The sequence below is a fragment of the Acinetobacter sp. ANC 4973 genome (assembly GCF_002135275.1).
Lineage (GTDB): Bacteria > Pseudomonadota > Gammaproteobacteria > Pseudomonadales > Moraxellaceae > Acinetobacter > Acinetobacter kyonggiensis.
In genome coordinates this window covers 1-57,671 of record NZ_NEGM01000003.1, presented here as the reverse complement: position 1 = coordinate 57,671, position 57,671 = coordinate 1, and the positions used below count along the sequence as shown (strand labels likewise).

Here is a 57,671-nt window from a genome sequence, read left to right as displayed (position 1 = left end):
GTGTGCGTTGGGTGAAAGCAAACTATCCGCAAGTTCAAGTGATTGGCGGTAATATTGCAACAGGTGATGCTGCATTGGCATTACTCGATGCAGGTGCAGATGCGGTTAAAGTCGGTATTGGTCCGGGTTCAATTTGTACCACACGTATTGTTGCCGGTATAGGCATGCCGCAAATCTCTGCGATTGACAGCGTTGCCAATGCATTGAAAGACCAAATTCCGCTCATCGCTGATGGCGGTATCCGCTTCTCGGGTGATATGGCAAAAGCGATTGGTGCGGGCGCAAGCACGATTATGGTCGGTTCAATGCTGGCAGGGACTGAAGAAGCACCGGGCGAAGTTGAATTTTTCCAAGGTCGTTACTACAAAGCATACCGTGGTATGGGTTCATTGGGTGCGATGGCAGGGGCTACAGGTTCTGCAGACCGTTATTTCCAAGATGCTAAAGCGGGTCAAGAAAAACTGGTACCAGAAGGGATTGAAGGTCGTGTGCCTTATAAAGGCCCGATGGGTAACATTGTGCATCAAATGATGGGTGGTTTACGTTCATCGATGGGCTATACCGGTTCTGCTGTAATTGAAGATCTTCGCCAAAATGCCAAGTTCGTCAAAATTACCTCGGCAGGAATGTCTGAATCTCATGTACATGATGTGACCATTACCAAAGAAGCACCGAACTATCGTGTGGGTTGATTTTTAGTAATTCGTTTCATGAAAAAGCCGTCATTTATATGACGGCTTTTTTGATTTTGGTGTAAAGTAATTATGGAAAAAATTGGATGATGAATTTCATCGTAGATGTATAAGAAGTGAGTGAAAAATGAGTTATTTTGGAACAGATGGTATCCGTGGGAAGTTTGGGGAACTTCCAATTACGCCTGAATTTGCACTCAAGCTCGGCTTTGCAGCAGGTAAAGTTTTAAAAAAAATGAGCAATAGAAAAAAACCCATTGTTGTTTTAGGCAAAGATACCCGTTTATCGGGCTATATTTTAGAATCAGCATTACAGGCCGGTTTAAATGCTGCTGGGGTTTATGTCCATTTATTAGGACCCTTGCCAACCCCCGCGATTGCACATTTAACCCGTGCTTTACATGCCAGTTTAGGCATTGTGATTTCAGCTTCACATAATCCTTATTATGATAATGGGATTAAGTTTTTCTCAAGTGAAGGCAAAAAGCTGCCCGATGATGTTCAAGAAGCGATTAATCAAGAACTTGAAAAAGAATTAAAGATTGAAGATACCGCAAATTTGGGTAAAAGCGTACGTGTCAAAGATGCCAATGGTCGTTACATTGAATTTTGTAAATCGACATTTCCTTACCATTTTGACCTAAGCAATTTAAAAATTGTGGTGGACTGTGCCAATGGGGCAGCCTATAACGTAGGTCCTGCGGTATTTAAAGAATTAGGCGCTAAAATTGTTGCGCTCTATAACGAACCCGATGGTTTAAACATCAATGAACAGTGTGGTTCAACCCATCCTGAAAAATTGCAAAAAGCAGTGCTTCACCATCATGCAGATTTAGGAATTGCCTTTGATGGCGATGCGGACCGCGTCATTTTGGTCGACAAACATGGTGAATTGGTCGATGGCGACAGCATTCTGTACATTCTTGCCACCCAAGCCAGTCATAAACCCGCAGGAATTGTCGGTACAGTAATGAGTAATATGGCGCTTGAGTTGGCTTTGGAAAAAGCACAAGTGCCATTTGTTCGTGCCAGCGTGGGTGACCGTTATGTGTTGCAAGCATTGGATGAAAAAGGTTGGGTGATTGGTGGGGAGCCATCAGGACATATTCTGACCTTAGATAAAAGCACCACAGGTGATGCGATTATTGCCGCATTACAAGTTTTGACAGTAATGGTCGAACAGAAAAAAGCCTTGCATGAATTGGTTGCTGACTTCCATTTATTGCCGAATGTTTTGGTTAATGTCCGTTTAGAGGCGATGTTTGATCCGTATGCGGTGCCTGCTTTGGTTACAGAGTTTGAAAAAGCGGAAGCACAGCTCAAAGGTCGTGGACGTTTGTTGATTCGTAAATCAGGTACTGAGCCTGTGATTCGTGTCATGGTGGAAGGGGATGATCTGCAAGAAGTTACGGCTTTAGCCAATCATCTTGCAGATACTGTACGTGCTAACGCTGTTTAAGGTAAGTCTATGGATGATGTGATTAAAGACTTAAGCGAACTGCGCTTAAGTTATCAAAAAGATGAGTTACATGAAACTCAGGTGGATGAAAATCCACATCAGCAGTTTTTAAACTGGTTTAATGCTGCTTTAGCCGCGCACTTGCATGAACCTTATGCCATGTCTTTGGCAACGGCAAATGCACAGGGTCGTCCGCATGTACGTACCGTATTATTGCGTGGTGCAACTGAAGCAGGTTATGACTTTTATAGTAATTATGACAGTCAAAAAGGCCTAGATTTAATTAGCAATCCATATGCGGAATTGTTGTTTTATTGGCCTGAATTGGAACGTCAAATTCGTGTCAGTGGTAAGGTTGAAAAGATCTCTTTAGCGGAGTCAACGGACTATTATCATAAACGTCCACGTGATAGCCAAATTGCAGCGCACATTAGTACGCCGCAAAGTGGTGTTATTGCCAGCCGTGAAGAATTACAAACACGTTTCCAAGCCTTGCATGAACAAGTGACAGAAAAAGCCGAATTGACTAAGCCTGAATTCTGGGGGGGCTATCGTTTGCTACCCGATTATTATGAATTTTGGCAAGGTCGTCCAAACCGTTTACATGACCGTTTAAGTTATGAAAAAATCGATGGTCTATGGACCTTACAACGACTTATGCCTTAAATGCCAAAAACATTGATTCAGCAGCGCCCTTTGATTACACGCCCTGAAAACATTCAGGGCGTGTCGCCATTTATTGCCCAAATTTTAGCGCGTCGTGGGGTGCAATCAGCACAAGAACTTGAGTTTAAACTGAAACATTTACTTGCGCCCAATATGAAAGGTTTAGAGCAAGCCATTCAAATTATTGACCAAGCGATTGATCAAAATAAAAAAATCATCATTGTCGGTGACTATGATGCTGATGGGGCAACCAGTACTGCTTTGATGGTTTTAGCCCTGCGCGATATGGGGGCCAAGGTCGAATATTTGGTTCCTGACCGTTTTAAATATGGTTATGGTTTAACAGCCAAAATTGCCGATTTAGCGTTTAGTCGCTATCAACCGGATCTGCTGATTACGGTCGATAATGGTATTTCAAGTCATGCAGGTGTCGAACAAGCGCAGGCCCATGGCATGCAAGTGATTATTACCGATCACCATCTGACCACCAAAGAAACACCCAATGCTGAAGCGGTGGTGAACCCGAATCAATTGGGCTGTGAGTTTCCAAGTAAAGACTTGGCAGGGGTTGGGGTTGCATTTTACCTGTTGGCACGACTATCGAGTTATCGCAGTCAATTGGGTAAATCGACCAGTAAAGTGACCCAGTATTTAGACTTGGTGGCTTTAGGCACTTATGCGGATGTGGCAAGTTTAGATTATAACAACCGAATTTTGGTGGATGCGGGGGTGAAACGGATCCAGCAAAATCAATGCCGTGCAGGAATCAGCGCGCTTTTGGATATTGCAGGACGTGACCCCGCACAGCTTAAAGCACAAGATTTAGGCTTTGTTTTGGGGCCTCGGGTGAATGCCGCAGGGCGGATGGAAACCATGGACATTGGCATTGAATGTCTATTGGCGCAGGATATGCAAACGGCTTATCCACTGGCACAGCAACTGAATGATTTAAATGTTGAGCGTCGCCAAGTCGAATTGCAAATGAAGCAGCAGGCTTTGGTTGAACTGGAAAAATTGCGGTTAGATCAGCAGCATTTACCTGCCACGTTGGTGATGTTTGATGAACATTGGCATCAGGGGGTGATTGGTATTGTCGCAGGGCGTTTGAAAGAACAATTTCATCGTCCAAGTATTGTGTTTGCAGCGGATGATGACGGGATTCATATCAAAGGTTCTGCTCGGTCGATAGACGGTGTGCATATTCGTGATGCCATCGAGATGATTGCAGAACAACATCCACATTTGGTCAGCCACTTTGGTGGGCATGCCGCGGCAGCAGGTTTAACCCTTCAGAAAGTGCATTTTGAACAATTTAAGCAAGCTTTTGAACAATTGATTTCGACCATGGATGAGTCACTATTTCATGCCACTGTATGGACGGATGGTGAATTAGCAACAGAAAACTTTCAACTTGAAACGGTGCAGTTGCTACAGAATTTAACCCCTTGGGGGCAAAAATTTCCATCGCCTATTTTTGAAGGTGTGTTTAAAGTTTTAGATTCTCGCTGGTTGAAAGACAGCCATTTAAAACTACGCTTGGCTTTAGACAATGGGCAAATTGTGGAAGCGATTGCTTTTAATGCCAGTGAGAAATTTGAATTTGATGCCATGCAAGAGCGTGTCCGATTGGTGTATGAACTCGATCAAAATGAATTTAATGGCAAGGTGAGTTTGCAATTACGGGTCATACATTTAGAGCATTAAAAAACCGCTCATTTGAGCGGTTTTTTATGACATGAATATCTATTTTGTTTGATTAGAAGCGGTATTTCGCAGCGACACCAAATGAGTTGTAGTCGTTGTTACCGACTTCACCAAAACCAACACGACCTTCAAGGCTGACTTGTTGATTCAAGAATTTACGTGCATTAATTCCAAATTCGCTTTGATCAGTGAGATCGTTATTACGGTAGTCGGCACCAATGCTAAGTGTTTTATCAATGAAGTAATCTGCAGCAAGGTTGTATTCGTCTAGATCACCAAATGCAGCACCCGCTTCTAAGTTAATGTCTTTGCCATTGCTGAGTGTAGTCACGTATTTAGCACGTAGTGTTGGATCTACACCGTCGTCATTGTCGTTATCATAACCTTTCACACCCGCGGCAATTAATAAGCCTGGTGCAGGAAGATAACCGACTTCAGCGGCATAATACGTGGTATCGAAGTCATATTTTTGACCGAGAGCATTACGATATTCAGCATTGTTACGGCTGATATCACCACCTAGATAAAAATCTGAGTTTGGAACATAGAATTCAGCACCAACACCATAGGTATTGTTGTCAACATCACCACGGTCAGCAAATGTTGCATGGGCATTTACGTTGCTGGCACGGTCAAGGAATGCTGCCTCTGCAAGTGGGGCATTACGCGTTTGTACAGGGTTAAAGTAATAAGTACCATCTACACCAAAAGCATTGCCTGAACCACCATGATCAGGGTCAAGATAAGCTGCTGATGCGCCTACTTCAGCTTGGTATGCATGAGCTGTACCTGTAAGAACAAGTGCTGAAAGTACAGCAGATGCGATTGCTAGTTTTTTCATGGATACTACCCCTCAAATTTATGGTTAAAATTAATACATTTTTTGTTACAACTTTTAGTCTAGAGCAAAATGAAACGAGGTCAATCATTGCAGAGTTACAGAAATGTTGCGAACGTAATTTTATGTAAATTATTGGTATTAAATAATTGTAAATTAAGTAATTATTAAAATGTTTTGTTTTATTAAAATTGTGGATATTTTGTGGATTTAATGGATTTTTCTATAAAAAATTAAGCATTTTGTAACATTTTAATTTTTTAGAAATATAAAAGCACCCTCGATTGAGCATGCTTTTATCTGCATTTTAGCGCTGGTTTTTAAGCTTAGAAGCGGTAAGTTGCATTGATATTCAATGCTTGAATATCATCACCAAAACCCACTGCACCACCGACTGCGAAGTTAGAATTGATGAAATATTTCGAACGAATCGAGAAGAAATCAGCATCATCTTCTCCATCATCAATAATGCTATATGCCGCACCAAAGCTAAAAGCATGATCGAGGTAATAGTCGGCAGCAACCATCACTGAGTCTGTATCGCCAAAAGCGCCATTTGCCTCTAAATTAATAAATTGACCTTGCGCTAGAGGGGCAACATATTTGGCACGGACTGCGAAATGGTTTTCATCATGGTCATTGTCGCCTTGAAAACCATCAATACCCGCAGCGAATAATAGGTTCGACAAAGGCATATAACCGACAAGGGCACGATAAGTCGTGGTGTCCTTGTCAGCGCTTGCTGTATGGGTCATGCCTAAGGCCGTTACGGTTGCTTCAGCTTTGTCTTGAACCAGCCCCAGCTCACTGGCAAAATAGAATTGTTCATAGAAGTATTCCATACCCGCAGCGATACTGTGGCTGTCATATTCTGCTGTGCCAACGGCAGCTATAGGGAAGTCAAAGAACTTAGAGACATCCACAGTTTGGGTGTCCAAGTATTCATAACCATATTGGGCATATACATGACTATTATGACCGAGAAATGCAGCTTCATTGAAAGGACTATTTTTTGTATCCACTGGCTCGAAATAGAATGTGCCTTTTAAATCGAATTGACCATTCGAATCAATCCAGTCACTATCGTGATCAAAATAGCTAAAGCCAGCATCGACTTGAGCATTATAAGCAAAACTTGAAGATGCCATTACAGCAAGACCCAACGCGAATAAACTGCGTTTCATAAAACCCCCAAACGGTTATTGTTATAAAGAAATTGTCATTATGTTTAAAAAACATGCGCATTGTTCATAAATAATACATTTTGGTCAAGCACTTAGACAAAAATAATCCTGCTCAAATTCCTTGAATGCTCTGTGATATAATTTGCGGCTATTTAAGCCTAATATGCTGATTGAGAGTAATTCACGTGGAAATTAATCCTTATCTAAACCAATTAAAAGACTTAAACGACCGTGGTCAAACACTACGGGGGTATCTTTGACTACGATCTGAAGAAAGAGCGTTTAGAAGAAGTTCTCCGTGAATTGGAAGATCCAAGTATTTGGAATGACCAAGCCCGTGCTCAAGCCATGGCCAAAGAAAAAGGTGAGCTTGAAAACGTCCTAAATGTATTAGAAGATTTATCGACTCAACTAGATGATGCACAAGCATTGCTTGATTTGGCAGTTGAAGCGGATGATGAAAGTTTACTTGAAGATGTGCAAGCCGAGTTAACCACTGCTGAAGAAGAGTTAGCGAAACTTGAATTCCGTCGTATGTTTAGCAATCCTATGGATCCAAATCCATGCTACGTCGAAATTCAGGCCGGTTCTGGCGGTACAGAAGCACAAGATTGGGCGTCAATGCTGCTGCGTATGTATTTGCGTTGGATTGAACGTCATGGCTTTAAAGCGGAATTGATGGAAGAATCGGACGGTGATGTGGCAGGGATTAAGTCGGCCACCATTCGTGTCGAAGGCGAATATGCTTATGGTTGGTTGCGTACCGAATCTGGTGTACATCGTTTAGTGCGTAAATCACCTTTTGACTCGGGCAACCGTCGTCATACTTCATTCTCTGCGGTGTTTGTCTCACCTGAAGTGGATGACAATATTGAGATTGACATCAATCCAGCCGATGTCCGTACCGATACTTATCGTGCATCAGGGGCAGGTGGTCAGCACATTAACAAAACCGACTCTGCGGTGCGTTTAACCCATGCGCCAACAGGTATTGTGGTGGCGTGCCAGAACCAGCGTTCACAACATGCCAACCGTGATCATGCTTGGAAACAGTTACGTGCAAAACTCTATGAACGAGAAATGCAAATTCGTAATGATGCCGCGAAAGCTCTAGAAGATACCAAATCTGATATTGGTTGGGGCAGTCAGATTCGTTCATATGTACTGGATGACTCACGCATTAAAGATTTGCGTACTGGTGTGGAAAGTTCCAATACAGGTGCTGTACTGGATGGTGATTTGGATAAATTTATTGAAGCCAGTTTAAAACAAGGTCTCTAAGTTTATTCCTGAAAAACAGAGGCTAGTCCTCTGTTTTTTTAACGGTAAAATTTGGTTAGATGAGTGAATTCATTCATTGATCAGACAATGTTAGAATAGAATAAAGTTGTACAAAATTTTAGCAATTTACAAAAAGAATCTTTGTATCGAAAAATAACGATATTAATATCGTAAAAAATAGATATAATGAATTCTAGGTAAGGTGCTGATCATGAACATGAGTGAAATGAGATGGACACAGAAGCAATTTATAAAGCCTTAGCCAACCCGATTAGACGTCAGATTCTGCAATGTTTAAAAGAACCTAAACGTTTTATTTCCGCTGAAGAATGTGGAAATGATTTTAGTCGTGGGGTGTGTGCAGGGCACATGGAAAAAATTGCTGATATTTCTCAATCGACCATGTCCAATCATTTATCTGTTCTGCAACAAGCAGGGCTGATTCATGTAACCAAATATGGGCAATGGTCTTATTTCTCACGTAATGAAGCACTGATCCAAGAATTTTTACAACATTTACAGCACGCGCTTTAGACTTCACTAAGTCCAAGCAAGCTGTGAGAGGATTGCTTGATGACAGATTTTTCAACACCAATTCAATTTGGTGAACTCAAACTTAAAAACCGTGTGGTGATGGCGCCGTTAACACGTAGTCGTGCAACGACTGATCGTGTACCTACAGCAATGATGGCTGAATATTATGCACAACGTGCAAGTGCTGGTTTAATCATTTCTGAAGCGATTGTGATTTCTGAAGCAGCCAATGGTTATGAAAAAACACCGGGACTTTTTAGCGATGCTCAAGTTGACGGTTGGAAAGTAGTGACCGATGCAGTACATGCCAAAGACGGTTTAATTGTTGCACAATTATGGCATGTGGGGCGTGTTTCACATCCTGATTTACTGGGTGGTGACACACCTGTTTCTGCAAGTAATGTGCAGCAAAAAGGTCAAGTCAGTTTATTGCGTCCGAAACGTGATTATGTAGTGCCACGTCCACTTGAAATTGCTGAAATTCAAACGATTGTTGAACAATATAAACAGTCTGCTATTCGTGCCAAAGCCGCAGGTTTTGATGGTGTGGAATTGCATGCAGCCAATGGTTATTTAATTGACCAGTTCCTGCAAAGTTCGACCAATCAGCGTCAGGATAGCTATGGCGGTTCTGTTGAAAACCGTGCGCGTTTTTTGCTTGAAGTGGTGGATGCTTTAATTGAAGTTTGGGGTGCAGGCCGTGTCGGTGTACATTTGGCACCACGTGGTGATGAGCATGACATGGGCGATGCGAACCCGAAACAAACCTTTGGTTATGCCATGCAAGAATTGGGTCAACGTCACATCGCTTTCTTCTTTACCCGTGAATATATTGATGCGGGAAGCATTAGCCTTGACATGAAACAGCGTTCAAATGGTGTGCCGTATATTGCCAATATGCGTTTAAGTCGTGAGGATGCATTGGATTTATTGGCATCGGGTCAAGCCGAAGCCGTGTCTTTTGGTAAAGACTATATTTCTAATCCAGACCTTTTTGAACGTTTAGTACAAGATGAGCCACTGAATGAATTGAAGCTTGAAAATATGATTGGAACCGATGTGGCAGAAGGCTATATTGACTATCCATTTTTCAAAAAGCAATTCGCTGAAAGCTAATTTTATCCCTATACATAGCAGAATAAATCATTTGGCAGAGCAGAATTCATTAACATGTGAAGGCTGCTCTGTTATATTTTGCCGATTCAATCATATTTGAGGCAATTTGTTTGGCTACTCCTTTTTGGTACAACGCAGCATTATCCATGATCAAGCCATTGTATAAATGGCGAATAAAAAAACGTGCGTTGAATATGGAGCAGTTGCAACAAGAATGCCTTGAGCGCTTTGGTCCTTTTCAACAGCCCAAAAACCGCAATGCAATATGGTTTCATGTGGTTTCTGTTGGGGAAACCAATGCCGCACAACCGTTAATTGAACACTATTTAAAATTGGGTCATCCTGTTTTAGTGACCAATACCACCAAAACGGGTCAAGCCCGTGCTAAATCACTCTTTTTAAAAGCACCGTATCAGTCTTTGTTCCAAGCGGTGTATTTGCCTGCCGATCAGAAACAATTGGTACGGGCGTTCTATCAAAAATATCAGCCCAAAGTATTGGTTTTGGTCGAAACAGAGATATGGCCCAATTTAATTGATCAAGCCAAACACTTTGATGTGCCTTGTTTATTGATCAATGCACGTCTTTCGGAAAAATCAGCCCAAGGTTATGCCAAAGTGCCACGTTTAACCCAAGGTATGCTGAGTGGATTAGACCGCTTACTGGCACAAGATCAAGCCACTTTACAGCGTTACCTAAATTTAGGCATGGCTGCAAGTAAAAGTCAGGTCTTGGGCAGTATTAAGTTTGATATTCATGCCCCTGAAAGTTTCATCCAACAGGCTGAGCAATTAAAACAAGGGTGGAATTTAACAGCGCGTAAAATCATTACCCTTGCCAGTACGCATGCGCCCGAAGAACAAAAATTACTGACCGCTTTAAAGCCTTATTTAAGCCAATGTCCAGAGCTGTTGGTGATAGTTGTACCACGTCATCCTGAACGCTTTGATGAAGTCTTTCAGTTGGCACAGGACTTACAACTTAAAACACAGCGGCGCAGTTTAGGGCAGAGTATCGCAGCGGATACTCAAGTCTATTTGGCTGATAGCATGGGCGAGATGTGGTTGTGGTATGCCTTAAGTCAAGTCTGTTTTGTCGGCGGTTCATTGAATGAACCGGGTGGCGGTCATAATATTTTAGAGCCTATTGCGCTCCATGTACCGACGGTGTTGGGCAAAAATTATTTTAATTTCCAAACCATTGTCGATGAGTTTGTGGCTGTTGAAGGCGTAACCGTTGTAGAAGATGCCGAGCAAGCGGCTCAAGTTTTAATTGAACTGTTGACCGATAAATCTAAAGCCGAAAAACTCAACATTGCAGCGCAGCAGATCATGCAGAAAAATACAGGTTCTTTAGCAAAGCATATTACAGTGATAGATCAGTATCTTTAGAAACAATTTGAGATCACAGTACTCACGACCTCAAAAGTCTGGCTAGGTTCTTATTTTTTCGTGTAGGTCTTTCCTACTTTTAAAAGATGAGAAGCACTGCTTCGCAAGGTAGCAAAATCCTGTGCGGTAGCTGAATATGTCTATGCGCCTATTTTTTATCTTGTTTGGATTTTATGAATATTGTCCTGTTAGACCCACGTCAAACCGAATCCGAGCTTTGGTCGATTACATCGAAACGTCAGCTTGAACATTTAAAACAGCATGTGAATGTGCAAGTGGGTGATTGTCTCAAAGTTGGCATTCGAGAAGGGCAGCGTTACTTGACCGAAATTGTCGAAGTGACTGAACAAGCAGTCAAACTTAAACCGATTCAAATTGAAGCGGTTCCAGTAAAATTACCCGTGACTTTAATTTTAGCCATGCCGCGTCCGAAAGTTCTGCGCCGTTTAATGATGGATAGTGTCACCTTAGGGGTAGAAAAAATAATTCTTTTGCACAGTTATCGGGTGGATAAAAGCTATTGGCAAACGCCATTTTTGCAACAATTGGATCAATATGTGACGCTTGGTTTGGAACAAGCAGGAGACACGGTTGCCCCGCAAATTGAAATCTATAAACGCTTTAAACCTTTTGTTGAAGATGTCTTGCCCAGTTTGATTACAGCGGATCGTCCTGCTTATGTGGCACATCCTTATGCAGAGCGCAAAATGCCATTTGCCATTGAGCATGCCTGTACGATTGTGATTGGGCCTGAAGGCGGTTTTATTCCTTATGAGATTGATTTGCTCACAGAAAACGGCTGCCAAGCATTCAGCCTAGGCAACCGCATTTTGCGTACTGAAACCGTAATTTCTTATGTGCTCGGTCGCTTATTTAGCGCGAGCTGATGCATCGTCCTGTATGGCTGCATCACCACGATACACTTTGACTTCCTGTACTGGGTAAGGAATCGAAATGTGCTGTTCAGCAAAGGCTTGAATTACTTGTTCTTGAACGGTACTGATCGATGTTGAGGTCGCAGTTTCCGTAGTATCGACCCACCAGCGTACATTCAGGTTAATTGAAAAATCGGCCAGTGCACTGACATTGACACTAAATGCCGGTTGGCTCAGGATGCTGACATCTCGATCTAGAATGGCCATGATAATATTTTTGGCTTTTTGAATATCATCTTCATAACCAATACCGACCACAAATTCACAGCGACGACGTTGATAGGCGGTATTGACTGTGACTGGACTGGTATAGACCGTGGCATTTGGAATGACGATACGACGACCATCGGGTGAGCGTAAATAGGTGGCACGAATTTGAATATCTTCAACGGTGCCTTCCATGCCTGACACAATAATGTCATCACCAATTTTGAACGGTTCACTCAATAAAATTAGAATACCGGAAAGCAAATTTTGGAAGATGTCTTTGAAGGCAAAACCGATGGCGACCGAACCAATACCCAGTGCGCTCATGAGTTGGCTGGGAGTGAATCCTGGAATCGCAATCACCATAGCAATTAGGAAACCAAGGAACATAATGACAGAACTACCGACGCGATTGAGCACCAGAACTAAGTTCTGCCGAGTATAAGAGCGGTCGGCTAAGGTTTTACGCACAAAGAATTTAAAGACTTTGACCAACAGTAAAAAAAGACTAAAAACCACGATGGCGATACATAAATAAGGCACACGTTCCCAAAATCCATCGACAAATTTATCGATGGTGGAATAGGCATCATTATATTTCGTGGTATGTGCGATGACGGTTTCTGCTGTTTTCTCAGTTGCTTCATGTAGAAGTTGAGAGGTGCCTTGAGTCACTTCACTCAAGGCATTATTTTGTTCAGCCACAGGACTTCCGAGTTTGGGTTGATTGTTGCGTATTTTGCCTGAAACTGACGGGGAATTTAACCAAAACTCAGGGCTTTTGCTGTAGTTTTGTGAAAAAATGCTGTGTGTATTTTAAAAATATTCACTGCCTTTTTGAATGACATTTTGTGGCATGTCTAATTCACCTGCACCAAGCATATAAGACAGCATGCTGCTTGAAGCCAAAAAACTGAGTAACATCAGAATAATCATCAGCCACGCTAAGATTTTTTCCCAAACGGGTGTTTCGCGTGGCAGACCATAGCTATTGATGCCTGCCGTGCCTGAACCGAATAGTAAATACAAGCCCAGCAAAATATTCAGCACGGGCAGTATAAACAATAAAATAAACCAGCCACTTCGGTTCATGTCATGTAAACGGCGCACAGTAATCACCATTAAAAAATAGAGATACAGCAGAAAAATCACCACAAAACCTAGACCCGCAATACCCGTTAATGTATTGACCAACTGATGGTCCATCGACAGGGTATTGAGATTAAAAATCCCCACCGTTAGGCTTAAGGCAATGGTGGCTAAAAAGGTTGCTAAATGGACAAAAGCATACCAGCCGATTGAACTTAAACGCCCAAAACGACCTTGCGGCGACAAAGGATTATCTGTGTTCGTTGCTTGAGATCTGGAAAAAAAGGGAGCTGAGTCTTGTGGGTTCATACGCTTTTCCAAATCAGGTTGAGCTAAGACAATCGTGTATTTGATAAAATAGTCAGTACATCTTGTTGTTAAATTATAAGATTAAAAGAACAGATCAGATACGAATCAGACGATTATTTTTGTTGAATACGATAAAGTGTTTATGTTTTAAATTGTATAAATAAACTACGACCAAAGCATGATTGAAGTGGTTGAAAAATAATCGCCATACTGTGAATATGCAATGAATAAAATCAATAACGTGGCATAGCATCTCGTGATGAGATGAATAAGATCAAGGAAGTAAATAATGAAAGAAATCTATCCTGTACCCGAAGAATTTAAAAAAACAGCTCGTCTTGTAGAATCTGAATATTTCGAGCGTTATCAGCAATCCATTGATCAGCCAAATGAGTTTTGGGCCGAACAAGCGCATAAACTGGATTGGATTAAACCTTTTACTCAAGTTAAAAATACCAGTTTTAACAAAGATAATTTTAAAATTGAATGGTTTGCTGATGGGCAGCTCAACCTCAGTGCCAATTGCTTAGATCGACATTTAAAAGAACACCCGCATAAACCTGCGATTATTTGGGAAGGCGATCACCCTTCACGACATAAAATTATTTCTTTTAAAGAACTACATGATGAAACTTGTCGTTTTGCCAATGTATTAAAGAAACACGGTGTGGGCAAAGGCGACCGTGTCGTGCTGTATATGCCCATGGTTTCTGAAGCGGCCATTTCAATGTTGGCGTGTGCCCGAATTGGGGCGGTACATTGTGTGGTTTTTGGTGGCTTCTCACCCGATGCCTTGGCGAGTCGAATTGAAGACAGTCAAGCCAAAATTGTGATTACCGCAGATTCAGGGATGCGTGGTGGTAAGCCCATTCCACTGAAAGAAAACGTCGATGCTGCACTGCAAGTTCAGGGCACTGAATCGGTTCAAAATGTGATTGTAGTGCATCGTACAGGCAATCCGATTGAGTTAAAAGCAGGCCGTGACCTGTGGTATCACATGGAAATCATGTCGGTCAATGAAGTTTGCCCACCTGAGCCGATGAATGCAGAAGATCCATTGTTTATTCTGTATACCTCTGGTTCAACTGGTAAACCGAAAGGTGTATTGCATACTACAGGCGGTTATCTCACGTATGTGAATTCAACGTTCCGTGAAGTCTTCGATTTAAAACAAGATGATGTGTTTTGGTGTACCGCAGATGTTGGCTGGATTACCGGACATTCTTATGTCCTGTATGGCCCTTTATCCAATGGTACGACCACGCTGATGTTTGAAGGTGTACCGCAGTATCCGACGTGGGCACGTACCGGTCATATTGTCGATAAGCACAATGTTACCATCCTCTATACCGCCCCGACTGCCATTCGCGCCATGATGCGTGAAGGTGATCGCTTTGTTCGGGAAAGTGACCGCAGTAGTCTACGTTTGATTGGATCGGTGGGTGAGCCAATTAATCCAGAGGCATGGAATTGGTACTATACCGTGGTGGGTGAAAGCCGCTGTCCTGTTGTCGATACATGGTGGCAAACGGAAACAGGCGGTATTTTAATTTCTCCTTTACCGGGAGCCACGGATTTAAAACCGGGGTCTGCAACGCGTCCCTTGTTTGGCATACAACCGGCCATTGTCGATGCTGAAGGTCATGAACTAGAAGGTGAGGCCGAAGGTAACTTGGTGATCAAGGATTCTTGGCCGGGTCAAATGCGCACCATTTGGGGCGATCCTGAGCGTTTTATTGAAGCCTATTTTTCAACTTATCCGGGTGTTTATTTCACTGGAGATGGCGCACGGCGTGACAAAGATGGCTATTACTGGATTACAGGACGTGTGGACGATGTACTAAATGTCGCTGGACACCGTTTAGGCACAGCAGAAGTCGAAAGTGCCTTAGTTGCCCATGAAGCTGTTGCAGAAGCAGCTGTGGTGGGTATGCCGCATGAGATTAAAGGACAAGGGATTTGCTCTTTTGTCACTTTGCAAGCGGGTACAGAGGAATCAGAAGAACTACGCAAAGAATTGGTCGATTGGGTGCGTAAAATTTTGGGTCCGATTGCCACACCAGATGCACTGCATTGGGCACCGGCTTTGCCCAAAACTCGTTCTGGTAAAATCATGCGCCGGATTTTAAGAAAAATTGCCGCCAATGAGTTGGATAGTTTAGGCGATACTTCCACCTTGGCTGAGCCACAAGTGGTCGAAGCTTTAATCCTCACGGTGCACCCCAATAGATAAATTGTTTACTGATACCGTCTGATGGCTCAGGCGGTATTTTTATTTGCATTCGATGAACTGAATCGCATATTTAAAATTTTGGTTTTACAAGCTGCTGGTATTGCTCCAAAAATGACGAATGAAAGAAGGCGATTACTTTTGCCAATCGGTATTTAAAACTGCGTTGAATGTTCATAAAAAAATCCCCTCAAGCCGAGCCTTGGGGGGAATGGAGAGAGAGCTTTTATTGTTATTCTTATGCTGTACGCACGTGGTTAAGCTGACTTCGCTTGAATTGCAAGTTGTTGCTGTTGTTTTGCTTCAAGTTCACGAACCAAGGGTAAAACTTTCTGACCAAAATATTCGACCTCTTCAATAAAGTGTAAAAAGCCAGACAGAACCAAATCGACTCCCACACTTTTTAACGCAACAATACGTTCTGCAATTTGTTGCGGTGTGCCAATCAGATTGGTTTTAAAGCCATCGTTATACTGGACTAAATCTTCAAAGGTTGATTTTGCCCAGTTACCTTCACCTTCAGTGGTTGAGGCACCCGCTTCACGTGTGGCATCACCAAATGCATTGACCGCTTGAATATTGGCTTTATCAACAATTTCTTGCAGTACTGCCTGTGCTTCTTCTTCAGTATCACGGGCAATAATAAAGGCATTGACGCCAATTTTTACGCTGTGATGATTGGCTTTGGCTTTTTCGCGAATGTCATCAATTTGCTTTTTCAATTCCTCCGTTGTGTTGCCATTGGTAAAGTACCAATCGGAAACACGCGATGCCATATCACGAGCAGCGCGTGAGCTGCCTCCTTGAAAGATTTCGATATGCGGTTTCTGCACTGGTTTTGGCTTTAAGCTGTAATCTTTAAATTGGTAATATTTACCCTCAAAACTAAAATGATCTTCAGTCCAAACACCTTTTAAACAACGGATAAATTCCTCAGAACGTACATAGCGTTGATCATGTTCTGGCCATTCTTCACCAATGGCATCGAACTCGCCACGGAACCAACCACTCACCACATTAATTGCGATACGGCCCTGAGTGAGATGGTCAATTGTGGCCAATTGTTTTGCGGCTAAAGCGGGTTTCCAAGGACCCGGCAAAATTGCCGCAATCACTTTCAGCTTTTCAGTTTTTGCCAATAACCCGTGGCTGAAACTCACAGATTCATGCTGATTGTCCGCACCATAACCCGCAGTAAAACGAATTTGGGTGAGGGCATAGTCGAAACCACTTTTTTCTGCGGCTTGTGCTAAACGCACGTTATATTCATAGCTCCAATCTGTGCGCTGTGTGATATTACTGACCACCAAACCACCGCTGACATTCGGAACCCAATAGGCAAAAGTAATCTTTTGATTTGGTTGAGTCATATTTATACCCTCTCGCTGGATGTATTCACTTAGGCCACTTGAGGCTTTGGTACTTTTTTATGATGTAGACGAGATTCTGCGGCATCTAAATTGGGCACTGCGGCAGAAGGTAAAACGTCATCTTGCTCAATTTGTGTATTGATGCCCAAGTTTTGGTTGGCCAGTTGAGTTTTTTCTTTCACCACCTCTGCACGTTGACCTTTCGCTGGTGCCCATTCCAAAATAGGCAATGCACGTGCGACAGCCAAAGTAATACGGTCACGCAAGAATGCACTGTGAATGGTGTATTCAGGGGTAAAATCTTTATCTGTTGCATAGACACCAATTGGTAAAGTCTGTGCTTGGAAGAAGCTAAACAATGGACGTAATTGATGTTCAAGGACCAAAGCATGACGTTCACTACCACCCGATGCAGCTAAAAGAACCGGTACATCAACCAATGCAGTTTGTTCAACAAAGTCAAAAAAGTGCTTAAAAAGACCCGTAAAAGAGGCACGATAAACAGGTGTTCCTACGATGAGGGCATCGGCAGCTTCAAGCGCAGCCAAGTCATCTTGTACCCGTTGTGGCAATTGATTACGGTAAATGGCACCCCCGAGTAAATGACCAATTTCACTGAATTTAATAAAATGCACATGAATGGGGGTAGCTTCGCCTAATTCATTGAGAATTTCTTGTACTAAAGCTTCTGTTTTAGATGGGTTATTTAAACCGCCTGATACAGCGACAATGTTAAGCGGTTTTTGTTGATTAAGAATGGTCATGAAGGTAGAACCTAAGTTGAATCTCGGAATAGTGTTCATTTATCAACATTGCAGAAGGTGCTGTAAAATAAAGAAAAAAAAATAGGTTATCTGTTTTTAAGATATAACAGTTTTTAAAATCATGAGGTCGAAAATGGTGATTTAATTATTTGAAAAGTAAAGTTATATTGGATTTGAATAAGCAATTTCATTGCATGAATAAAATTTATATCAAAATGTGATTAGATTTGATGATTTTTGGAAAAACTAAAAAAAAACTAATTTTTTTATAAAATAATGGCATATCGCGTAAAAAAAGTGATTCCTGCATATCCTTAACGATGATTGTGTGGTTAGAATAGCCATCACTGTGCACAAGATCTTTCATGTCGCTTATGAACATTTTAATCGTTGATGATCATCCGTTATTTCGTCATGCTTTAATTCAGGCAGTTCGTTATAGCTTACCGCAAGCTCAAATTAATGAAACAGCTGCAGTAAATGAGTTGTATGAACGTTTAGATAACGGACCAGAACCAGATTTGGTTTTATTGGATTTGAATTTACCGGGGGCTTCGGGCTTTTCCGCTTTGGTTCATGTGCGTGCACAATATCCTTCGATTCCGATTATTGTCGTTTCTGCACACGAAGAAGTTTCAATCATTCAACGTGCGATTGCGCATGGTGCGATGGGTTATATTCCAAAATCAGCCCATCCAAGCCATATTGGTGAGGCAATTCGCCAAGTGCTGGAAGGTGAAATTTGGCTACCACCCAACTTACCTGCGAATTTGAGTTTTGATCCACGTGCGGCAGATGAAACTGCATTGGCAGAACGAATTCAATCACTTACGCCACAACAATTTCGCGTTTTAATGATGGTTGCGGAAGGGTTGTTAAATAAACAGATCGCCTACGAGTTAGATGTTTCTGAAGCAACAATTAAAGCGCATGTCACAGCAATTTTCCGTAAATTGGGTGTACAAAATCGTACGCAAGCGGTCTTGGCTATTGGTGCGTTAAATATTGAAGAAAAGAAAATATAATGTTCTGAACACAGTATGAAATAGAAAAAGGCACTTCATGGAAGTGCCTTTTTTATGCGGATAAATTTTTGCAATTTAAACAAGGAAAAAATTTAAGCTAAATCACCCAGCTTTTTTTAGGTGTGAGGTCTGTGCAAAATAATGGATTGAGTGCGCATTGCAGATCATCAATCTGTTCTTGAGAAACATAGGATTTTTCTTTCAGGTATTCGGCAACACTATCATCACGTAGGCTTAAAAAAGCAGCATCATAGACACCTAAGTCGACAAATAAAGCGGCTGTTTCTAAGCTGTTAAAATGGTCTAGGTAGATGTCATTGCCATACATGAGAAAAATATGATCTTCACGATTATCTGCGTTTACAGCCAAGTGCTGGGCCAGTTCAAAAGGCGAGGTTTTAATAAATAACAGGTCTGATAATTCGTCAAATTGTGTGGTATCTAATAAGTTTTCATCGGTTTTGACCTTGCCAAGCCATGCTTTAAAGACCAGCACGGCGCCACCACGGAGTAACATGCTCCAAATTTGATGACGTACAGCATCACTTAAGCCATTCGATTCAGTCTTTAAGGATTGAACCAATTTATCTTCTTGTTCAGCCAGTCGTTCAAATAGACCTAAGCCTTGTGGTTTATGGGCTGCTGGTGTAAATACATCAAAATTTAAATCGGCAAATACTTGTAATGCAAGGGGTACAGCACTTTGGTACAAGGTGTTTAAAGCTTGAATATGGGTGTCATTCAACTTGCTGTGTTTAAATAATTCAGTCCATTGAATTTCGGGTAACAGGGCATTGGTCCCATATTGACGGTAAAATTGTTGCGATTGATCTAAATCATGATTTCCAGCTTGCGAAATGTTCATCTTCAAACTCCTGTGTTTTGGTCTGATGATCAGTTTCTGTGAGCAGCGTTTTTTCAGATCTGCCTATTGCGAGATAAAACTGATCTTTTCTTGCTTTTATATATGGTCTAGCAGCGTACTGAACGAAATACGACTAAAGTTTTAGATTGGGTTTTTTGCATAAAAAATGATTTGAAAACAGTATTTTGAAAAATTGTAACCAAGTGTACATGTGTTCACTTAAATTTTGATCTTCTTTGCCATAGAAAATACAAGGTTGAAATTTTTAGTCAATCGAACAGTACTTAAAATGCGGTTTTTTGAGCAGTTTGGCCTAAACAAAAAAATAAATTGTCAGTACAGCTGATCAAAGGTGTATTTGTGTCTTAAAACGTCCATTTCATCAATTTGAAATGGACGTTTTATTTTGCAGTTTAGGATTCAGAACTGGAAATTTTTAAGCCAGACAGCCATGAACGCAGAGATGCAGGTTTTAACGGTTTTTTCAGCAAGACAATATTGAGTTCTTTTAAATGCTGCGGCAGTTCAGGATCAGAATCTGCCGTAATAAGCGCGACAGGAACTTGTTCTTGACGATTTTCCACAATGAAATCTAAACCAATTTTATGGTTATTCAAATGTTGATCGACCAACCAGACTTGAATATTTTCTTGCTGAATCAGGGTTAACGCTTGCTCAGGTTCAGTGGCTTTAAAGACTTGATAGCCCCATTTTGTCAGTAGGGTAGACATGCCTTCTAAAATGGTTTCATCATTGTCTAAGCATAAAATTTTATAGGCTTTGCTTTTTAGTGGAATGGCCTGTGTTGGGATGGCAACCACTTGAGGTGCTTCGACAATCGGCACTTCAATCATGAAACAAGAGCCTTTGCCATATTCAGAATAGACATGTACAGGGTAGTCCAGCAGGCTGGTCATACGTTGCACAATGGCTAAGCCCAGTCCAAGACCTTGTTCACCCCAAGGTGAAGTGTGCCCACAGCGCTCAAACTCTTGGAACAGCTTAATGCGTTGTTCTTCAGCAATTCCCGGACCCGTATCCCATACCCCTATGCGAATATGTTGTGGTTTTTCCGCAGAACGCAGAACACCGACAATGACCCGACCTTTGGCGGTATAACGTAAGGCATTACTGACAAAATTTTGAATAATACGGCGAATCCATTGGGGATCGGTATCAATCCAGAATTGGGCATCATGGACACTAAATTGAATGTTACGCTGTGCTGCAATGGACTTAAATTGCAGTTCTAAATCACTGAGTAAGTCATGTAGTGGATAGGGTTGACGCTTGGGTTGAATGGTGCCGCCTTCTAAACGGGCAATATCTAACAATGCTGATAACATGCTTTCAGCACCATGTAAGGCACGGTCAAGCTGTTGCAGAGTCTTACGGTCTTCATCCGACTGTACACTTTGCTCTAATGCTGTACTAAACAAACGCGCAGCATGCATTGGTTGTAGTAAGTCATGGCTGGCTGCTGCAATAAAGCGACTTTTTGACATATTGGCGCGGTCAGCTTGTTCTCGTGCCAATTGTTGCTCGGAAAGGGCATTGGCAAGCTGTTGAGTACGATCCTGTACACGTCCTTCAAGTACGGCTTCATTTTCACGGAAAGCGGTAATATCGGCAAAAGTTGTAACGAAACCACCACCTTCAATCGGATTGCCGCGCATTTGAATGACCCGACCATCTTTACGAATGCGTTCAAATTCATGTGCACTGCCCATCGCCATCCAATGAATCCGTTTCCGCACATGTTCTTCCACTGAACCGGGGCCACATTCGCCACGTTCTGCGTTATAGCGAATTAAATCGGCAATCGGGCAACCGACATAAACAATGTCCTTTGGATAATCAAAAAGTATCAGGTATTGATTGTTCCATGCCACCAAGCACATATTTTCATCCACCACACTCACCCCTTGGGTCATGTGGTCAATCATGGTCATAATCAGATTTTGGTTAAAACGCTGCCATTGCGAGGCTTGGTCTAAAATATTCGCGACCTGACCCAAGGCTAAACCATTATTGACCATGGCTGTGGTGAGCAAAGTCCGTGCGGAAGCTGAACCAATGGTTCCAGCCAGATATTGTTCTGTGAAACGCCACCACATGCCATTGGCACTGCTATTTTCATTCAAGACGACATTATTTTGCGCACAGAATTGTTGAAAGGCCTGTGTGGCGGGCCCTTCACCAGTAATTCGTTTGGCCAAGGCCATTAAATCCCCTACTTTTAGACGGGCAACGTCATGATTCAGGTAGCTCATATCTGTTGAACTGGTATGCGTTGGTAAGGGCTTGGTTTCGTAATAAAAAAAGCTTTCCGCTTGAATTTGTTCGGCAATACTGGGACGAAAGATTCGCGAGACCCAAACATAGAGCAGAATATTGAGACCCAAAGACCAGACCACACCATGAGTCAAAGGGGCAAAAGACTGAAAACCCAGTAAGGCTTCTGGACGTAACCAGTTAATCGCTAAAGGCCCGAGGTTGAGGAACTGGTGGGTGAATTGGCTATATTCAGCAGGCAAGCTGCGCAGTATTGTAGGTAACAGTAAAGTGTATGACCACATGAAAAAGCCAGTCAGCAGTCCAGCATATACCCCTTGTTTACTGCCACCTCGCCAATATAGTCCACCGATCAGCGCAGGGGAGAATTGGGCTACTGCACTAAAGGCCAGCAATCCAAAAACGGAGAGTTGGTCAATGTCATTAAAGAAATGGAAGAACAAAAACCCCAAGAGCATGACGGCTAAAATACAGACGCGACGGGTAAATTTCAGTACCAACGGCAGACGTTTGTCATGGCGTGAAAGTAGGCCAGTACGCCATAATGCCGGCATAATCAAGTCATTACTGAGCATAATCGACAAGGCGACCGAAGACACTAACAGCATACCTGTAGAGGCAGAAAAACCACCTAAAAAAGCCAATAGGGTTAACCAATCTTGGTTATAACTCAGTGGCAAGGAAAGAACAGCGACATCGGGAATCGCTAAAAAATGCGGTGCAGCATGCAAGGCCCAACTGGCAATCGGGATAATGGCAATGGTTGTGAGAATCAGATAAACGGCAAACCAACGACGTGCCCCGCGAATATGTTTTTCATCGCGTAATTCAACCACCGCGACATGGAACTGGCGTGGTAAACAAATAATCGCCAGTGCCGCCAGCATGGTTTGTACCCAAAAGGTATCTGGCACACCAAAAAGCTGAACCTGTTTAAAGGTATCGGCCACATCACTGGAAATTTGTCCCAGATTATCGGGTGCTTCAAAGACAAAAAATAAGGCAACACACAATAAAGCAAATAATTTCACAAAAGATTCAAAAGCCACAGCCAGCATTAAGCCGCCATGTTGTTCAGTATTGGCAATTTGCCGTGTACCAAACATCATCGCCAGAATGGCTAAAATACCCGTCAGAAAAAGTACCCCATTGGTGGTGCTTTCTATGTTGGTATCCTGTTGTAAAATTACCGCAGCACTTAAGGCAATGGCTCTGAGCTGTAAAGCCAAATAGGGAATGATGGCAATGACGGCAAGAATTGTCACCAAAGATGCCAATGGCCCACTTTTGCCATAACGTGCAGCGACAAAGTCGGCAATCGAGGAAATGGCATGGTGCTGACGAACTCGACCTAAACGTCGCCAAATATCATAACCGACCCCAACAAATATCAGTGGTCCAAGATAAATGGGTAGAAAGATAATACCTTCACGAACAGCAGCCCCTGTCGCACCATAAAAGGTCCAAGATGAACAATACACGCCTAGAGTTAGACTAAAGAGTAACATGCGGCCACGGGTGCTTAATCGGCTGGCGTGTTTTTCCCCAAAAAATGCGCAGATAAAAAGTAATGCGATATAGAGGGCCAGAACCCCGATGATAAGCCAGCTATTCATATTGCCTACAGTCTGAAACTATGACGTCATGATACCCTATCTGGTAATCTGATCAGTGCAATTGGTTAAAATTTAACGACCAAAGTATTAATTACAACAACCCAACAAGATTGTTAAGTTATACAACGTAATAATTCGAATTAAAAATAGCACTTATGGTTGGGTGCAAACAGGAGTATAGGTTATGGATGAGAGACAGGTAGAGCAAATTCTACAGAATCCAAAGTTTAAGGAAATGGTTGCAAGAAAAAGTCGTCTGAGCTGGACACTGACTGCAATTATGTTGTTTGTATACGTCGGTTTTATGCTGCTCGTTGGTTATAACAAAGAATTGTTAATGTCTTCTTTCACTGGTGGCGTGACTACTTTGGGTATGCCACTTGGTCTAAGCATCATCGTATTATCATTTGTACTCTGCGGCGTGTATTCCTATATTGCGAATAAGACCCTTGATCCATTGACAGAAGATGCAATGCGAGAAGTAGAAGCAATTGCCAATGAAAAAGGACTGCATTAAGATGAAATGGAATTCATTGAAAGCTCAAGCACTTGCAGCGTCAACGCTGCTCATGTCAGGTATGGCAATCGCAGGTCCAGATTTAGGCGAGGCTCAACAGCAAGCGACTAACTGGCATGCCATTATTATGTTCGTTATTTTTGTTGCGTTTACTTTGGTGATTACCAAATGGGCAGCAAAACAAACCACAAGTACGCAGGATTTCTATACCGCAGGTGGCGGTATTTCAGGTTTCCAAAATGGTTTGGCGATTGCTGGTGACTATATGTCGGCAGCGTCATTCTTGGGTATTTCAGCGCTGGTATTTAGCTCAGGTTTTGATGGTCTACTGTATTCACTTGGTTTCATGGTGGGTTGGCCAATTGTATTGTTCTTGGTTGCGGAGCGTTTGCGTAACTTAGGTAAATACAATTTATCTGACGTTGTGTCTTTCCGTTTGGAAGAAAAACCGGTCCGTACTCTAGCCGCAATCAGTTCATTGGTTGTTGTAGCGTTCTATCTGATTGCTCAGATGGTGGGTGCAGGTCAGTTGATCAAATTGCTTTTCGGTCTAAACTACAACATTGCTGTCGTGATCGTTGGCTTACTGATGATGGCTTACGTGATCTTCGGTGGTATGTTGGCAACGACTTGGGTACAGATCATTAAAGCAGTTATGCTTTTATCTGGCGCAACGTTCATGGCCTTTATGGTTATGAAAGGTGTCGGTTTTAGCTTTACCAATATGTTTGAACAATCGATTCAAGTCTTCAGTAAAGTGCATGACATTGGTCTAGCGGAAGCTGGAAATATCATGGGACCGGGTAAATTGGCTGCAAATCCAATTGACGCGATTTCATTGGGTCTGGCGTTAATGTTCGGTACAGCAGGTCTGCCACATATTTTAATGCGTTTCTTTACGGTAAAAGATGCCAAAGAAGCACGTAAATCAGTGGTTGTTGCAACAGGTTTCATTGGTTACTTCTACCTTTTAACATTCATCATTGGTTTCGGTGCGATCCTTTACGTATCAAACAACCCACAGTTTATTGATGTTGCTAAAATGGCTGTAACTGGCAAGTTAGAGCTTGTTGGTGGTAACAACATGGCGGCAGTTCACTTAAGTGATGCTGTTGGCGGTGACTTGTTTATGGGCTTCATTTCAGCAGTGGCATTTGCAACGATTCTTGCAGTCGTTGCTGGTTTGACGCTGTCAGGTGCATCAGCAATTTCACATGACTTGTATGCAAACGTATTCAAGAAAGGTCAAACGACTCCTGAATCTGAACTTCGTATGTCTAAAATTGCAACTTTAGGTTTAGCAATTTTTGCCATGATTTTGGGTATTTTGTTCGAAAAACAAAACGTTGCCTTCATGGTGGGTCTAGCATTCTCAGTAGCGGCTTGTGCCAACTTCCCAGTTCTTGTACTTTCAATGTTCTGGAAAGGTTTAACCACACGTGGTGCAGTGATTGGTGGCGTGGTTGGTTTAGTGACAGCGGTAACATTGATTGTTCTAGCGAAAGCAGTTTGGGTCGATACATTGGGTATTTCTGATACAGCAGTGAATCCATTTAATGGTCCTGCAATTTTCGCAATGCCATTGTCATTCTTCTGCTGCTGGTTGTTCTCTGTGACTGATAGTTCAGCACGTGCAGAAGCAGAACGTAAAGCATTTGATGCGCAGTATGTACGCTCTCAAACAGGTATTGGGATCTCTGGTGCATCTGATCACTAAGACTTAAAAATACAAGCAATAAAGAAGTCCCTTAGGGGACTTTTTTTATGCACTGCATTTTTTGATTTATGCAAGTTATCTACTGATTCAGTAGCAACATATAAATTCAGTTTGAACTTTATTTTTGCATCGCATCATGGCTTTTACACTGACAGCTTGAATTCGGTTATCCGTTCATTTTGTATGGCTACTTTTATGCCCAAAATCTATTTGTGACTTTTATTCTGGCAAGGGGCAGTCGTATTTTGTGCCCAATTCATGCTAAGTTAATAAGATTCAAAAAAGAAAACACTGAAATAAACAAAAACAGAACGATCTTGGAGTGGGAAATGCAGGTGCTTATTGACGTTTGGAAAGTTTTTCGCTTATTGCCCTCTGCTTGGCTCATTTTATTGCAATTCATTATTTTAATCTTATCTATCACGGTCAATTACAGCATGACCTATCGCACCTTAACTTGGGTTTTGGGCGTCTTGGTTTTACTGGTGATTGCTAAAGTGATTCGCCAAACCCCGATGTTTACCATTTTAGGACTCAGTTTTGTGGGTGGAGCGGTACTTTTCTCTTTATTGATGTTATTGGGCTTCGATCATCGAATGGTTCAAGTGATTGCACATGGTTTTGAAGCCGCAGCTTATTTTAGTGCCGCCTATGGTTTATTACGCTATATGTTTGAAGACCGCTATTTAACCAGAGATGAAATGTTTGCTGCGGGAGCAGTATTTACCCTGCTGGCTTGGGGGTTTGCATTTTTATATAGTATTTGCCAGATTTTAGTACCCGATAGTTTTCAAAATCCCAATATGAGCGGTATGCAGACGTGGCTTAATTTATTGTTTCTCAGTTTTAGTTTGCAATCAGCGACTGGATTATCAGATTTAATGCCGCTAAGTGCACCAGCACGAGTGTTGGCAATGCTGCAAATGTTTTGTGGTGTGATGTATTTAGCACTGATTGTCTCACGCCTCATTTCCCTGCAATACATCGCGCATTTACCTAAAAATGATCAAGAGCATAAATAAAAGGCAATCATCAGAGTGTTACAGGAATGTAACTGCTTTGTTTTGATCATTAATTTATGATGCTTTTGAGTTTTTATTTATTGCTATTGAACTCGTCTTTTATTCATCTTCGATGAATGCTCTGTTTGACCTTTAGGTCTGTCACGTTAATTAAAATATAAAATGGGGGATTTATGCCTTCCAAAAATGCATCATGGTTTGCCAATGTCAATCCAAATGTCTTTTTAAGTACCGTCGCTATTATTGTTATTTTCCTTGCAGTAGTCGTTTTAGCACCCAATTCATTTGAGCTTATAACGCAACAGTTAAATCAGTGGGTGACCGATTCCTTTAGTTGGTTCTATGTTTTATCTGTTGCCATTTTTCTGATTTTACTCATTTATATTGCGTTATCAGATATGGGCAAAATTAAACTGGGCCCTGACCATAGCCAACCTGCTTATAGTAATGCTTCATGGTTTGCCATGCTGTTTACCGCAGGTATGGGCATCGGGCTGATGTTTTTTGGTGTCGCGGAACCTGTCATGCACTATGTTTCTCCACCTACAGGTGAAGCAGAAACCATTCAATCTGCACAACAAGCGATGCGTGTGACTTTCTTTCATTGGGGTTTACATGCTTGGGCGATTTATACAGTGGTTGGATTATCACTGGCCTATTTTGCTTATCGACACAATCTGCCACTCAAAATTCGTTCATCTTTATATCCAATTATTGGAAAAAAGATTTATGGCCCTCTAGGGGATGCGGTGGATACCTTTGCAACGATTGGCACCGTTTTTGGTGTTGCAACCACATTGGGTTTTGGTGTCACTCAAATCAATGCAGGGCTGAATTACCTATTTGGCATTGAACAGTCTCCGATAACACAAGTGATCTTGATTGTTGTGGTGAGTGCGATGGCATCAATGTCGGTATTTTTAGGGCTGGATAAAGGCATTAAACGGCTCTCTGAGCTGAATTTAATCCTTGCACTGATTTTACTGCTGTTTGTATTTTTTGCCAGTTCGTCTATTTATTTACTGCAAACCACTATTCAAAATGCGGGACAATACATCTCCAATTTATTTGCGATGACCTTTAATTTGTATGCCTATCAACCGAATGGCTGGATTGGCGGTTGGACGATTATGTATTGGGCATGGTGGATTTCATGGTCACCCTTTGTTGGGATGTTTATTGCCCGTGTTTCTAAAGGTCGCAGTATTCGTGAATTTATTGTCGGTGTCTTGCTTATTCCGACTGGATTTACCCTGATTTGGATGGGCTTCATGGGCAATGCTGCGCTATATAGCATTTTACATGAAGCAAATCATGCGCTGGTCTTGGCCGTTCAGCAAGATTCATCGGTTGCACTGTTTGAATTTCTACATAGTTTGCCGTTCTCTGCTGTTATGAGTGTATTGGCGACCTTTTTAGTGATGCTGTTTTTTGTCACATCGGCAGATTCAGGTGCATTGGTTACCGATTATTTAACCGCTAAGTCGGAAAACTCTCCAATGTGGCAAAGGCTATTTTGGACTGTGCTGATGGCTGTTTTGGCCATCGTTTTATTGTTGGTCGGTGGTTTAAGTGCGTTACAGTCTGCGACCATGATGAGTGCATTACCCTTTACTTTTATTCTGCTGTTGATCTGCTGGGGACTATTAAAAGCCTTGCATTTAGAGGTGACCAAAATGAATGCGTTGCAACAGGCACGTATTACACCTCGAGCGATTCAGAATCCGCGAAGCTGGCAACAACGCTTAGGTTTGATTATGCACTATCCGCATAGTGAACAGGAGATTCAGCACTATATTGATTCTGAGGTATTAAATGCATTTAAAAGTGTACAAAAGGAGTTTCAGCGTCGTCAGCTTGAGGTTTTAATTCAAAGCATTGACGGTGGTGGAATGGAACTCAGAGTTGATCATCACAATGAAATTAATTTCGTTTACCAAGTGGTTGCGCAAGAAACGGTGCCACCGAGTTTTATGGCAGAAGCCACGTTGAATGACGTGAAGTACTATCAAGCAGAAGTCTTTTTAAGAGAAGGTGGTCAAAACTATGATGTGATGGACTGGACGTTGGAGGATCTGTTGCAAGATATTATTGACCAATATGAACGCCATTTACATTTCTTAAGTCTAGTCAGAACCGCTGAATAAAAAGCTAGAAATTAAAAAAGGACTCACATGGAGTCCTTTTTTTAATTCAGTTTCTAAAATGAATTAGAAGCGGAATTTAGCATTTACGCCAACAGTTTCAGTATCACGTACTGAACCTTTTTCAGCATTAGCGCTAACATAGTTTGCACCAACAGCGACTGCTGGAGTAATGAAGTAATTTACGTTTGCACCCCAAGCTTTGTTTGGAGAATCACTGATGCTTGATTCAGCATAAGATGCGCCAACGCTTAATTTAGGGTTTACAAATAAGTCAGTTTTGAAACCGTAAGTTTTGTATTCAGCAAATAATACGTTGGTTTCGAAACCAATGGCCATGTTCGTGCCGTCAATTGCACCCACGTATTTAGTACGTGCAGTCACTGCATCTTGGTCACGGGCAATTGTTTTAGATTCTAAAGCTGCTTTCGCAACACCGTTAGACAGAATGTTGAAAGCGTCATACGAAGTTTGGTTAGGCGCGCTAGTGTAACCTACAGCAACCAAGAAATTAGGCACAACGACAGCACCGACTTCAACTGCATAGCGGTCGCCGTGGTCATCAGCTTTGTTATCTTTGTTGTCTGTAATAGTGTTGCTATAAGACGCGCTAGCGTATACAGGAACAACTTTAGTTGGAATATAAGCTTCAGCTTTAGCACCGATAGTGTGCGAAGTGAAGTCAGCCTTGTCAGCATTAACGTCGTATTCGCCATAGTTGTAAGCTAAAGATGCGTTAGAAGCTTGGTTTAAGAATGCTGCTTCAGCCAATGGACCTTTTGACGCGTCAACATTTTTGAAATAGTAAGTTCCTTGCACAGCACCTGTAAAATTTTTGTCATTTACAGTGTTGTCGATGAACTCAGATTGACCTTGAACTTCAAATTGATACGCTTGAGCACCGGTCATGGCTAATAATAAAGCAGTGGCTAAACCAAGTTTTTTCATAATAATTACCAGTTCTGTTAAAAATGGATTAAACAGCAGTCATTGTATTGTAACAAAACATTAAGTCAATGAACTAAAACAATATTGTTTTATTGAGTTTTTACTCTAAATAGTGTAATTGATTGAAAAATGTGCAATTGAAATATGGCATGTCAACGCTGAAAAACCTTTTTCAGAACAAAAGAATATGGGCATTCATGCAGCTGAGCTGATGAAGAATGGATGAAATGCAGATGATTTTTAACAATGTTAAATTAGATTAAATATTTATTTTTAATAGTAAAAAACAATTAATATGTGCTGCTATAGCGTGAATAATTTGTCATATTTTGAATAGAATGTAGACCATTCCCAGAAAATTGGGCTAAAAATCACCATTTAATTGCTTAAAAAATAAGCATATTAATAAGTATTTTGTGAACTAATTCACATTATTGTTTTATTTTGTGCTGAGTTTAAAAAACCAACCGCTTTAATAGGCTTTACTTATTTGGTTATTTTTTACATAATTCACCTATCAGATCATACTACATTGAAATAATGTGAACATGATCTGATTCTCCACAGAGAAAGTTTTTGTTTTATATGCCCAGCTTTCCCCAAGGTTGGGCTTTTTTTTATCAAAAAATTACGCTTACACTTTCTTTATTTGTCAGTAAGACAGCATTTAAATCTAAAAATAATTCACAAAGTCGTGTGATTACTCCAGCTCTATTTTTGAATTCATGAATCAATCATTCAGTCTGAGACTTCATATAGATAAAAAAAGATAAATCCTGAAATTTTTGTGCGCTAATTTGGTGCTTGTTTATCAAATTTGAGAATTGTTGATTTATTTTAAAGTATAAAAAAACCCAGCTTTCAAAGAAAACTGGGTTTTTTCAGCCAAAAATCTCGGGAAATCAAAAATCCTGCTGAGGAATGACTTTGATTTGCCCTAATAAGGTGCATTATGCACTAAATTATGGCATGTGTAAATATTTCCTGATCACGGTCATAAAAATATTTCGTATATGCGTAATTGATACAAAGTTTTGTCGTCAGATTTGATAAAAATATGCATTTATTCCATCGAGATTTTTTAGATGCAACAGGGGTTATTTTACTTCGGCTGTTTATTACTTTTAACGCAATTAAGTGCTTGCCACATGAACATGGCGCAGACGTCTGATCCATCCGTACAAAAGGTGGTTTCGAAGGCAACATTTGAACGCTCAGAAGAGATTAAGGCATTATTCAACGCTGCAAATACATCAGCCATTTTTATGACTTATGACGGTCAGCAGTTTCATTGTTATGGTAATGCTTTGGCCCGTGCTAAGAATGCCTATATTCCAGCTTCAACATTTAAAATGTTAAATGCATTGATTGGTCTTCAGCATCATAAAGTAACTACTTCCGAAGTGTTTGAATGGAAGGGTGAAAAGCGTTCATTTTCTGCGTGGGAAAAAGACATGAACTTGGCGCAAGCCATGCAAGCTTCAGCAGTTCCAGTGTATCAAGAGCTTGCTAGACGTATTGGGTTAGAGTTGATGCAGAAAGAAGTTTCTCGACTTGGTTTTGGCAATCAAAAAATTGGTCAACAGGTGGATAATTTTTGGCTGGTTGGCCCTTTAAAAGTAACCCCAGAACAAGAAGTAAAATTTGTTTATCAACTGGCAACAGAGCAATTACTTTTTGATGTAAAAGTACAAAAACAGGTCAAAGAAATGCTTTATATTGAGCGTCGTGGTGATACAAAACTATATGCAAAAAGTGGTTGGGGAATGGATGTAAAGCCCCAAGTGGGTTGGTACACAGGGTGGGTTGAACAACCCAATGGACAGATCACCGCTTTTGTTTTAAATTTGGAAATGCATGATGGCGATGATGTGGGCGAACGTAAGCAGCTTACTTTGGATGTGTTAGATAAGTTAGGATTATTCTTTTATTTACACTAGAAGATGGTTTATTAATAATCAAAATTCTAAAATGCTGTATAGCGATGATTTTATTAAAAATATCATAAGTACCTGATAAAACAAATTATTGATGTTTATATCATGTAATATATGTGAGTCTATTATGGAAATCATCAGCATTATGATTGACCAGTTGGTTTTGTACGGGGCAGATTGAATCCATGTATAAATTACGTTCGGAGCGTATTAGTCAACAACTTTTCTGGTCGATGATTCTGATTATCTTCTCTCTGCTTTTGCTTTCTGTTCCGTTAATTGTGAGTAGCTATAAGACCTATCAGAAAGCAGATCGAGCATTATCAGAAATTTCTGCGCTTCGTGCGGTGGCGGATTTAGCCAATAAAATTTCACGTGAAAGAGCACCTGCCAATAAGGTGATGTCGAGTCGTGCTGATGAATTAGCAGCGAACTTAAAAGAATTACATGAATATCGACAAGAAGTTGATTTACAAATTGAACAAACCCTACATATTTTAAAGACAAAAAGCTTTTCGACTCAGGACAACATTTTATTTAACAACTTAAAAAAGAGCCTACAACAGGGTCGTCAAGCGGTAGATACTTATACTGCGTTACCTCTATCCCAACGTAATTCAGAACAGTTTGATGATGCCATTCAGCACATGTTTAAGGTTTGGGACAGTTGCTACGAAATTTTAAAAAATGAGTTGGTGCAATCTGATGGTAAAGGAACAGCTGTTTCTGAGTACTACACGCTGATTTTAATTTTGTCGGATTTACGTGATCAGGCAGGACGAATGGCATCGAATGTGATTGCACCTGTGACTTTTAAAGAAAAAATCTCTGAGGATAATTTAGCGCGTTCTTTGCAGACTCAACATCAAGTCAATTATTTGTGGGCTTTGGTCAATACGATTCAGCCTGAACAGGATAAAACGCCCGAATATTTAGCTTTGCATCGGCAAGTAAAAACACAATTTTTAGATCAGGGCATTCCAACGGTTGCTGGTTTGATCGATGAAAGTTTGCATAATCAACCTTACGCCTTAACAGGCACGCAATTAACAGAAGTGATGGTGGACAAATTTGTTACGGTGGTCAATTTACAAAGCTATATTCTTGATTACAGTTTATATGTTGCACAAAAAGAAAAACAAGAATCATATCATATCTTTATTTTAACTTTATTGGTTGCGCTGATTTGCTTGATCACTGCATTTTTCACCATGATTTATGCCAGAAATGGGGTGTTTAAGCCTTTAATTGATGCCAGAAATTCAATTCTCCAATTGGCACAGTATAAAGTGACCGATAGTGATTATAAAAATTCCTCTGCCGATCCCGTGACTTTATTGGATGCCATTCAAAAGCTGAAAGGCGTGCTGCAACAACGTGATGCTTTCGAATTTCAGCTTAGAAATATTGCCAATACCGATACTTTGACGGGGGTATCGAATCGTTTAGCTTTAGATGAATATATTAAATATGTAGACAGAAAGCCTGAAAAATTTACGCAAATCGGTTTAATTATTTTCGATATTGATGATTTTAAACAGGTCAATGATACGTTTGGGCATATTATTGGTGACGAAGTGATTCGCTTGGTGGCAGAAAAATTACAATTTAATGTGCGCACTTCGGATTTAATTGTCCGTTATGGTGGTGACGAATTTTTAGTGTTAATCGAGCAGATTCATTTTCATGATGCTTTGGTCATTGCAAATAAAATGCTGAATGAAATTGGCGCTTCTGAATTATATATTGCTGAAATAAATCAAAATATTAAAATTTCTGTCAGTGCAGGGGTTGCGGTCGGGGCAGTGTCTTGGATGGCATTATTAGAAAAAGCCGACAAGTCTTTGTTTAAGGCCAAAGAAAATGGGAAAAATGCAGTAGCGGGTTAAATACCGCTACTGCATTTTAAATTTTAAATCATCTCTACTTCTTGAGTATCTACATCTTCTAGATTTATTATTTGGCTATGAATGGTATCATTGCATGTGAGTAAAATTCTCTTTTCTATTTCTAATGATAATGCTTTGCAACGCTGTTGGATAAAATTTTCATAATCATTAGTCCAAATTCCATAATTATTGATATTAATCAGATGAGTAAGCATATGATTTTGTAAACTAGGGTTTTGCTCTCTAAACTTCGTCATATACTCGGATGGTGCTTTAGCACCAATTTGTCTTTTATTTAAAAAATCATCTACGATTGTAATATTAGCAATATGATTACTTTGGGCTTCCCCAATGCCCTTTTTGCTTAAATAAGCTTTAGGAAAGAAATGATGATAATTTCTACTATTAGCTCTATGAAGCCAATCATTATTAATGTTTACGATAGCCCCATCAATAAATGAAACGGGTCTGTAATAAGCGAATATGCATAACATTGCTTTTATATAACTACGACCTGCATTAAAACTACCATTCTTACGTATAAATTCTGGTGAAGTATCAATATACCAATCATATTCTGGTTGTATTTCTACAAGAATTAAATCAATTTTTTTAATATCTTGAGCTAATTTACTTTCAACAGAACTTGAATATCTTCCACCTAAGCTAATTCGCCAAAAAAAATCTTCCAAATACTTTTGTTTCTTATCTAATGGTTTGTCTTTGTGGTGATAAAAGAAATAAGCAAAAGGGGCAAGTAATGCATTGTAGGGTAATAACTTTGAAACAGGGATTCGATAATAACCTTTTAAATAGTCAACGGCAGCTTCAATTGCCTTAACTACATTGTCCCAAATATTAATGAACTGAGTTTTTTCCAAACGAAGAATATTTTTCCGATTACATTCTTTGGTAATAATTAATGAAACTATTTGCAAAACTGTAGCATCAGAAATGGTGTCATATTCAACATTTTTTAACGTGCTGACTAAATTTTGAAATTTTTCGGAAAGGTCAAACTCTTTTTCTGAGTCAAAAGTTTTTGCAACCATAATTTCAAAAAGTGATAATGGTTTACCACCAACATTAATTCGAGTAAAAATCTCAGTTGCTACATCAATAGAAGCTTCTTTTACTTCTATAAGTGAAAAATTATAACTTTGAATAATTTGTTTATATTCATCAAGTAGTAAATGAAATTTAGAATCATATGTAACTAGAGTAGATAGACCTGAATTGATTAAATCAGTAAGGCTGATATAGGTTTTATCTTCAAAATTAGATACATCTGTGACGACAATTTGTTCTTCAGGGTTTGCTGTTAAATTAATAAAAATTTTACTAAAATCATCATTTTTTGAACCACGGACTATTGTTAAACCTTTTAGCGCGCAGAATAAACTAGTTAGTCTTTGCTGCCCATCCAGAACATATTCTGCAAAATCACCTTCTGGTACAGGAGGAAGAGCTACGTTACCTAAATTTTTAACTACTCTTAAACTTTCTTTAGTCTTCCATGTAATGAAAGTACCAATAGGATAACCTTTTAGAATACTATCAATTAAATTAGCTGCTCTTTCTATATTCCATACGTAGTCACGTTGAAATTGGGGGATTTTAATTAACCCTTTTTCAATATCAGCAAGTAATGTTTTATAAGGTAAGTTTTTAGGTTCAGGTAAATTCATAAGATCAAATTTTAAAAATAAAAAACGTTAAATGAATCACCGTTTTATCATGTGCTTAGTTCAAAGAGAACACTATTTTTATCATTTTTAATCCTCCCTAACCCTCCTTTTAAAAAGGAGGGAATTCCTCTCTTTATCAAAGAGGGGTTAGGGGAGATTTACACATTCTTATTTCAACATCGTCTTTAAGAACTTCGCGGTATGTGAAACTTCACTTTTTGCAACGTCTTCAGGTGTACCTTCGGCAATAATCATACCGCCACCTGCACCACCTTCAGGCCCTAAATCAATCACCCAATCGGCAGTTTTAATCACGTCCAGATTATGCTCAATCACCACAATGGTATTCCCCTTATTACGCAGCTCATGCAAAATATCCAGTAGCTTTGCAATGTCATGGAAATGTAAACCCGTGGTCGGTTCATCTAAGATATAAATGGTTTTACCCGTATCGCGCTTCGCCAGTTCACGTGCCAATTTCACCCGTTGCGCTTCACCACCTGAAAGTGTGGTCGCAGATTGACCTAAACGGATATAACCCAAGCCAACTTGATGTAGCGTTTCTAAACGACGGTGAATCACAGGAATAGCATCAAAGAAATGCATGGCATCTTCAACAGTCATGCCCAAAACATCAGAAATATTTTTACCTTTATAGCCGACTTCCAAAGTTTCACGGTTATAACGGTCGCCATGACAGTTATCGCAAGGCACATACATATCGGGTAAGAAATGCATCGCCACTTTAATCATACCGTCGCCTTCACAGGCTTCACAACGACCACCTTTCACGTTAAACGAGAAACGACCCGCAGCATAACCACGGGCTTTGGCTTCAGGCGTTTGCGCAAACAGTTCACGAATAGGCGTAAATAAACCAGTATAGGTTGCAGGATTTGAACGCGGGGTACGCCCAATCGGACTTTGGTCAATATCGACGACTTTATCTAAAAATTGTAGGCCATCAATCGAATCAAATTTTTCAGCTGTGAGCGTGGTTGCACCATTCAGTTGAGTCGCGGCAAGTGGTAACAATGTACGGTTAATCAGGGTTGATTTACCCGAACCAGAAACGCCTGTGACACAGGTCATAATGCCTAAAGGAATGGTCAAATCGACCTGTTGTAGGTTGTGACCACATGCGCCCATCAGTTTAATTTGTTCTTCAGGTTTCGGTGGTTGAGTACGAACTTTTGGCACTGCAATTTTTAACTTACCTGACAGATATTGTCCTGTCAGTGAATTAGGGTTGGCCAAAATTTCTTCATAAGTACCTTCGGCAATAATATGCCCACCATGAACACCTGCACCTGGGCCAATATCAATAATATGATCGGCTGCACGAATGGCATCTTCATCATGCTCAACCACCAATACGGTGTTGCCTAAGTCACGTAAGCGAACCAAGGTTTCAAGTAAACGGTCGTTATCGCGTTGATGCAAACCAATCGATGGCTCATCCAGCACGTACATCACGCCCATGAGACCCGCACCAATTTGTGAAGCCAAACGAATGCGCTGTGCTTCACCACCCGATAAGGTTTCAGCAGAACGTGACAGGCTTAAATAGTTCAAACCAACAGACACCAGAAAGTGTAATCGCTCACGAATTTCTTTAAAAATCTTGTCGCCAATTTCGCCTTTAGCCCCTTCAAGATGTACCGTTTGATAATACTGTGCAGCATCACCAATCGACATTTTTGTAATTTGGGCAATGGTTTTGTCTAAGATTTTAACATTACGTGATATTTCATTCAGACGTGAACCATCACAGGCATCACAGGCTGCATTTGATAAGTATTGTGCTAAATCTTCACGTACATAGTTCGACTCTGTTTCACGGTAACGACGCTCGAGGTGCGGCAAAATCCCTTCAAAGGGTTGTACACGTTTATGCGAACGACCACGTTCATCGATATAACTGAGGTCGACTTTGTCTTTGCCCGTACCGTAAAGAAATTTCTTTTTGGTTTCGGCATCCAGTTCATTCCAAGGCGTATCTAATGAAAAACCAAAATGTGCTGCGACTTTTTCGATCATGCTGTAGTAATACGGACGTTGTCTGTCCCAGCCACGAATCGCACCTTGGCTAATCGAAACCTCATTGTTTGGAATCAGTTTGTCGGCACTAAAATGGCTACGTGTACCTAGTCCATCACAGACAGGACAGGCACCAAATGGATTGTTGAACGAAAATAGACGCGGTTCGAGTTCTCCCACTGCACGTTCACATTCTGGGCAAGAGTGCTTTGCAGAAAACACGCGATCTGCATGTTCGGCATTCATCCATGACAAAATGGCAATATCGCCACCCAAGCGCAGTGCTGTTTCAAAAGACTCTGCAATACGGTTGCCGAGGTCATCACGGACTTTAAAGCGATCGACCACCACTTCAATAGTATGTTTTTTCTTTTTATCCAGTTCGGGTGGTGGATCAATATCCATCACTTCACCATCGACACGGGCACGGACAAAACCTTGACTTTGCAGTTGCTCAAATAGGTTGCTGTATTCACCCTTACGATCACGTACTACAGGGGCAAGCAACATTAGTGCTGTGCCTTCTTCTAGGTTTTTGACCGCATCGACCATTTCTGAAATGGTCTGGGCAACCATGGGTAAATCATGTTCAGGGCAGTACGGTGTACCAACACGGGCATAGAGCAGACGTAAATAGTCGTAAATTTCGGTGATGGTTCCCACGGTTGAACGTGGGTTGTGGCTGGTTGATTTTTGCTCAATGGCAATCGCGGGACTTAAGCCCTCAATCGAATCAACTTCGGGTTTTTCCATTTGAGACAGGAATTGGCGTGCATAGGCAGACAGTGATTCGACATAACGACGCTGACCTTCGGCATATAAAGTATCAAAGGCAAGGGAGGATTTGCCTGAGCCTGAGAGTCCCGTAATCACCACGAATTTGTCGCGTGGAATATCGAGTGACACATTTTTTAAGTTATGGGTACGTGCGCCTCGAATACGGATGTGACTTTGGCTCATAAAACATCTCGGGAATGGATAAATTGAAAGTTATATATGATAGCGCATGAAAAATGTTCAAGCTGTATTAAAAAGAATTTAAACGTCATTTTGTGTCGGATCAGTTCAGGATTTAAAATAAACGCGTGGTAATGGTGTTTTTTTATACCTGTAAGTCAGAAATTTAAAGGGTGAAATTTAGTGTTTCGATAGATTCATCGTTAGAATGCAACATATTGTCTGAAGAATAAAAAGGAAATTTTATGATCATTGCTCAGGTTTTGATTGCTGTTATTGCAATTTTACATGTTTATTTTTTAATTTTAGAAATGTTTTTGTGGGATAAACCTTTAGGCATGAAAGCCTTTGGTAACAATGCTGAAAAGGCAAAACTCACCAAAGTTTTAGCGCAAAATCAGGGTTTATATAATGGCTTCTTAGCGGCGGGACTGATTTGGTCACTCTTTGCATCTGCACCCTTCGCCATTCAACTTGCCAACTTCTTTTTAGGCTGTGTTTTGGTGGCTGGTGTTTATGGTGCAATGACGGCAAGTAAAAAGATTCTTTATATTCAGGCGATGCCAGCATTGCTTGCTCTGATTGCGCTAAATGTGTTCTAGGGAGTGCGATTGGCATAAACTCAGTGGCTTAAAGTTTTTGCTGTTGGGTCTGTGAATATGTTGTCTTTATTTTTGAAATGTATGTTAGGTGCCGCTGCGGTACTGGTGATTTCGATATTTTCTAAAAGCAAGGCATTTTATATTGCAGGTCTGGTTCCACTTTTTCCAACTTTTGCCTTGATTGCGCATGTGATTGTGTCACAGCAGCAGGGGGCAGAAGCTTTACGCAAAACCGCATTATTCGGTTTGTGGTCGTTGATTCCCTATGCCATTTATTTGTTGATGGTGTATCTGCTGGCCACAAAAATGTCGATGTGGTCATGTCTAGGTATCGCTACCGTGTGTTGGATTGTGGCTGCGGCAGGATTGATTTATGGATGGCAGACATTTCAGCAGTAAAAGAAAATCCTCCCTCGAATTCTGCGCTATATATGGTGTAAGAGGGAGGCTTGCTTATCAAAGTATTTAGATTTGAGACGGAGTCGAATTAAGCATCCAAACCTAACCACTGTCTTTGATCATAAGCACTATCCCAGAATAACCATTCTAGTTTGGCAGCATTGGTATAAGCGTGATGCATTTTTTCAAGGGTATCCGCATCGCAACGTGCCGCGACTTGATCAATGGTGTTAATCACATTGCGTACCGCTTGATGGAAGTCTTCGCCTGAATAGGTGTCGATCCATGCTTGATAAGGGTTATTCGCAATTGAATGGTTCACAATATCTTTACCGACTTCGGCATAAATCCAAAAACATGGCAGTAACGAAGCCAACACCACAGGATAGCTTTCAGACCATGCTGTTGCGGTTAAGAATGAGGTGTAATGATGGCAGGCTAAAGTGAGCGGCGTGGTTTCAAATTGATCTTTAGAAATATCAAATTCACGCATAAAGCTATCATGTAGACTGCGTTCCACCACAATGGCAATTTTTGCTGCTTCAGAAAATTGCATCACATCATCGGCTGTGAAAGCTTTTGCCGCACAAACCGCCAGCGCACGACCATAAGCCAGTAAATAATGCGCATCTTGAATCACATAATGGCTAAACACCTCTTGGCTTAATGTGCCTTGAGCAAGTTCTTGGTTAAATGGCAGCGCTAAAGTTTTTTGATATAACGCTAAATTGCGTTGCCATAGATCTTGAGAAAAGCTCATGTCGTCATCCTAATGAAAAGAAGAATTTACAGATGACGGGGACTATAGCAAGAGTTATTACGTCAGGATACGACATAAAATAAATAGTGTATTTACAGTTCAAAAAAATCATCCGAAGAACTTTGGATTAATCTGCAAAAGTCGTCATAATTGTGCGCATAAAATCTTAAGCACTCTGGTTAAGTTTTACCGAATTCAATTGATATCAATATTTCTCTATAGGTCGATCTATCATGATGAAACATTTTGGTTTCTCAATCATTTTTACGATCGTGTGTCTGGCGATTTCTGCATATTGGGGTTATACCCATGGCCCAGAAGCAGGTTTAAAGACCATGTTCACGGCATTGACCATTACTGCCATTTTAGCAGTGATGGAAGTGTCGCTTTCTTTCGATAATGCCGTGGTGAATGCCTCGGTACTACGCGGTTGGGATCATTTTTGGAAAATGATCTTTTTAACCGTTGGTATTGTGATTGCCGTATTTGGTATGCGTTTAGTTTTCCCGATAGTCATTGTTGCCGTGACTGCGGACATGGGCATGCTGGACGTGGTGAAAATGGCGATCAATGAGCCTCTGCTTTATTCAGAGAAATTGATGGCACATCATGCTGAAATTGCAGCATTTGGTGGCTCATTTTTATTGCTAGTTTTTCTGAATTTCTTCTTTGATAGTGAAAAAGATACGCACTGGTTTAGATGGCTTGAAGCACGTTTATCGAATCTAGCTAATGTTCCTGCAATGTCAGTCTTCCTTGCATTAATTGGCTTATTGATCATGGCTGCAAATGTAGATGAAGCGACGCGTTTAGTGGTGACCATGGCGGGTATTTGGGGCATTGTGGTTTACATTGGCGTGCAAGTGCTGAGTCATTTGTTAGGCGGTGAACCTGAAATTGATGAAGAGGGCAATGCGGTCAGTCATGATGCCAGTGGTGCATCAACAGGTGTGATTAAAGCGGGCATAGGTGGTTTTATTTACCTTGAAGTCTTAGATGCCTCCTTTAGTTTTGATGGTGTAATTGGTGCTTTTGCCATTACCTCAGATGTGGTGATTATCATGCTGGGTCTGGCAATTGGCGCGATGTTCGTGCGTTCAATGACCATTTACTTGGTTGAAAAAGGCACCTTAGATGCCTATGTGTTCCTTGAACATGGTGCGCATTATGCGATTGGTGCTTTGGCATTTATTATGCTGGCCAGTGGTACAGGCGTACATATTCCTGAAGTGGTCACAGGTTTAATTGGTGTGGCATTTATTGTTTGGGCAATTTTTGCCTCGATTCAATATCGTAAGCGTCAAGAACGTATCGGTTAATCGTTGTTTAAGAAAAACGGTTACAATAAGGGTGCATGAAAATGCGCCCTTTTTTATGGTGGCTCATCTTGGAATAAATCAGCATCTGTAATATGAATGTTGTAGGATAGTCAATCGAAATTAAACTCATAAAACCAAGCTTATTGATATGATGAATGCTTTAGAACGCCGTTCAACCTTTGCCTTAAGCAGTATTTTTGCACTGCGTATGCTGGGCTTGTTCATGATTATTCCTGTGTTTTCCGTGGCAGGGCAGTCATATCAAGGTGCAACACCTGCGCTGATTGGCTTAGCTGTCGGTGTGTATGGTTTAACCCAAGCCATTTTACAAATTCCATTTAGCTTACTGGCAGATCGTTTTAGCCGTAAGCCTTTGGTGATTTTAGGCTTATTGTTGTTTGCGCTTGGCGGTGCAGTTGCTGCGATGTCTGAGAGCATTTATGGCGTGATTATTGGTCGTGCGATTGCCGGCGGTGGAGCCGTTTCTGCGGTGGTGATGGCATTGCTTGCTGATGTCACGCGTGAGGAACAACGCAGTAAAGCCATGGCCGTTATGGGCATGAGTATTGGGGTGTCCTTTATGGTGGCCTTCAGTCTTGGGCCTTGGTTAACCAGTTTGGTCGGTATTTCTGGACTGTTTTGGGTGACCACGATTATGGGGGTTGCTGCAATTTCAATGTTGCTGTTGGTGCCTAAAGTGACGCGTCATCATCGAAATTATCAGCAAGGCTATGTGACACAATTAAAACAAGTCTTGAAAATGGGTGATTTAAACCGTCTGCATGTTTCAGTCTTTGCACTGCATTTATTGCTGACCGCGATGTTTATTTACATGCCATCACAACTGATCGAATTTGCTGATATTCCACTTTCGCGTCATGGATTGGTGTATTTACCTTTACTGGTGATTAGCCTATTTTTTGCTTTTCCCAGTATTATTTTGGCGGAAAAATATCGCAAAATGCGCGGTATTTTCTTAACCGCGATTGGTGGGATTGTTTTAGGTTTATTGGTGCTGATTTTTGGCTTTGAGTCGAAATATATCTTACTGTTAGGCCTCGCTTTATTCTTTATTGCCTTTAACGTCATGGAAGCATTATTGCCTTCTTGGCTGTCCAAATCTGCGCCCATTCAATCCAAAGCAACCGCTATGGGTGTGAATGCCAGTAGCCAGTTTTTAGGTGCATTTTTTGGCGGTATGATTGGTGGGCAACTGCTTATTTTGAACAATACCTCAATGGGTTGGGGAATTTTGACCGCGATAGCTGTGGTTTGGTTATTGATTAGTTTTGGATTGGTTCAGCCACGTTATCTGTCATCGTTAGTGATTCGTTTGCCTGAAAGCAAACAAACGGATGAATGGACTTCTCAACTTTTGGCAATTCGTGGTATTGAAGAAGTCGTGGTGATGCCCGACCAACAGGTTGCGTATATTAAAGTCGATAAACAGCAAATAGATGATGCTGCACGACAAGATTTAACGCACTTGTTAGGTAAAGAGGTAGCCATTTAAGCATAACTCTTATAAAGTAAAACATAGTAATAAATAGGAAGAATACGTCTGATGCGTGGTGTTAATAAAGTTATTTTAGTTGGAACTTTAGGTAAAGATCCTGAAACCAAAACTTTTCCAAATGGTGGTTCTCTGACTCAGTTCTCAATTGCAACGAGCGATTCGTGGACGGATAAAAATACCGGTGAGCGTAAAGAACAGACAGAATGGCATCGTATTGTGTTACATAACCGCTTAGGTGAAATTGCGCAGCAGTACCTACGCAAAGGCTCTAAAGTTTATATTGAAGGTTCATTGCGTACGCGTCAGTGGACAGACCAAAGTGGTCAAGAACGCTACACCACAGAAATTCGTGGCGAGCAAATGCAAATGTTAGACAGTGGTAATCGTCAGCAAGGTGAACAAAGCTCTGGTGGTGATAACGCGGGCTACAATCAACCGCGTTTCAACAATAACCAAGGTGGCGCTAACTCGGGTTATAACAACAATAATAATAATAACCAAGGCGGTTATGGCAATAATCAAGGTGGTTTTAATAACAACCAGCAAAGTGGTTATGCCAACAATAACCCAGCGGGTTTCCAGCCTAAAGCACCTCAAGCAACGCCTTCAGCGCCTGCACCTGCTGATTTAGATGATGATCTTCCGTTTTAGACTATACAATAATTGATTGTTGTATTTAGTATTAAAAAAGAACTTGATTTATATCGAGTCCTTTTTTTTGTAAGAAAAAACATTGTATTTAATTCTATGTAATATGTTGATTTTACTTATTATAATTTATTTTATTGGTTGCTATTATATAGTTAACAGTTTTAGATCATAGATCTAAAACTGTCATGTATCATCCAAACCCTTTGTGAAAACAAAGGGTTTTTTATGATGTGTAGATACTGTTATAAGCGATGAAGAGATTGAATTAGAAAACTCGGGAGCTGTGCATATAGTCTTGAGTTACCTGATTTAAACGCTCCAAAATGAGTGCTTTGTCTTGCGTTGCAAGGGCTAAATTCAATTGTTGCATATAGGTCAATAACTGGGTTTTGGCAGCATTGGAAAAATCAGCTGTCACCGCTTGATCTTCATACAGCAGCACATAATTTTTGGCAAAACCATAAATCAGAAACAGGGCGGTTTGTTCTAGCTCAAGGTCAGCAGTTTTGATTTGCTGTTCGCAATGATTTTTGAGTTGTTTAAAGCTGTCAGTACCAGAAGGGAGGGCTTGGAATTGCTCAAGAAGAGATTGAAATACCATTTTGATTATCCGCTCAAAAACAAAATCTACAGAACAAAAGAGCGATGGTCAACTTAAATTTGAATTGAGTTTTGCGATGATAAAAAGCATCGTGATGGAAATATTAAATCTATTTTTTCGATTGTTTTTATAAAAAAGTACGGTTTTACCAATTTAAAAAGATTTCGTATTCTAGCTTCACAACCTAAGCAATCCTATAAACAAGCTAGAGGAATATCTCATGAGTTTAATTAATACTGAAATCAAACCATTCAATGCAACAGCGTATAAAAATGGTGAATTCGTTGAAATCTCTGAAAAAGAAATGCAAGGCAAATGGTCAGTGCTGTTTTTCTATCCTGCCGACTTCACTTTTGTTTGTCCAACAGAACTTGGTGATTTGGCGGATAACTATGCTGAGTTTCAAAAAATGGGCGTAGAGATTTATTCAGTATCGACTGATACTCACTTTACCCATAAAGCTTGGCATGACAGTTCGGATGAAATTAAAAAAATCCAATATCCAATGATCGGTGATCCAACGTGGACTTTGGCAAAAAACTTTGAAGTTTTAATTGAGTCTGAAGGTTTAGCAGACCGTGGTACTTTTGTGATTGACCCTGAAGGTAAAATTCAGATTGTTGAAATTAATGCGGGGGGTATTGGTCGTGATGCTCAAGAGTTACTTCGTAAAGTGAAAGCAGCACAATATGTTCATGCACACCCTGGTGAAGTTTGCCCAGCAAAATGGAAAGAGGGTGATGCAACGCTTGCGCCTTCCATTGACTTGATTGGTAAAATTTAAGCTCAAGTTAAAATAATTTCCTAAAAAATCCAGAACGTTGTTTCTGGATTTTTTATGTGGTTCATTGATTCATTTAAAGTGCATAACCTAAATGATCTTTGGCTAAATCTCTTAAACCTTCGACTAAATAATCAATCAGTTTTTCCATCACCAAACGCTGTCCTTTACGAGAAGCATAGACCAATTGCACCGTGCCTAAATTTGAGCACCACTCAGGTAGGATATGAATCAATTTGCCTTGCTTGATGTCTTGTTCAACGGCCAAATAAGGTAAATCGGCAATCCCAAATCCATCGTATACCGCATAATACACGCCAGCAAGATCATTGCTTTTAATCCGTGGCTGGAGTGGAATATCAATTACTTCACCATGCTCACGATTGTTTAAATGCCAGTAATATTGTGATTTTTGCATACCAAGAACCACACTTGGAAATTCGTGTAATTCCGTGAAATGCTGAATTTGCCGTCCTTTAAGTAATTCAGGGCTTGCCACCAAGCAATGAGTAGTTTTAATGACATCACGCACAATCAAGCTTGAATCTTCATTGGCTTGAAAATTGGTACGAATGGCTAAGTCGATATCATCATGCATTAAGTCAACACGGCGGCTGGTCAGTTCGAGTTCAATTTGTACTTTGGGATAATCTTTTAGAAACTGATTAAGCAATGTACGAATTTGAAAATGCATCATGACCGAAGGGCAGCTTATTTTGATTAAGCCCTGAGGCTCACTTTTTTGTTTTAGTAATACATTATTGGCACATTCAATCTGAGCAATAACTTTGCAACATTCTTCATAAAATTCTTGCCCTAAAGGGGTGACTTTAAAATGGCGTGTTGAACGCTGAATGAGACTGACATTAAATTGACTTTCTAAGTCTAAAATTCGTCTGCTCAATTTTGATTTGGTGATATTACTCGCCTCACTTGCGGCACTAAATCCAGCGTATTTCACCACCAGAAAAAAGTAATAATAATCATCAAATGAATGCATACATCACGCTCAAAACTGGGCAAGGAAGCCATCATTCTAGCTGAAAAAAGGAGCATGATTGAGGGGGCAGAAGAACAAAATCAAAAAGCGATCCGAAGATCGCTTTTGTAAAACAAACCACACTTATTTTTGCGATGAATGTTGGTTGTAGCTGTTGATGAGATTACGATAATCCGGAATGTGATTGGAGAATAAAGCACCCAAACCTTCAATATCATTACGCCAGTCACGGTGTAACTCACATGCCATCCCAAACCAAGTCATTAATTGTGCGCCTGCATTTGACATGCGATCCCATGCAGAATCACGAGTTAAATGGTTAAACGTGCCTGAAGCATCGGTAATCACAAATACCTCAAAGTCTTCTTCCAGAGCTGAAAGTGCAGGGAATGCGACACAGACTTCAGTCACCACACCAGCAATAATCAGTTGTTTCTTGCCTGTTGCTTTGACGGCTTTTACAAAGTCCTCGTTGTCCCACGCATTAATTTGACCAGGACGAGCAATATAAGGTGCATCTGGAAACATTTCTTTGAGTTCTGGAACTAAAGGGCCATTTGGACCTTGTTCAAAACTGGTGGTTAAAATCGTTGGCAGGTTGAAATATTGCGCCGCAGCAGCAAGGGCTAAAACATTATTTTTAAATTTGTCAGGGTCGATATCACGAACCAATGAAAGTAATCCAGTTTGGTGGTCGACTAACAAAACAGCTGCATTATCTTTGTCTAAACGAACGTATGGTTTGCCCATTTTTTGTGCCTCGTGAATAGTGTTATAGAGAAGTCGAACTTCTGCTTGAGATGTTCTGGGGTGAATTTATATTAATGAGATAATGAGGGTGGATAAAGCCAGTGATTTGAGATTCATTTTATTGTTTATGGGATAATTGGTTGGATTGAATTTAAAAATAAGCATAATTAAGAGTTTGAGTCCTTATTTTGTCCTAAAAATGAGATGGTGTGTACTGGTGTTTAGCTATATTGACGCATTTAAAAAGACTAATATGTACTCATATTGTTTCCTAGAGATAGGAGTTTGAGATGAAAAAAATTATTGGCGTTTATCGTAATCAGAATATGCACTGGGTCGGAGATGGTTTCCCTGTTAAAAACCTATTTTCTTATGATCGTTTAGGTCAAGCGATTAGCCCATTCTTATTATTGGATTATGCTGCACCGTATCATTTTAATCCAACCACCGCACAACATGGTGTAGGTTCACATCCACATCGTGGTTTTGAAACGGTCACTATTGCCTATCAAGGTGAAGTGTCACACAAAGACTCCAGTGGTGGAGGCGGTCAGATTAAAACGGGCGATGTACAGTGGATGACCGCGGGTGCAGGTTTAATGCATGAAGAGTTTCATTCTGAGCAATTCGCTAAAAGCGGTGGATTGTTTGAAATGGTACAGCTTTGGGTCAATTTACCTGCAGCAGATAAAATGACCGCACCTAAATATCAAGCCATTGAAGCACAAGATATTCCTGTGATTGAACTTGAAAATGGTGCAGGGCATATCCGAGTCATTGCGGGTTGCTATAAAGCAGATCAGGGAGAATATCGTGGTCCTGCTGCAACTTTTTCACCGGTAAATGTGTGGGATGGTGAGTTAAAAGCACAACATACCCATCATATTCATGTACCCGTTGATCACAATACTTTGCTTGTTGTGCTGTCAGGTGAAATGTTATTGAACGGAATGCAAAAGGTTGAAGACAGTTCTATTGTGCTGTTTGCTCAAGATGGTGAAGCCAATATTCAACTTGAGGCTTTGCAAGATAGCAAATTTTTGCTGCTGACAGGTCAACCTTTAAATGAGCCTATTCAGGGCTATGGTCCTTTTGTCATGAATACTAAAGATGAAATCATGCAAGCATTTAATGATTTGAATAGTGGCAAGTTTGGTGAAATAGCGGTTGCAGGCTAATCCTGACTTTAAAGCCGTTGGTGCAAAAATAAAGAAGCCCCTAAATTTTTAGGGGCTTTTTGCGAAATGAGTTTTGTTGTTTTTACTTTATTTGCATCATTATTTGCTATGAAAATGATGCTGTCATGATCAAGTGACCAGACGGACTATAATAATCGCATTTTAAGGGTGTGTAAAACGATTGTTATAAAATTGGTTAATATATAGTAATGGTTTTAAAGGTTTTTTATTAATTTATTCATATAAATTAAATAGTTTTATTATTTTTAATGTGTATTTTTTTGTGCTGATAAGGAGGAATATCTGGCTGATATTCATCATGATGACTTTTGTTAAAAAGATAGATTCTGGAATATTTTAATACCGCCTTTTAATCCTGCTTGGTTCATAATTTCAGTAATCTTATATAACTGACGGATAATAATTTTGGATATAGCCGTTATTGGTAGTGGCATGGCTGGGCTAGCTACCGCAAGAATTCTTAAAGATGCAGGGCATAGCATTACGATTTTTGAAGCATTGCCTGGACGTGGTATGGATAGCCATAGTACTGAATTTGAAGGTGGCTTAATTGATGCACCATTGCGCGTCATGAACCCGCATTTGTGGAAAAACACCTTAAGTTTGGCGACTTATTTAGGGATTGAAACTTTTCCCGTTCGTACTTATATGGCATGTAGTTGGCTCTTTGAAGATCGTATTGAAACATGGTTAACCACCTCTCGTAGTCGTATTGGTAATTTTCCGATTATTAATAATCGGAAAGGCATTCAACAGTACGGATGGCGCTTAGTCAAAGGGATGTTGCAACTTAAAACGGCCATCGCTAAATTTTTCAAATCAAAAGACCAAGAAATCACGCTGGCTGAATTTATCAATAACAATGATATAGAAGAGGTATTTTTACATGGTGTGGTCATGCCCGTGCTGTATACCATTTGCACCTGTAGTTCTAAAACCATTGGCGAATGGCCAGCAAAACCATTATTGATTTTCTTACGTCAATTGACCGATGGTGATGCTTTATTGCGCATGCAAGGTGGCACTCCTGCATTGGTGGACAAATTGATTGCAGGGATTCAAATTCATAATGGTTCTGCAATTACCCAAGTCAAAGAACAAGATAGTCGCGTACTGGTTGAAAATGCTTTGGGTGAACAATACATTTTTGATCGGGTTATTGTGGCAACACCGACCAATAAAATTGAAGATTTCTTAAATACTGAACAATTTGCTGATGATATTGCACTGTTAAAGAAATTTAAATTTGAACAAGGTAAATTGGTGATTCATACCGACCAAACAGTGATGCCGCCAAAACGTAAAGATTGGGCAGTACTCAGTTATATGATGGATCGTAAATTTACTCGTCAACAATTTACGGTGTGGTTGAATGCAGTCGAACCAAGTTTAGTTGGTAAAACAGCAGTGTTCCAAACATGGCAACCTGTGATTGATATTGATCCTAAAAAAATCATTTCCACCGTGACTTTAACCCGTGCTGTGGTCGACTCACAAACAGTGGCTTTAAATAAAGAGTTGCAGATTCGTCATAAAGATGCAAACCGTAAAGTATTTTATTGTGGTTCATGGTCTTGTGATGGTTTACCTATTTTAGAGTCAGCCGTGACATCCGCCATGCATATTGCAGAAATTTTTAATGCACCCTTGCCGTTTGTTGGATTAAAACCTAAAGTTGAGGTTTCCCCGCAACTTGGCTACTACTACTAAAATACATGAAATGGCTTCAAGCGATTCGTCAGCATTTTATCCAACATAAGTATGTGATTAATGCAAAACAGTTAGGAGATGATGCAGCGCTTGCTTGGAGCAATTTGGGCTATTGGGATGATGCAACATCGTCCTATCCACAAGCTTGCCGCCAATTGGCCGATCAATTGGCGCAAGCTGTGCATTTAAGCTCAGCCGATAAACTTCTGGATTTAGGCTGTGGGCAGGGCGCAAGTTTAGCTTTTTGGCAACAGCAATATCAGTTGCAATATATTGAAGCGGTTGAATTGCAATCCCATTGTGTGATGCACATTCAAAAGCATCTTCCGCAACTTACGGCAATTCACCAACAGTCTTTTTTAAATTTAAAACAAATTCCATTCAAAGCTACTTTTGACGTGGTGCTCTGTATCGATGCCGCGTATCACTCAAATTTAAATTCATTTTTAGCATCGGTATGCACAGTTTTAAATGCAAAAGGCAGACTGGGTTTTCATTATTTAATGTTGTCTGAACAATGGTCGGCTTTAACCGCCTTACAAAAGCAAAAATATACCTGGTTGTTAAAATCGGCCGATGTGAATGTCGATTATTTAATGAATGAATCGATGCTGATGCAGACTTTACAATATTATGATTTTAGCGAGATTGAAGTTGTTGATTTATCTCAAGCAGTTTTGTCTGGATTTTCGCATTATATTCAGCAATTGCCAGCAGCTCATTTTGGTTTGGATGCTGTTAAAATTCAACTGACCGCAAAGTTATGCCATAAATTGTATGCTGATGGTTTAGTGCAATATGTACAAATTAGTGCAAAAAAGAACGCGCCATAATAATGATGTGATTTAGATTCTTAAGATGCTATTTAAATTTTTAAAATAAACGTGCAAAAACAACAAAGCCCCACTAAAAGTGAGGCTAGGTATAACATGGTGCCGGCACACGGATTCGAACTGTGGACCTACTGATTACAAGTCAGTTGCTCTACCAACTGAGCTATGCCGGCGTTGTTGTGTGAATAATAGCGAATTTGGTTAAAAATGCAAGCCAAAAAGTGAACGATTGAATTGCTCATCTATTTTTAAGCATTAAAAAATAAATTTAAATCAGAAATCTTTGAATTTTATCAGAGAGATTTACGCCTTAAAATTTGATCGAGGTCTTGCGCACATTCTTCTAGTGTTAAAGCCATATCAATTTGCATTTGTGGTTTTAGTTCGTTGGCCAGTTTTCTCCATTGATCAATCAGTCGAATGGCTTTCTGAATTTTATGTTTGTTAATATCTTTTGCAATGGTCGGGGTGTAACCACCACGTTTAGCATTCTTGATTTGTTTGACATAATTATTGCTGGTATTCATATTTACTCCCGAATAGCAGTTTTCTATGTATTCAATGTGCTTCGATGATTCGACTTAAACTACTGTCCTATGATTGTTAGCATGGAAATATTGCAGCTTTATGATATTTTTCTGAGTTTTATTGTCTCTTGTCATGATTGAGTCAATGCTTGAATTCATTTAAAAAGATATGGACTGTTTTTTTAATTTTCGATCAGTATGTTTAAGATGATGAATGAAGAAAGTATCCGTAAATACTTTCTTCAGTTCCGTTAAATTTTAATATTCCCAAAACATGCGCTGAATTTCTTTTGCATCTTTGGTTTTGGTGAGGGCAAGTGCAGCCAGTAATTTTGCTTTTTGTGGATTTAAATCATGTGCAACGACCCAATTGTATTGATCATCTGGCTGTTCTGCATTTCTTAATACAAAACCTTGTGGCACACGAGATGAACGAATAATTTGCACACCTTGTTTTTGTAGCTCATTTAAAGTGGGCACAATATTTTTTGCAACGGATCCATTGCCCGTACCTGCATGAATAATGGCTTTCGCTCCCGCTTTGGCATATGCCGTATAGGCATCGGGAATCATATTGCCAGAACCATATACTATTTGAACCAAAGGCAAAGCATCGCCTTGAATATTTTCAATATTAAATTCAGAGGTGTTATTAAAGCGTTTCGCAACATTTCTAAACCAATAAGCTTTACCCTCAACCAGTGTGCCCAAGGCACCCCACTGACTCGCAAAGCCATTGGTGTGAATATTAATGGCTTTGGTGACATCTCGTGCTGCAAAAATATCATCATTCATGAGCACAAAAACACCTTTGCCTTTTGCATTGTCGTTGGCCGCAAGGGCAACAGCACTATACAAATTTAAAGGGCCATCCGCAGACAATGCTGAAGGTGGACGCATTGAACCCACGACCACAATGGGTTTGTCTGTATGAACGGTTAAGTTTAAAAAGTAAGCTGTTTCTTCTAAGGTATCCGTACCATGCGTGATCACAACGCCATGTACATCTGGCTTTTTCACCAATTCATTGACTTTTCGTGCAATGGTTAACAGCTCCTTGTCGGTCATACTTTCGGATGCAACTTGAAGTGCTTGTACACCCGTGACATTGGCAAGGTTCTGAATTTGAGGAACGGCCTTGAGCAAATCGTCAACAGGTACTTTGGCCGCAGTATACGTTGCACTGTTGGTAGAGCTGGCTCCTGCACCTGCAATTGTGCCACCTGTGGCAACCACCACGACATTATTTTTAGCAAAAACTGAAAAGGGTAAGAGTAAACCGAGGCTTAAAGTGAGTGCCGTAAGTGTCTTTTTCATCATTTTTCCTTATAAAAAGTTCGGTACAATCCAAGCATTTTTTGTACCACTTATAACCTAATCTAAAGAAATGAGTTTTACCTATACTAAATTTGAAATATGGATTTTGTAATCAGAAATATAAGACCAATTATTTTTAGATTTGCTGAATGAGTTGGGAGGCAAAGATAACGAATGAATTGTTTTGCTGATAAAACCGCCATGTTGAGGGGGTGGAGGCTAAATTTGCCAAAGATGTGACATAGATATTTTAAGAGAGCAGATTAATAGAAGGCTAAAGCATCGCTTAATTCTAATGGGTTCGCATGGGTTTTTCCCATATATACCTGATCGCAATAGATGGAATGTCATTGCCTAGGGCAACAAAAAAGGCTTAAACCCTGTAAATTCAAGCCTTTCGTTACTGCTTTGGAGTGCAGTTCTTTGCAATTTGGCGGTGAGAGAGGGATTCGAACCCTCGATACGCGCAAACGTATACACACTTTCCAGGCGTGCTCCTTAAGCCACTCGGACACCTCACCATTCGGCCGCGATAATAACCAAAAAAATGGAATCTGCCAAGTTGAAACAATTGATTTAGAGCAAAAAATTTTTCTCGGTGATATTATTCGGAAAAATTATGTCTACATTAGAAGACGCATATATGCAAAGTACCGCAAAAAAAGCGGCATTGCCTGCAATTACCTTAGCTGCATTAGGTGTTGTATTTGGAGACATTGGAACCAGTCCACTGTATGCCCTTAGGCAATGCTTCCTCACCGCACATCTGGCTATTACTGAAGCGACAGTTCTTGGAATTCTGTCGCTGATTTTTTGGTGCATGATGCTGACGATCAGTTTTAAATACGTCACCATCATCATGCGTGCAGACAATAATGGTGAAGGCGGGATTATGTCTTTGCTTGCACTGAATTTGCGAACCACTCGGATCGCCGAGAACAGGAAGATTTATCTGATTGCTTTAGGCTTTATTGGTGCATCGCTATTCTTTGGTGATGGCATTATCACGCCAGCAATTTCTATTCTCTCTGCAATTGAAGGCTTAAGTATTGCCACACCGATGTTTAACCAATGGCTCATGCCTTTGGCAATTGGTATTTTGGCAGGATTATTTTTAGTACAGCGGCATGGTACAGCCACCATGGGAAAATTTTTTGGCCCATTAACCATGACTTGGTTTCTTTCCATTGGTGCAGTGGGCGTGTGGAGTATTATTCAAACGCCATTTGTATTGACGATGGTTAGTCCTCATTGGGCCTTTAATTTTATTGTTCATCAACCCTACGTTGCTTTTCTGACGATGGGGGCTGTCATTTTAACCATGACGGGTGGTGAAGCTTTGTATGCCGATATGGGGCATTTTGGTCGTTTACCTATTCGCCTTGCTTGGTTCATTATTGTTTTACCGTGTCTACTGTTTAACTATGCAGGACAGGGGGCATTATTACTACGCAACCCAGAAGCGATTTCGAATCCATTTTATATGCTGGTTCCTGACTGGGGTTTATATCCAATGATTGGCTTGGCGACAGCTGCCGCAGTCATTGCCTCCCAAGCAGTGATTACGGGTGTGTTTTCAATGACCAATCAGGCCATTCAACTACGCTATTTACCCCGTTTAACCGTGCATCACACCTCGGATATTGAACAAGGTCAAATTTATTTGCCGTTCATCAATTGGGTGCTGTTTATTTCCGTGGTGATCCTGATTTTATTGTTTGAAAATAGTGCCAATTTAGCCAGTGCTTATGGGGTTGCCGTGACCATGACCATGCTGTGCGGGACGATTTTAATTTCGTTCCTCGCCTATGGTTTTTGGCGTTGGCCAGTGTGGAAAGTTCTGCTCTTTACGATCCCATTCTTGTTCATTGATTTGATCTTTGTTGCCTCAACATCGTTAAAAATTATTGCGGGTGGATGGGTGCCTATTTTAATTGGTGCAGCAGTCTATACCATTCTAATGACATGGAAAATGGGACGAGAAATTGTCTTTGCACGTCTAGAAAAAGATGCTTTACCGATTGATCTGTTTATCAAAAGTATTGGTATGAGTGCTGAAACACAATTTGTTCCTGGTGTAGCAGTATTTCTGACGGGGACACCCAATATTGTGCCGCATGCCATGTTGCATAATATTAAGCACAATAAAGTGCTGCATGAGCTGAATATGATGGTGACTGTAGTTACTCGCGATATTCCTTATGTTGCCGCAGAGGAGCGCATTCAAGTTGAAAAATTGGATGAGCATTTCTATCGGGTCTCGATGTATTATGGTTTTAAAGATCAACCCAATATTCCACAAGCGCTTCAGCAAGCTTATGAACAATTAGGGCTTGAATTTGACATGATGCAAATCAGCTTCTTTATTTCTCGTGATCGATTGATTCACACGGTTGGAGATGGAATGTCTCCATGGCGGGAAAAACTGTTTATTTCGATGCAACGAAATACCAGTCCAGTCAGTGATTTTTATCAAATTCCACCGAATCGCGTGGTCGAGCTGGGCAGTCAAATCGAAATTTAGCCATGAACTGAATAGTACATAAAAAAACCAAGGTCAATCCTTGGTTTTTTTATTGGAGGATAAAGCTCAACACAGGGTGATCAGTTCTCTGTTGTTTCTGCAATCGGTGCTTCTGGAGATGCATTGACTGGTGCATCGCTAAGATCTGCTTCTGGTGCAGCTTGTACGGCATCATTGGGTTGTGCGACTTCAGGTGCAGCAGCGATGGCTTCATGAGTCATCATTGTTTCAGCAGCATTTACAGGTGCAGCAGCGATGGCTTCATGAGTCATCATTGTTTCAGCAGCATTTACAGGTGCAGCAGCAACAGCTTCTTGGGTGACATCAACTTGCGGGCGATCTGCCGCATTGACTGGCGTGTCGGCAGAAGATGAAATCATCGGTGCTACAGCTTTTTGATTTAAGGCTGGTTCTGTTTGTTGTGCAGCTAATTCAGCATGGAGTTGCATTGCTTCGACCTTGTCAGCTGCAACTTGAGCCGTTTGCTCAATCGCAGGAGCGTTGGCTTGTTCTACAGCAGCAGGTGAACCCATTTGTGCTGGGGTATTTATGTCCGCAGTTTGTGCTGTGGTTGCATTTATAGTTGATGGGTTGTGTATTTCTGCTTCAGTGCCGACTTGAGTGGCTTGGCTCGCATCAACAAGACGGATTTGACCACTGGCGACTAAATCTTGAATTGAACCTGCTTGACCATTAACTGTGGTGCTCACTTTTACTTTAGATAAACTTTCTAAAGAATCAACCGGTTGAATGGCTGGTTCTGCAAATGCTGTTGCACTCATCAATCCTGTGATCAGACTTAAACCTAAAAGCTTGGCATGCATAAAATACTCCCTAGATATAATCATTTTGAAATCTTGCCTGTTTTACCTTGTCATAATCTTGATCGGTTTTTCAATCAAACATACCGAAAGCCATTAAGAGTCTTTATAAAAGCTGTAGAAAATTAGACATATTGTTACAACAATTGTGCTTTTGTTGGTCAAATATTGTTTAATTGTTAAACAAATAACTTCGGTTACATATACTTCAATTTACTTGCTTGTTAAGCTCGTGAAAAATGAGTGTTTATCTAAAAATGGCAATTAAGAAACGTAAAACGAGTAAATCTTGGGTTCAGCTTTTAAATCAGAATAGTTTAAAAATTATTTTAGGTTTAGTTGCAACCAGTAGTTTTGCAATTGCTTTTGGACAAGAAAAAATCCAACAGTTTGTTTCGCTGCCATCATCCTCAAATTCGGCCTGTTTAGATCAGTTTTATCGTGATATTCCACCTTATTTAGCCAAAGAAAGCCTCAATAAAAATACCTATCCCTTATGCTTTAATGGTTTCAACGTGATGTATTCGGGTGTTTCTAAAACGCCGTTATGGGTTGCTGAAGCATTAACGCCACAGCGCTTAAGTCAAAAAATTCCGCGTGAAGATAGTTTTCACGAAGAAACCAAAGTCAAAGCAGAGCACCGTGCCACCTTGTCGGACTATAAAGCCTCAGGTTATGACCGTGGGCATATGGCACCAAATGCCGATATGCCCACCAAAGCTGCGCAGAGTGACAGTTTTTCCTTGGCCAATATGGTGCCGCAAGCACCGAAAAATAATCAACAAATTTGGCGTGAATTAGAAGAAGCCACCCGTGCGATAGTCACCAAACATAAATATGATGTTTATGTGGTTACGGGGCCTGTTTTTGCAGCAAAAAAATTAAAAACCATAGGCAAGGGCGTTATTGTTCCAACCGCAGTTTTTAAAGCGGTTTATATTCCTAAAACGGGTGCGATTGGTGCCTACTATGCCCCTAACGATAATTCACTACAGGTTAAAATCGTCAGTGTTTGTTATTTGGAAGAACAATTGGGCATGAATTTGTTCCCACAACTGACCGAAGAACAAAAACGCAATACCTATCATTTGCCGCTCACTGCAACTGCGGTGAAAGCCAGCAAAGAAATTAGCTATTCACATTGGGATGCCGAAAGCCAATGTGCGGAAGATGTCAGCTCCGATCAATTGACCGCGCTACAAAAAGAGTTTAAATCTTCATCTACGGGTTCTACCTCGAATACGAGCCAAACCAATGCAAGCAAAAACGGGACAGAGACAATCGATCCAAATACCCAAGATGCTATTGTGAAACAGCTGATTGAAGCATTATTACAATACATTTTACAGTTGTTGAAGTAAGCTATTGTTCGGTAGGATGATGTGGGTCATCCTACTTTTTAAAACAATAAAGATTAGTGAGCAGACCATGTTTAAACCTTTTGAAAATGCGACAGCGTCACATGCGATTTATGACTTAACGCTGGAAAACCAAGAAGATTGCATCAATATTTATGGTAATTTGCAGCTCACCAAAGATCAGGCTGGTTTACAGGCGGCTAAAGTTTTACAAGCTTTTCTAAATGATGTGGTCAGTGCTTTAGAAAATGAACAAAATTTGCCTGAAAAAATTGATCGTCAAGATGAACAGGAAATTGAAAATCCATTTTTATAAAATGCTAAACAGCATGATGTTTCATGTGGAACATAAAAAAGCTCATATCTAATGTAATGCCAGTCAGTTAAGAAATTGACTGGCATTTTATTTTTTAAATTCATAATGTTATTCGATACGCGAAAACGTCATCCGCAATTGTTCGAGGTAAAACTATTTTAAAAAAGTAAGGTTTCTGCGATTTATTAATCAATAAAAGGTATTTGGCGAGTTTTGCGGATGACAAATGCCTTTGATTACTTTGGGCTTATCCAAAGT

The 57,671-nt window shown here is 40.5% G+C and carries 48 protein-coding genes and 2 tRNA genes (1 of these 50 running past the window's edge); 30 read left to right on the top strand and 20 right to left on the bottom strand.

The features are described from left to right. The 4 genes from guaB to recJ all read left to right on the top strand — a co-directional run. Positions 1-692, top strand: the 3' portion of a protein-coding gene (guaB, locus tag B9T30_RS05005; protein WP_004650767.1) for an IMP dehydrogenase. The gene continues 775 nt to the left of window position 1, outside the view; 692 of the gene's 1,467 nt are visible here — the last part of the coding sequence; the start codon falls outside the window, past its left edge; its stop codon occupies positions 690-692. 127 nt (positions 693-819) lie between these two features. Beyond that, on the top strand, positions 820-2,151 hold the full coding sequence (gene glmM, locus B9T30_RS05000) for a phosphoglucosamine mutase (RefSeq protein WP_086184043.1): 1,332 nt from the start codon (positions 820-822) through the stop codon (positions 2,149-2,151). A gap of 9 nt (positions 2,152-2,160) precedes the next feature. Then, a complete protein-coding gene (gene pdxH / locus B9T30_RS04995; protein WP_086184042.1) occupies positions 2,161-2,817 on the top strand; it encodes a pyridoxamine 5'-phosphate oxidase in 657 nt (218 codons plus the stop codon). After that, on the top strand, positions 2,818-4,521 hold the full coding sequence (recJ, locus tag B9T30_RS04990) for a single-stranded-DNA-specific exonuclease RecJ (RefSeq protein ID WP_086184041.1): 1,704 nt from the start codon (positions 2,818-2,820) through the stop codon (positions 4,519-4,521). Positions 4,522-4,573: 52 nt separating this feature from the next. Here recJ and B9T30_RS04985 read toward each other — a convergent pair whose 3' ends face one another. Continuing rightward, the gene (locus B9T30_RS04985) at positions 4,574-5,362 is read right to left on the bottom strand and encodes a putative porin (protein ID WP_086184040.1); all 789 of its coding nucleotides are present in this window, start codon (positions 5,360-5,362) and stop codon (positions 4,574-4,576) included. A gap of 323 nt (positions 5,363-5,685) precedes the next feature. Further along, entirely contained in the window at positions 5,686-6,543 is an 858-nt protein-coding gene (locus tag B9T30_RS04980) for a putative porin (protein WP_086184039.1), read from the bottom strand. Positions 6,544-6,728: 185 nt separating this feature from the next. Here B9T30_RS04980 and prfB point away from each other — a divergent pair. The 5 genes from prfB to B9T30_RS04955 all read left to right on the top strand — a co-directional run bounded on the left by prfB (position 6,729) and on the right by B9T30_RS04955 (position 11,752). Next, positions 6,729-7,824 (top strand): peptide chain release factor 2 gene (gene prfB, locus B9T30_RS04975; RefSeq protein ID WP_139243538.1). Its coding sequence is split into 2 segments (ribosomal slippage): positions 6,729-6,800 and positions 6,802-7,824, totalling 1,095 coding nucleotides; the frame shifts between segments, so codons are not numbered across the junction. A gap of 231 nt (positions 7,825-8,055) precedes the next feature. Further along, positions 8,056-8,358, top strand: coding sequence for an ArsR/SmtB family transcription factor (locus B9T30_RS04970; RefSeq protein ID WP_074947601.1), 303 nt, complete (start codon positions 8,056-8,058; stop codon positions 8,356-8,358). A gap of 39 nt (positions 8,359-8,397) precedes the next feature. Beyond that, positions 8,398-9,474, top strand: coding sequence for an alkene reductase (locus B9T30_RS04965; RefSeq protein ID WP_086184038.1), 1,077 nt, complete (start codon positions 8,398-8,400; stop codon positions 9,472-9,474). 110 nt (positions 9,475-9,584) lie between these two features. Continuing rightward, the gene (locus B9T30_RS04960) at positions 9,585-10,865 is read left to right on the top strand and encodes a 3-deoxy-D-manno-octulosonic acid transferase (RefSeq protein ID WP_086184185.1); all 1,281 of its coding nucleotides are present in this window, start codon (positions 9,585-9,587) and stop codon (positions 10,863-10,865) included. Between the two features lie 173 nt (positions 10,866-11,038). After that, a complete protein-coding gene (locus B9T30_RS04955) occupies positions 11,039-11,752 on the top strand; it encodes a 16S rRNA (uracil(1498)-N(3))-methyltransferase (protein ID WP_086184037.1) in 714 nt (237 codons plus the stop codon). Here the strand turns inward: B9T30_RS04955 and B9T30_RS04950 are convergent. Beyond that, the gene (locus B9T30_RS04950; RefSeq protein ID WP_086184036.1) at positions 11,735-12,712 is read right to left on the bottom strand and encodes a mechanosensitive ion channel family protein; all 978 of its coding nucleotides are present in this window, start codon (positions 12,710-12,712) and stop codon (positions 11,735-11,737) included. The genes B9T30_RS04955 and B9T30_RS04950 overlap by 18 nt on opposite strands. A gap of 111 nt (positions 12,713-12,823) precedes the next feature. Then, complete coding sequence (locus B9T30_RS04945; RefSeq protein ID WP_086184035.1) at positions 12,824-13,405, bottom strand: DUF805 domain-containing protein; 582 nt, start codon at positions 13,403-13,405, stop codon at positions 12,824-12,826. Between the two features lie 289 nt (positions 13,406-13,694). Between B9T30_RS04945 and acs the strand changes: the two genes are divergently transcribed. Both acs and B9T30_RS16785 read left to right on the top strand, forming a co-directional pair. After that, positions 13,695-15,638, top strand: a complete 1,944-nt coding sequence (gene acs / locus B9T30_RS04940; protein ID WP_086184034.1) for an acetate--CoA ligase — start codon at positions 13,695-13,697, stop codon at positions 15,636-15,638. A 21-nt stretch (positions 15,639-15,659) separates the two neighbouring features. Further along, the gene (locus B9T30_RS16785) at positions 15,660-15,794 is read left to right on the top strand and encodes a hypothetical protein (RefSeq protein WP_264754373.1); all 135 of its coding nucleotides are present in this window, start codon (positions 15,660-15,662) and stop codon (positions 15,792-15,794) included. Positions 15,795-15,892: 98 nt separating this feature from the next. Here the strand turns inward: B9T30_RS16785 and sfnG are convergent, their stop codons facing one another. Together sfnG and msuE are read right to left on the bottom strand one after the other, a co-directional pair. Next, positions 15,893-17,005 carry a dimethylsulfone monooxygenase SfnG gene (sfnG, locus tag B9T30_RS04935; protein ID WP_086184033.1) on the bottom strand — a complete coding sequence of 371 codons (1,113 nt, stop codon included), beginning with the start codon at positions 17,003-17,005 and terminating at the stop codon, positions 15,893-15,895. A 29-nt stretch (positions 17,006-17,034) separates the two neighbouring features. Further along, positions 17,035-17,769, bottom strand: coding sequence for an FMN reductase (msuE, locus tag B9T30_RS04930; RefSeq protein ID WP_086184032.1), 735 nt, complete (start codon positions 17,767-17,769; stop codon positions 17,035-17,037). Positions 17,770-18,143: 374 nt separating this feature from the next. On the opposite strand from msuE, the gene B9T30_RS04925 reads away from it, so the two are divergent. Then, positions 18,144-18,794 carry a response regulator gene (locus B9T30_RS04925; RefSeq protein ID WP_086184031.1) on the top strand — a complete coding sequence of 217 codons (651 nt, stop codon included), beginning with the start codon at positions 18,144-18,146 and terminating at the stop codon, positions 18,792-18,794. A gap of 97 nt (positions 18,795-18,891) precedes the next feature. On the opposite strand, the gene B9T30_RS04920 is transcribed toward B9T30_RS04925, so the two are convergent. Both B9T30_RS04920 and B9T30_RS04915 read right to left on the bottom strand, forming a co-directional pair. Then, on the bottom strand, positions 18,892-19,659 hold the full coding sequence (locus B9T30_RS04920; protein WP_086184030.1) for a hypothetical protein: 768 nt from the start codon (positions 19,657-19,659) through the stop codon (positions 18,892-18,894). Positions 19,660-20,072: 413 nt separating this feature from the next. Beyond that, positions 20,073-23,570, bottom strand: coding sequence for a PAS domain-containing hybrid sensor histidine kinase/response regulator (locus tag B9T30_RS04915; RefSeq protein WP_086184029.1), 3,498 nt, complete (start codon positions 23,568-23,570; stop codon positions 20,073-20,075). A 184-nt stretch (positions 23,571-23,754) separates the two neighbouring features. Here B9T30_RS04915 and B9T30_RS04910 point away from each other — a divergent pair, with 184 nt between their 5' ends. From B9T30_RS04910 to B9T30_RS04895, 4 genes are all read left to right on the top strand, one after another. Beyond that, positions 23,755-24,087: a DUF485 domain-containing protein gene (locus tag B9T30_RS04910; RefSeq protein WP_086184028.1), complete on the top strand. Its 333-nt coding sequence runs from the start codon at positions 23,755-23,757 to the stop codon at positions 24,085-24,087. Position 24,088: 1 nt separating this feature from the next. Continuing rightward, positions 24,089-25,804, top strand: coding sequence for a cation acetate symporter (locus B9T30_RS04905; protein ID WP_086184027.1), 1,716 nt, complete (start codon positions 24,089-24,091; stop codon positions 25,802-25,804). Positions 25,805-26,133: 329 nt separating this feature from the next. Next, complete coding sequence (locus B9T30_RS04900) at positions 26,134-26,826, top strand: ion channel (protein ID WP_086184026.1); 693 nt, start codon at positions 26,134-26,136, stop codon at positions 26,824-26,826. Positions 26,827-26,999: 173 nt separating this feature from the next. After that, entirely contained in the window at positions 27,000-28,973 is a 1,974-nt protein-coding gene (locus tag B9T30_RS04895; RefSeq protein WP_086184025.1) for a BCCT family transporter, read from the top strand. A 63-nt stretch (positions 28,974-29,036) separates the two neighbouring features. Here the strand turns inward: B9T30_RS04895 and omp33-36 are convergent, their stop codons facing one another. After that, the gene (gene omp33-36, locus B9T30_RS04890; RefSeq protein ID WP_086184024.1) at positions 29,037-29,918 is read right to left on the bottom strand and encodes a porin Omp33-36; all 882 of its coding nucleotides are present in this window, start codon (positions 29,916-29,918) and stop codon (positions 29,037-29,039) included. Between the two features lie 1,085 nt (positions 29,919-31,003). Between omp33-36 and blaOXA the strand changes: the two genes are divergently transcribed. Together blaOXA and B9T30_RS04880 are read left to right on the top strand one after the other, a co-directional pair. Next, the gene (blaOXA, locus tag B9T30_RS04885; RefSeq protein WP_143223192.1) at positions 31,004-31,858 is read left to right on the top strand and encodes a class D beta-lactamase; all 855 of its coding nucleotides are present in this window, start codon (positions 31,004-31,006) and stop codon (positions 31,856-31,858) included. 182 nt (positions 31,859-32,040) lie between these two features. Continuing rightward, positions 32,041-33,744 carry a GGDEF domain-containing protein gene (locus B9T30_RS04880; protein WP_086184023.1) on the top strand — a complete coding sequence of 568 codons (1,704 nt, stop codon included), beginning with the start codon at positions 32,041-32,043 and terminating at the stop codon, positions 33,742-33,744. A gap of 23 nt (positions 33,745-33,767) precedes the next feature. On the opposite strand, the gene B9T30_RS04875 is transcribed toward B9T30_RS04880, so the two are convergent. Together B9T30_RS04875 and uvrA are read right to left on the bottom strand one after the other, a co-directional pair. Next, complete coding sequence (locus B9T30_RS04875) at positions 33,768-35,432, bottom strand: DUF262 domain-containing protein (protein WP_086184022.1); 1,665 nt, start codon at positions 35,430-35,432, stop codon at positions 33,768-33,770. Between the two features lie 168 nt (positions 35,433-35,600). Further along, a complete protein-coding gene (uvrA, locus tag B9T30_RS04870; protein ID WP_086184021.1) occupies positions 35,601-38,432 on the bottom strand; it encodes an excinuclease ABC subunit UvrA in 2,832 nt (943 codons plus the stop codon). Positions 38,433-38,677: 245 nt separating this feature from the next. Here uvrA and B9T30_RS04865 point away from each other — a divergent pair, with 245 nt between their 5' ends. Together B9T30_RS04865 and B9T30_RS04860 are read left to right on the top strand one after the other, a co-directional pair. Continuing rightward, a complete protein-coding gene (locus B9T30_RS04865; RefSeq protein WP_086184183.1) occupies positions 38,678-39,031 on the top strand; it encodes a DUF1304 domain-containing protein in 354 nt (117 codons plus the stop codon). Between the two features lie 57 nt (positions 39,032-39,088). Next, positions 39,089-39,430, top strand: coding sequence for a GlpM family protein (locus B9T30_RS04860; RefSeq protein ID WP_086184020.1), 342 nt, complete (start codon positions 39,089-39,091; stop codon positions 39,428-39,430). Between the two features lie 88 nt (positions 39,431-39,518). Here B9T30_RS04860 and tenA read toward each other — a convergent pair whose 3' ends face one another. Then, entirely contained in the window at positions 39,519-40,190 is a 672-nt protein-coding gene (gene tenA / locus B9T30_RS04855; RefSeq protein ID WP_086184019.1) for a thiaminase II, read from the bottom strand. A 233-nt stretch (positions 40,191-40,423) separates the two neighbouring features. Here tenA and B9T30_RS04850 point away from each other — a divergent pair, with 233 nt between their 5' ends. The 3 genes from B9T30_RS04850 to ssb all read left to right on the top strand — a co-directional run bounded on the left by B9T30_RS04850 (position 40,424) and on the right by ssb (position 43,676). Next, positions 40,424-41,509: a DUF475 domain-containing protein gene (locus B9T30_RS04850; RefSeq protein WP_086184018.1), complete on the top strand. Its 1,086-nt coding sequence runs from the start codon at positions 40,424-40,426 to the stop codon at positions 41,507-41,509. A gap of 148 nt (positions 41,510-41,657) precedes the next feature. Further along, the gene (locus tag B9T30_RS04845) at positions 41,658-43,022 is read left to right on the top strand and encodes an MFS transporter (protein ID WP_086184017.1); all 1,365 of its coding nucleotides are present in this window, start codon (positions 41,658-41,660) and stop codon (positions 43,020-43,022) included. A 51-nt stretch (positions 43,023-43,073) separates the two neighbouring features. Further along, positions 43,074-43,676, top strand: coding sequence for a single-stranded DNA-binding protein (gene ssb / locus B9T30_RS04840; RefSeq protein ID WP_086184016.1), 603 nt, complete (start codon positions 43,074-43,076; stop codon positions 43,674-43,676). Between the two features lie 265 nt (positions 43,677-43,941). Here ssb and B9T30_RS04835 read toward each other — a convergent pair whose 3' ends face one another. After that, entirely contained in the window at positions 43,942-44,277 is a 336-nt protein-coding gene (locus B9T30_RS04835) for a hypothetical protein (protein WP_086184015.1), read from the bottom strand. 220 nt (positions 44,278-44,497) lie between these two features. On the opposite strand from B9T30_RS04835, the gene ahpC reads away from it, so the two are divergent. Continuing rightward, positions 44,498-45,061, top strand: coding sequence for an alkyl hydroperoxide reductase subunit C (ahpC, locus tag B9T30_RS04830; protein WP_086184014.1), 564 nt, complete (start codon positions 44,498-44,500; stop codon positions 45,059-45,061). Between the two features lie 73 nt (positions 45,062-45,134). Here ahpC and B9T30_RS04825 read toward each other — a convergent pair whose 3' ends face one another. After that, positions 45,135-46,058, bottom strand: coding sequence for a LysR substrate-binding domain-containing protein (locus B9T30_RS04825; RefSeq protein ID WP_086184013.1), 924 nt, complete (start codon positions 46,056-46,058; stop codon positions 45,135-45,137). Positions 46,059-46,181: 123 nt separating this feature from the next. Continuing rightward, positions 46,182-46,808, bottom strand: coding sequence for an isochorismate family cysteine hydrolase YcaC (gene ycaC, locus B9T30_RS04820; protein WP_004650720.1), 627 nt, complete (start codon positions 46,806-46,808; stop codon positions 46,182-46,184). A gap of 290 nt (positions 46,809-47,098) precedes the next feature. Between ycaC and B9T30_RS04815 the strand changes: the two genes are divergently transcribed. The 3 genes from B9T30_RS04815 to B9T30_RS04805 all read left to right on the top strand — a co-directional run bounded on the left by B9T30_RS04815 (position 47,099) and on the right by B9T30_RS04805 (position 50,550). After that, on the top strand, positions 47,099-47,986 hold the full coding sequence (locus B9T30_RS04815) for a pirin family protein (protein WP_086184012.1): 888 nt from the start codon (positions 47,099-47,101) through the stop codon (positions 47,984-47,986). Positions 47,987-48,412: 426 nt separating this feature from the next. After that, a complete protein-coding gene (locus B9T30_RS04810; RefSeq protein WP_139243534.1) occupies positions 48,413-49,717 on the top strand; it encodes an FAD-dependent oxidoreductase in 1,305 nt (434 codons plus the stop codon). 5 nt (positions 49,718-49,722) lie between these two features. Then, positions 49,723-50,550: an SAM-dependent methyltransferase gene (locus B9T30_RS04805; RefSeq protein WP_086184010.1), complete on the top strand. Its 828-nt coding sequence runs from the start codon at positions 49,723-49,725 to the stop codon at positions 50,548-50,550. A 97-nt stretch (positions 50,551-50,647) separates the two neighbouring features. Here the strand turns inward: B9T30_RS04805 and B9T30_RS04800 are convergent. The 4 genes from B9T30_RS04800 to B9T30_RS04785 all read right to left on the bottom strand — a co-directional run bounded on the left by B9T30_RS04800 (position 50,648) and on the right by B9T30_RS04785 (position 52,915). Continuing rightward, positions 50,648-50,723: transfer RNA gene (locus B9T30_RS04800), tRNA-Thr, on the bottom strand. A 120-nt stretch (positions 50,724-50,843) separates the two neighbouring features. After that, the gene (locus tag B9T30_RS04795; protein WP_004650715.1) at positions 50,844-51,077 is read right to left on the bottom strand and encodes a hypothetical protein; all 234 of its coding nucleotides are present in this window, start codon (positions 51,075-51,077) and stop codon (positions 50,844-50,846) included. Positions 51,078-51,335: 258 nt separating this feature from the next. After that, positions 51,336-52,394, bottom strand: coding sequence for an asparaginase (locus tag B9T30_RS04790; RefSeq protein WP_413772552.1), 1,059 nt, complete (start codon positions 52,392-52,394; stop codon positions 51,336-51,338). A gap of 431 nt (positions 52,395-52,825) precedes the next feature. Further along, positions 52,826-52,915 (bottom strand) — tRNA-Ser (locus tag B9T30_RS04785). Positions 52,916-53,037: 122 nt separating this feature from the next. Between B9T30_RS04785 and B9T30_RS04780 the strand changes: the two genes are divergently transcribed. Next, a complete protein-coding gene (locus tag B9T30_RS04780; RefSeq protein ID WP_086184182.1) occupies positions 53,038-54,918 on the top strand; it encodes a potassium transporter Kup in 1,881 nt (626 codons plus the stop codon). A gap of 80 nt (positions 54,919-54,998) precedes the next feature. Here the strand turns inward: B9T30_RS04780 and B9T30_RS04775 are convergent, their stop codons facing one another. Then, the gene (locus B9T30_RS04775) at positions 54,999-55,742 is read right to left on the bottom strand and encodes a hypothetical protein (RefSeq protein ID WP_086184008.1); all 744 of its coding nucleotides are present in this window, start codon (positions 55,740-55,742) and stop codon (positions 54,999-55,001) included. A 254-nt stretch (positions 55,743-55,996) separates the two neighbouring features. On the opposite strand from B9T30_RS04775, the gene B9T30_RS04770 reads away from it, so the two are divergent. Continuing rightward, positions 55,997-57,100 carry a DNA/RNA non-specific endonuclease gene (locus B9T30_RS04770; RefSeq protein ID WP_086184007.1) on the top strand — a complete coding sequence of 368 codons (1,104 nt, stop codon included), beginning with the start codon at positions 55,997-55,999 and terminating at the stop codon, positions 57,098-57,100. Positions 57,101-57,167: 67 nt separating this feature from the next. Continuing rightward, a complete protein-coding gene (locus B9T30_RS04765) occupies positions 57,168-57,413 on the top strand; it encodes a hypothetical protein (RefSeq protein ID WP_086184006.1) in 246 nt (81 codons plus the stop codon). Positions 57,414-57,671: the final 258 nt, after the last annotated feature.

Coding starts and splice junctions, on each gene's coding strand:
- glmM (WP_086184043.1), top strand. CDS start 820: ATGAGTTATTTTGGAACAGATGGTATCCGTGGGAAGTTTGGGGAACTT.
- pdxH (WP_086184042.1), top strand. CDS start 2,161: ATGGATGATGTGATTAAAGACTTAAGCGAACTGCGCTTAAGTTATCAA.
- recJ (WP_086184041.1), top strand. CDS start 2,818: ATGCCAAAAACATTGATTCAGCAGCGCCCTTTGATTACACGCCCTGAA.
- B9T30_RS04985 (WP_086184040.1), bottom strand. CDS start 5,362: ATGAAAAAACTAGCAATCGCATCTGCTGTACTTTCAGCACTTGTTCTT.
- B9T30_RS04980 (WP_086184039.1), bottom strand. CDS start 6,543: ATGAAACGCAGTTTATTCGCGTTGGGTCTTGCTGTAATGGCATCTTCA.
- B9T30_RS04970 (WP_074947601.1), top strand. CDS start 8,056: ATGGACACAGAAGCAATTTATAAAGCCTTAGCCAACCCGATTAGACGT.
- B9T30_RS04965 (WP_086184038.1), top strand. CDS start 8,398: ATGACAGATTTTTCAACACCAATTCAATTTGGTGAACTCAAACTTAAA.
- B9T30_RS04955 (WP_086184037.1), top strand. CDS start 11,039: ATGAATATTGTCCTGTTAGACCCACGTCAAACCGAATCCGAGCTTTGG.
- B9T30_RS04945 (WP_086184035.1), bottom strand. CDS start 13,405: ATGAACCCACAAGACTCAGCTCCCTTTTTTTCCAGATCTCAAGCAACG.
- acs (WP_086184034.1), top strand. CDS start 13,695: ATGAAAGAAATCTATCCTGTACCCGAAGAATTTAAAAAAACAGCTCGT.
- B9T30_RS16785 (WP_264754373.1), top strand. CDS start 15,660: ATGGCTCAGGCGGTATTTTTATTTGCATTCGATGAACTGAATCGCATA.
- sfnG (WP_086184033.1), bottom strand. CDS start 17,005: ATGACTCAACCAAATCAAAAGATTACTTTTGCCTATTGGGTTCCGAAT.
- msuE (WP_086184032.1), bottom strand. CDS start 17,769: ATGACCATTCTTAATCAACAAAAACCGCTTAACATTGTCGCTGTATCA.
- B9T30_RS04925 (WP_086184031.1), top strand. CDS start 18,144: ATGAACATTTTAATCGTTGATGATCATCCGTTATTTCGTCATGCTTTA.
- B9T30_RS04920 (WP_086184030.1), bottom strand. CDS start 19,659: ATGAACATTTCGCAAGCTGGAAATCATGATTTAGATCAATCGCAACAA.
- B9T30_RS04915 (WP_086184029.1), bottom strand. CDS start 23,570: ATGAATAGCTGGCTTATCATCGGGGTTCTGGCCCTCTATATCGCATTA.
- B9T30_RS04910 (WP_086184028.1), top strand. CDS start 23,755: ATGGATGAGAGACAGGTAGAGCAAATTCTACAGAATCCAAAGTTTAAG.
- B9T30_RS04905 (WP_086184027.1), top strand. CDS start 24,089: ATGAAATGGAATTCATTGAAAGCTCAAGCACTTGCAGCGTCAACGCTG.
- B9T30_RS04900 (WP_086184026.1), top strand. CDS start 26,134: ATGCAGGTGCTTATTGACGTTTGGAAAGTTTTTCGCTTATTGCCCTCT.
- B9T30_RS04895 (WP_086184025.1), top strand. CDS start 27,000: ATGCCTTCCAAAAATGCATCATGGTTTGCCAATGTCAATCCAAATGTC.
- omp33-36 (WP_086184024.1), bottom strand. CDS start 29,918: ATGAAAAAACTTGGTTTAGCCACTGCTTTATTATTAGCCATGACCGGT.
- blaOXA (WP_143223192.1), top strand. CDS start 31,004: ATGCAACAGGGGTTATTTTACTTCGGCTGTTTATTACTTTTAACGCAA.
- B9T30_RS04880 (WP_086184023.1), top strand. CDS start 32,041: ATGTATAAATTACGTTCGGAGCGTATTAGTCAACAACTTTTCTGGTCG.
- B9T30_RS04875 (WP_086184022.1), bottom strand. CDS start 35,432: ATGAATTTACCTGAACCTAAAAACTTACCTTATAAAACATTACTTGCT.
- uvrA (WP_086184021.1), bottom strand. CDS start 38,432: ATGAGCCAAAGTCACATCCGTATTCGAGGCGCACGTACCCATAACTTA.
- B9T30_RS04860 (WP_086184020.1), top strand. CDS start 39,089: ATGTTGTCTTTATTTTTGAAATGTATGTTAGGTGCCGCTGCGGTACTG.
- tenA (WP_086184019.1), bottom strand. CDS start 40,190: ATGAGCTTTTCTCAAGATCTATGGCAACGCAATTTAGCGTTATATCAA.
- B9T30_RS04850 (WP_086184018.1), top strand. CDS start 40,424: ATGATGAAACATTTTGGTTTCTCAATCATTTTTACGATCGTGTGTCTG.
- B9T30_RS04845 (WP_086184017.1), top strand. CDS start 41,658: ATGATGAATGCTTTAGAACGCCGTTCAACCTTTGCCTTAAGCAGTATT.
- ssb (WP_086184016.1), top strand. CDS start 43,074: ATGCGTGGTGTTAATAAAGTTATTTTAGTTGGAACTTTAGGTAAAGAT.
- B9T30_RS04835 (WP_086184015.1), bottom strand. CDS start 44,277: ATGGTATTTCAATCTCTTCTTGAGCAATTCCAAGCCCTCCCTTCTGGT.
- ahpC (WP_086184014.1), top strand. CDS start 44,498: ATGAGTTTAATTAATACTGAAATCAAACCATTCAATGCAACAGCGTAT.
- B9T30_RS04825 (WP_086184013.1), bottom strand. CDS start 46,058: ATGCATTCATTTGATGATTATTATTACTTTTTTCTGGTGGTGAAATAC.
- ycaC (WP_004650720.1), bottom strand. CDS start 46,808: ATGGGCAAACCATACGTTCGTTTAGACAAAGATAATGCAGCTGTTTTG.
- B9T30_RS04815 (WP_086184012.1), top strand. CDS start 47,099: ATGAAAAAAATTATTGGCGTTTATCGTAATCAGAATATGCACTGGGTC.
- B9T30_RS04805 (WP_086184010.1), top strand. CDS start 49,723: ATGAAATGGCTTCAAGCGATTCGTCAGCATTTTATCCAACATAAGTAT.
- B9T30_RS04795 (WP_004650715.1), bottom strand. CDS start 51,077: ATGAATACCAGCAATAATTATGTCAAACAAATCAAGAATGCTAAACGT.
- B9T30_RS04790 (WP_413772552.1), bottom strand. CDS start 52,394: ATGAAAAAGACACTTACGGCACTCACTTTAAGCCTCGGTTTACTCTTA.
- B9T30_RS04780 (WP_086184182.1), top strand. CDS start 53,038: ATGCAAAGTACCGCAAAAAAAGCGGCATTGCCTGCAATTACCTTAGCT.
- B9T30_RS04775 (WP_086184008.1), bottom strand. CDS start 55,742: ATGCATGCCAAGCTTTTAGGTTTAAGTCTGATCACAGGATTGATGAGT.
- B9T30_RS04770 (WP_086184007.1), top strand. CDS start 55,997: ATGGCAATTAAGAAACGTAAAACGAGTAAATCTTGGGTTCAGCTTTTA.
- B9T30_RS04765 (WP_086184006.1), top strand. CDS start 57,168: ATGTTTAAACCTTTTGAAAATGCGACAGCGTCACATGCGATTTATGAC.